This is a genomic window from Rhizobium sp. PP-CC-3G-465 (assembly GCF_004343445.1).
Taxonomy (GTDB): Bacteria; Pseudomonadota; Alphaproteobacteria; order Rhizobiales; family Rhizobiaceae; genus Ferranicluibacter; species Ferranicluibacter rubi.
On the sequence record NZ_SLYH01000018.1, the window covers coordinates 1 to 44,933 of the forward strand.

Annotated in this window: 37 protein-coding genes; 17 read left to right on the forward strand and 20 right to left on the reverse strand. The window is 58.4% G+C overall.

All coding sequences use genetic code 11. The features are described 5' to 3' along the window. Window positions 1-50 precede the first annotated feature (50 nt). Window positions 51-395, forward strand: a complete 345-nt coding sequence (locus C8J33_RS24565; RefSeq protein WP_422039069.1) for a transposase — start codon at window positions 51-53, stop codon at window positions 393-395. Window positions 396-546: 151 nt separating this feature from the next. Here the strand turns inward: C8J33_RS24565 and C8J33_RS24570 are convergent, their stop codons facing one another. After that, window positions 547-1,944, reverse strand: a complete 1,398-nt coding sequence (locus C8J33_RS24570; RefSeq protein WP_245419571.1) for a sensor histidine kinase — start codon at window positions 1,942-1,944, stop codon at window positions 547-549. Continuing rightward, window positions 1,941-2,660 (reverse strand): response regulator, encoded by a 720-nt coding sequence (locus C8J33_RS24575; RefSeq protein WP_132449657.1) that lies wholly within the window; start codon window positions 2,658-2,660, stop codon window positions 1,941-1,943. Before C8J33_RS24575 ends, C8J33_RS24570 begins: the two co-directional genes overlap by 4 nt. 669 nt (window positions 2,661-3,329) lie before the next feature. On the opposite strand from C8J33_RS24575, the gene C8J33_RS24580 reads away from it, so the two are divergent. The 5 genes from C8J33_RS24580 (at window position 3,330) to paoC (C8J33_RS24600) (ending at window position 10,174) form a co-directional block, all read left to right on the forward strand. Continuing rightward, window positions 3,330-3,575 (forward strand): hypothetical protein, encoded by a 246-nt coding sequence (locus C8J33_RS24580; protein WP_132443190.1) that lies wholly within the window; start codon window positions 3,330-3,332, stop codon window positions 3,573-3,575. A 130-nt stretch (window positions 3,576-3,705) separates the two neighbouring features. Then, window positions 3,706-4,350, forward strand: coding sequence for an aldehyde dehydrogenase iron-sulfur subunit PaoA (paoA, locus tag C8J33_RS24585; RefSeq protein ID WP_110731127.1), 645 nt, complete (start codon window positions 3,706-3,708; stop codon window positions 4,348-4,350). Next, window positions 4,347-5,297, forward strand: a complete 951-nt coding sequence (locus tag C8J33_RS24590) for an FAD binding domain-containing protein (protein WP_110731128.1) — start codon at window positions 4,347-4,349, stop codon at window positions 5,295-5,297. Before paoA ends, C8J33_RS24590 begins: the two co-directional genes overlap by 4 nt. A 4-nt stretch (window positions 5,298-5,301) precedes the next feature. After that, the gene (paoC, locus tag C8J33_RS24595) at window positions 5,302-7,503 is read left to right on the forward strand and encodes an aldehyde oxidoreductase molybdenum-binding subunit PaoC (RefSeq protein WP_132665685.1); all 2,202 of its coding nucleotides are present in this window, start codon (window positions 5,302-5,304) and stop codon (window positions 7,501-7,503) included. A gap of 472 nt (window positions 7,504-7,975) precedes the next feature. Then, complete coding sequence (gene paoC / locus C8J33_RS24600; protein ID WP_110802978.1) at window positions 7,976-10,174, forward strand: aldehyde oxidoreductase molybdenum-binding subunit PaoC; 2,199 nt, start codon at window positions 7,976-7,978, stop codon at window positions 10,172-10,174. A gap of 404 nt (window positions 10,175-10,578) precedes the next feature. On the opposite strand, the gene C8J33_RS24610 is transcribed toward paoC (C8J33_RS24600), so the two are convergent. Further along, window positions 10,579-11,472 (reverse strand): LysR family transcriptional regulator, encoded by an 894-nt coding sequence (locus C8J33_RS24610; protein ID WP_110731132.1) that lies wholly within the window; start codon window positions 11,470-11,472, stop codon window positions 10,579-10,581. A 136-nt stretch (window positions 11,473-11,608) separates the two neighbouring features. Between C8J33_RS24610 and C8J33_RS24615 the strand changes: the two genes are divergently transcribed. The 5 genes from C8J33_RS24615 (at window position 11,609) to C8J33_RS24635 (ending at window position 17,674) form a co-directional block, all read left to right on the forward strand. After that, window positions 11,609-12,598: an aldo/keto reductase gene (locus C8J33_RS24615; RefSeq protein WP_132665686.1), complete on the forward strand. Its 990-nt coding sequence runs from the start codon at window positions 11,609-11,611 to the stop codon at window positions 12,596-12,598. A gap of 73 nt (window positions 12,599-12,671) precedes the next feature. Continuing rightward, on the forward strand, window positions 12,672-13,643 hold the full coding sequence (locus tag C8J33_RS24620; protein WP_110802979.1) for an SMP-30/gluconolactonase/LRE family protein: 972 nt from the start codon (window positions 12,672-12,674) through the stop codon (window positions 13,641-13,643). 179 nt (window positions 13,644-13,822) lie between these two features. Beyond that, window positions 13,823-14,803, forward strand: a complete 981-nt coding sequence (locus tag C8J33_RS24625; protein ID WP_132665687.1) for an aldo/keto reductase — start codon at window positions 13,823-13,825, stop codon at window positions 14,801-14,803. Window positions 14,804-15,001: 198 nt separating this feature from the next. Then, on the forward strand, window positions 15,002-16,183 hold the full coding sequence (locus tag C8J33_RS24630) for an MFS transporter (protein WP_110802980.1): 1,182 nt from the start codon (window positions 15,002-15,004) through the stop codon (window positions 16,181-16,183). A gap of 549 nt (window positions 16,184-16,732) precedes the next feature. After that, the gene (locus C8J33_RS24635) at window positions 16,733-17,674 is read left to right on the forward strand and encodes an XdhC family protein (protein ID WP_110731137.1); all 942 of its coding nucleotides are present in this window, start codon (window positions 16,733-16,735) and stop codon (window positions 17,672-17,674) included. A gap of 181 nt (window positions 17,675-17,855) precedes the next feature. On the opposite strand, the gene C8J33_RS27980 is transcribed toward C8J33_RS24635, so the two are convergent. The 4 genes from C8J33_RS27980 to C8J33_RS24650 all read right to left on the reverse strand — a co-directional run bounded on the left by C8J33_RS27980 (window position 17,856) and on the right by C8J33_RS24650 (window position 22,283). Next, window positions 17,856-18,197 (reverse strand): hypothetical protein, encoded by a 342-nt coding sequence (locus tag C8J33_RS27980; RefSeq protein ID WP_422039059.1) that lies wholly within the window; start codon window positions 18,195-18,197, stop codon window positions 17,856-17,858. Next, entirely contained in the window at window positions 18,160-19,371 is a 1,212-nt protein-coding gene (locus C8J33_RS24640) for a cation:proton antiporter (RefSeq protein WP_422039061.1), read from the reverse strand. The genes C8J33_RS27980 and C8J33_RS24640 overlap by 38 nt, the downstream gene beginning before the upstream one ends. Before the next feature lie 311 nt (window positions 19,372-19,682). Continuing rightward, the gene (locus C8J33_RS24645; protein ID WP_245419573.1) at window positions 19,683-21,089 is read right to left on the reverse strand and encodes an MFS transporter; all 1,407 of its coding nucleotides are present in this window, start codon (window positions 21,087-21,089) and stop codon (window positions 19,683-19,685) included. A 177-nt stretch (window positions 21,090-21,266) separates the two neighbouring features. Further along, the gene (locus C8J33_RS24650) at window positions 21,267-22,283 is read right to left on the reverse strand and encodes a zinc-dependent alcohol dehydrogenase family protein (protein ID WP_110731138.1); all 1,017 of its coding nucleotides are present in this window, start codon (window positions 22,281-22,283) and stop codon (window positions 21,267-21,269) included. A gap of 974 nt (window positions 22,284-23,257) precedes the next feature. Here C8J33_RS24650 and C8J33_RS24655 point away from each other — a divergent pair. Then, window positions 23,258-24,151, forward strand: a complete 894-nt coding sequence (locus C8J33_RS24655; RefSeq protein ID WP_110802999.1) for a LysR family transcriptional regulator — start codon at window positions 23,258-23,260, stop codon at window positions 24,149-24,151. A 199-nt stretch (window positions 24,152-24,350) separates the two neighbouring features. On the opposite strand, the gene C8J33_RS24660 is transcribed toward C8J33_RS24655, so the two are convergent. Continuing rightward, complete coding sequence (locus C8J33_RS24660) at window positions 24,351-25,937, reverse strand: carboxylesterase/lipase family protein (protein WP_132665688.1); 1,587 nt, start codon at window positions 25,935-25,937, stop codon at window positions 24,351-24,353. A gap of 41 nt (window positions 25,938-25,978) precedes the next feature. After that, window positions 25,979-28,381: a membrane-bound PQQ-dependent dehydrogenase, glucose/quinate/shikimate family gene (locus C8J33_RS24665; protein ID WP_132665689.1), complete on the reverse strand. Its 2,403-nt coding sequence runs from the start codon at window positions 28,379-28,381 to the stop codon at window positions 25,979-25,981. 476 nt (window positions 28,382-28,857) lie between these two features. Between C8J33_RS24665 and C8J33_RS27985 the strand changes: the two genes are divergently transcribed. The 5 genes from C8J33_RS27985 (at window position 28,858) to C8J33_RS24695 (ending at window position 32,906) form a co-directional block, all read left to right on the forward strand. Next, window positions 28,858-29,007 (forward strand): aldo/keto reductase, encoded by a 150-nt coding sequence (locus tag C8J33_RS27985; RefSeq protein WP_422039072.1) that lies wholly within the window; start codon window positions 28,858-28,860, stop codon window positions 29,005-29,007. A gap of 277 nt (window positions 29,008-29,284) precedes the next feature. Beyond that, window positions 29,285-29,749 carry a (R)-mandelonitrile lyase gene (locus tag C8J33_RS24680; RefSeq protein ID WP_110802983.1) on the forward strand — a complete coding sequence of 155 codons (465 nt, stop codon included), beginning with the start codon at window positions 29,285-29,287 and terminating at the stop codon, window positions 29,747-29,749. Window positions 29,750-29,782: 33 nt separating this feature from the next. Beyond that, window positions 29,783-30,844: a PQQ-dependent sugar dehydrogenase gene (locus tag C8J33_RS24685; protein ID WP_110802984.1), complete on the forward strand. Its 1,062-nt coding sequence runs from the start codon at window positions 29,783-29,785 to the stop codon at window positions 30,842-30,844. A 36-nt stretch (window positions 30,845-30,880) separates the two neighbouring features. Next, window positions 30,881-31,642 carry a glucose 1-dehydrogenase gene (locus C8J33_RS24690; RefSeq protein WP_110808322.1) on the forward strand — a complete coding sequence of 254 codons (762 nt, stop codon included), beginning with the start codon at window positions 30,881-30,883 and terminating at the stop codon, window positions 31,640-31,642. Between the two features lie 22 nt (window positions 31,643-31,664). After that, complete coding sequence (locus tag C8J33_RS24695; RefSeq protein ID WP_132665690.1) at window positions 31,665-32,906, forward strand: multidrug effflux MFS transporter; 1,242 nt, start codon at window positions 31,665-31,667, stop codon at window positions 32,904-32,906. Between the two features lie 521 nt (window positions 32,907-33,427). On the opposite strand, the gene C8J33_RS24700 is transcribed toward C8J33_RS24695, so the two are convergent. From C8J33_RS24700 to C8J33_RS27390, 11 genes are all read right to left on the reverse strand, one after another. Then, complete coding sequence (locus C8J33_RS24700; RefSeq protein ID WP_110802987.1) at window positions 33,428-34,855, reverse strand: aldehyde dehydrogenase family protein; 1,428 nt, start codon at window positions 34,853-34,855, stop codon at window positions 33,428-33,430. A gap of 38 nt (window positions 34,856-34,893) precedes the next feature. Further along, window positions 34,894-36,048, reverse strand: coding sequence for an NAD(P)/FAD-dependent oxidoreductase (locus tag C8J33_RS24705; RefSeq protein WP_110802988.1), 1,155 nt, complete (start codon window positions 36,046-36,048; stop codon window positions 34,894-34,896). Beyond that, window positions 36,045-37,508, reverse strand: a complete 1,464-nt coding sequence (locus C8J33_RS24710; protein ID WP_110802989.1) for a 2Fe-2S iron-sulfur cluster-binding protein — start codon at window positions 37,506-37,508, stop codon at window positions 36,045-36,047. The genes C8J33_RS24705 and C8J33_RS24710 overlap by 4 nt, the downstream gene beginning before the upstream one ends. Window positions 37,509-37,529: 21 nt before the next feature. Further along, the gene (locus tag C8J33_RS24715) at window positions 37,530-38,633 is read right to left on the reverse strand and encodes an ABC transporter ATP-binding protein (protein WP_110802990.1); all 1,104 of its coding nucleotides are present in this window, start codon (window positions 38,631-38,633) and stop codon (window positions 37,530-37,532) included. Continuing rightward, window positions 38,630-39,358, reverse strand: a complete 729-nt coding sequence (locus tag C8J33_RS24720) for an ABC transporter permease (RefSeq protein WP_245420237.1) — start codon at window positions 39,356-39,358, stop codon at window positions 38,630-38,632. The genes C8J33_RS24715 and C8J33_RS24720 overlap by 4 nt, the downstream gene beginning before the upstream one ends. Before the next feature lie 52 nt (window positions 39,359-39,410). After that, window positions 39,411-40,298 carry an ABC transporter permease gene (locus C8J33_RS24725; RefSeq protein WP_165910804.1) on the reverse strand — a complete coding sequence of 296 codons (888 nt, stop codon included), beginning with the start codon at window positions 40,296-40,298 and terminating at the stop codon, window positions 39,411-39,413. Between the two features lie 68 nt (window positions 40,299-40,366). Next, window positions 40,367-41,377, reverse strand: coding sequence for an ABC transporter substrate-binding protein (locus C8J33_RS24730; protein WP_110802993.1), 1,011 nt, complete (start codon window positions 41,375-41,377; stop codon window positions 40,367-40,369). Between the two features lie 32 nt (window positions 41,378-41,409). Further along, a complete protein-coding gene (locus C8J33_RS24735; protein WP_110802994.1) occupies window positions 41,410-41,769 on the reverse strand; it encodes a RidA family protein in 360 nt (119 codons plus the stop codon). Between the two features lie 21 nt (window positions 41,770-41,790). Next, window positions 41,791-42,603 (reverse strand): IclR family transcriptional regulator, encoded by an 813-nt coding sequence (locus C8J33_RS24740; RefSeq protein WP_110802995.1) that lies wholly within the window; start codon window positions 42,601-42,603, stop codon window positions 41,791-41,793. A 142-nt stretch (window positions 42,604-42,745) separates the two neighbouring features. Next, entirely contained in the window at window positions 42,746-44,110 is a 1,365-nt protein-coding gene (locus C8J33_RS24745; protein WP_110802996.1) for an NAD(P)/FAD-dependent oxidoreductase, read from the reverse strand. 561 nt (window positions 44,111-44,671) lie between these two features. After that, window positions 44,672-44,933 (reverse strand): hypothetical protein (locus C8J33_RS27390; protein ID WP_207904061.1); only part of this gene is annotated, 262 nt, incomplete at its 5' end.

Below are 44,933 nucleotides of genomic sequence, written 5' to 3' on the forward strand. Positions count from 1 at the left end.
AATCCCGTCGACGGCCAAGATCGTCCGCGGAAGAGACCTCAATAGGGGAAATGATTGTAGCGCATGACATAAGGCATGGACTTAAAGCCAATCACCAAATCAGGGCAGACGGCCTTCGGCGGAGGCATACCACCAAGGGTGGAACGCCACGTATCGTTGCCACCGGCATGTCGGGACGGGACGAAGCCGAAACACAGGCGCGCCTTGAGGCTTTTAATCAACCGATCCAGCGCATTCGTGGCCGGATCGAGAAGATCTTTGGCACATGGAAACGAAGCTACGGTCTCCGCTGGATGCGATGGCGAGGGCTTGCCAAGGCCGGCGTTCAAATTCGCCTCACCGCGATCGCCTACAATATGAAACGCAGTTTGAAGATAATCGCTATGGCCGGATAGCGGGCAAAAACACCACTGACGCTCATACCAGAGCGTCAGAAGACACAGCCAGCGCCGCCGGCGCTGATATCTTTGCGCACTTTCCCGGAAAGCTGAAAAAATCAACGCAAAATGCTTCCCGCGCACAGGTCTCATTACAAGGTGCCGGCTCTCAAGCGAATGGCAGTAACAATGCAGCGCGAAGGCCGGGATTGTTCGACGAGAGAACAATGTCCCCACCATGTTGCCTAGCTATCGCCCTGGAAATAGACAGCCCCAGTCCGACGCCTCCAGTGTCCCTGCTCCGCGAATCTTCCAGTCTGTAGAAGGGTGCAAATACCTGTTCGCATTGCGTCTGCGGGATCCCCGGACCTTTGTCATCCACCCTGATTTCGATCGCATCGGCAGCAATCTGGACGCTCACTGCGGCGCTTCCGGCGTAGCGAAGAGCATTTTCAATAAGGTTGCGGACGGCGCGCTTCAGATTGTCGGGACGGCACCGATAGCTGATTCTGTCGCTGTCTCTGAAGTCAACATTGTAATCAAGTTCGGCAAGATCATCGCAGAGACTTCCAATCAAGGCTGCAAGGTCAACAGCACGCGTGGGCTCCGACGTCGCCTCACTCTTCGCGAAAGAGAGGGTAGCCTCCGTCATCGACTGCATCTCGTCAACTGTCGCCAAGATCTTCTGTTGAAGATCTGGGTCTTGGACAAACTCTGCCCTCAGTTTCAACGTTGTGAGCGGTGTTCGCAGGTCGTGCCCGATCGCTGCAAGCATTCGCGTTCGGTCGTCAACAAATCTCCGAAGCCTTAACTGCATCCGGTCAAACGCCTCATAAAGCTGACGGATGTCGTCGGGAGAGCCGGGCGGAGAGATCGACGTTTCCTCCCCTCGCCCAAGCGCTTCGGCGGAAACGGCAAGTTCGCGAAGCGGGCGCGCAATGCGGTTGGCGACCAAAGCGCCGATGATGCTCAGGATCACTGCGGTTATGCCGATAGAAAGCATCGACTGCGTGCTCCAAAGATTTGGGGGGGTCTCCTTGTAATATGCTGCGTTGAGCCACGATCCATCGTGTAGCCTCTGTGCAATTCCCATCCCCTCCTGGTCCGCGAAATGCACGAATTGCGCTCCGGGTATCGCGTCAACAGCTTTGAACGGTTGCCAAGAGGTAATCGATTCATCACCATCTGCGGGCTGCCCAGCAATGCTCGGCTCTGCCTGCAATTCGGTATTATTCGCGGTGATGAGATCCATGATGGAAAGGTCCAGATTGGCCTTAGCCGTTCGATACCAGCTTGATGGATCCGGCAAACCATCCGAGAGCCAAAAGCGCGCATATCCCGTTGAACTCGCAATCAGGACGTTCCGGCGCATATCGTTTGGGACGGTTTGCAACACGCCAGAAAGTGCCACCGTGCGACTAACGAAATCGCCTTCGATCGCTTGTCTGATCGCGACTTCGCGCTGCCGCGACGAAATGAGAAATGCGATCGTCTGGCCCATAAGCAGGGCTGCCAAAATGAAGACAATGAATTGGCCGGCAAGGCTCTTTTTCCACCATGTGGTCACTGAACTGTCACCTCGACCGAGAGGCTGTAGCCGCCGCCCCAATGCGTTCTGATAATCGTCGGATTTTTGGGATCGGGTTCAATTTTCTTGCGGAGGCGGCTCACCTGATTGTCGATACTGCGATCAAAGGCGTCGGCGGAACGGCCAGCGGTATGATCAAGCAGTTCGTCACGCGTGAGGACAATATGAGGGTGATCGAGGAACACCTTGAGCAGACGAAACTCCGCCGTGCTCAGAGCTACGCCCAGGCCCTCATGTGACTGAAGCTCGCGTCGTCGAACATGAAGGTGCCACCCGTGAAATCCGATGACTTCGTCTTTAGGCGGTTCGCGCACTGTCGTTGAACTGCAGGCTCGTCGTAACACCGCTCGAACGCGCGCGAGAAGTTCCCGAGGATTAAAAGGTTTCACCAGATAGTCGTCCGCGCCTAATTCTAGACCGATGATACGGTCAGTATCGTCAGCCATGGCCGTCAGGAAAATTATCGGCAAATCGCCACTTGCCCTGATTTGCCTGCACACAGAAAGTCCGTCCTCGCCGGGCATCATGATATCGAGGATCAAGAGGTCAGCGGAACTCTTCTCGAGGATCTTTCTCAACGCAGCACCGCTTTCTGCTGCGCTAACCTTATATCCGTGTTGCGTCAAATAGGCCGCTACGAGGTCGCGAATTTCTCGGTGGTCGTCAACGACGATAATGTGAGGTTCAGCATCCATAACGGCATCTCTTGGTTAGCTAATCATATTGAGTACACCTGCGACTGCAAAATCAACAGTCCAAAGTGTAGAAATGAACGATGGCGACACCTCCATGGACCGCGCAACCTCGGTCACCGTATCGCCGTTGAAACCGTTTGATGCCACGATCCGCCTGGCGATCGATAATCCCCGCACGCACAATGAATAGCCGCTTGTTGTTGTCTGGAACCCATAAGGTCAGCCTGCATCATCGGTGTGACGTTCCGCCTCCAATCATAGAGCACGTCAACGGATACGATACGCCTGCAGCGTCGCAGCGATTTGTCAGCGATCTATCAAGTTGTCGCGGTTTTCGCCGCACGGTTACATTTGTGACGCGGCGTGAGTTTCGGCCTCTGACCCCGCTGTCTTATGGAACGGCTAGAGAACGCAATTAACATCGAACTGCTGGCGTCAGCGTCGGCCCCGAACACATTACACTTTGCGACAAACTATGACCTCGCGGACAAAGCTCTGCGACAACCCGCGGGTAGGGTCTGTCTTGCCAATATGATTTAGCGCGTCAGTAGCTGGACGTTACTCACTGCGCAGCTTCGAAGCGAACCTCGTCGTTCGTCATATGGCGTACTGCCGGCCGAGGAGCTTTGCAGAAGCTTCCCAAACAGGGATTTGAAGCGGAAGAAAATAATGTCGAACAACGATGAACCCCATTATGTCACCCGCTGTGTCGACACCGTATCCATGGGTTTCGAACGCTGGGCGGTGGATTTTGCCCTCATAACAGTACTCTTTGGGGCGTTTCTTCTGTCGGGACCAGCGCCCGCCACCGATAACGCGCTCATTTCAGATCCTGAGAACTATGCCAGTGCGAGAGCGCCTGACGCTCCTTCAGAATGTGCGGCGGCCGACCACATTTATGAACCAACGACCTAAACCCTATCACGATCTGAGCCTAATCCATCTACCGCAGCGCCCTAGTATATAGGTGATGCCAGTCGCATTCGCTTAGCAGGGAAAGCCGCTTTGTAAGCGGTTTATTCCGACCAATTCCACGGAGTTCATTATGCAAAAACCTGGACATCTCGATATATCCCGGCGCGATCTAATGGTCGGAACGGCCGCAGCTTCGGTAGCGCTTGGCACGCTTCCAGCCACGGCAAAGGCCCAAACAGCCAAGAATTCTGAATCTCTTGTTGCCTCGACTAGCGTCCAGTTCACCGTGAATGGCGCGGCGCATCATTTGGAACTCGACAACCGCACGTCACTTCTCGACGCATTGCGCGAACATCTTCATCTGACCGGAACCAAAAAGGGGTGTGACCACGGCCAGTGCGGCGCATGCACAGTGATGGTCGATGGACGCAGGATAAATTCCTGTCTGACACTCGCGATTATGCATGAGGGCGACGAAATCACCACGATTGAGGGGCTCGGCACGCCGGAAGACCTACACCCTATGCAGGCGGCTTTCGTCAAGCACGACGGTTTCCAGTGTGGTTACTGCACGCCCGGGCAGATCTGTTCCTCCGTCGCGGTGCTTGCGGAAATTCGAGCGGGTATCCCGAGCCACGTCACTACGGATCTGACGGCACCGACGGAGGTAAGCGACGTCGAGATCCGTGAGCGGATGAGCGGCAATATTTGTCGCTGCGGTGCTTACCCAAACATTATCGAAGCCATCAATGAAGTCGCAGGGAGACCGGCATGAGATCCTTCACGTATGAGCGCGCCAATTCTCCGGCGGAAGCAGCCGCTGCCGTCGTCCGCACCAATGGTGCGAAATTCATTGCCGGCGGCACCAATCTCCTCGATCTGATGAAGCTCGAGATCGAGACGCCGACGCATCTGATCGACGTCAACGGACTGTCGCTCGACAAGATCGAAGCCACACCCGACGGGGGATTGCGCATCGGCGCCCTCGTTCGCAACACCGATCTGGCTGCGGACGAGCGCGTTCGAAGCGACTATGGTCTGCTTTCGCGCGCGCTTCTGGCGGGAGCCTCTGGTCAGTTGCGCAACAAGGCAACGACGGCTGGAAATCTGCTTCAGCGTACACGCTGTCCCTATTTCTACGACACCAATCAGCCCTGTAACAAGCGCCAGCCGGGAAGCGGCTGCTCCGCGATCGGTGGCTTTTCCCGGCAGCACGCGGTTATCGGTGTTAGTGACGCTTGCATCGCGACGCATCCAAGCGACATGGCCGTTGCCATGCGGGCACTGGATGCCACAGTGGAGACGGTTAAGCCGGACGGCACGACACGCGCCATTCCTATCGCCGACTTCCACCGGCTTCCCGATGAGACTCCGCATGTCGAAACCTCGCTTGAAGCGGGAGAACTGATTACAGCAGTGACGCTGCCCGCGCCCGTTGGCGGGCGGCATATTTATCGCAAGGTGCGTGATCGCGCCTCCTACGCGTTTGCGCTCATTTCGATTGCCGCGGTCGTACAGCGTGACGGCACCGGTCGCGTTGCGGTCGGCGGCGTTGCTCATAAGCCGTGGCGCAATGAGGCCGCAGAATCGCAACTGCCAACCGGCGCCCAGGCGACGGTTAGACAGCTGCTCGAAGGCGCGAGGCCCACCCATGAAAATGCGTTCAAGGTGAAGCTTGTCGAGAGGACGCTTGCCGCTGTCCTGACAGAAGCGAAGGGATGACCCGATGAGATTTGACACTCCCGCCACGACCAATCCGATCGACCAGGGGAAAGTCATCGGTAAACACATCACCCGCATTGACGGTCCCCGAAAGGTCACAGGCACGGCCACATATGCATACGAATGGCACGATTCATCCCTTGACGCGGCTTACGGCTACGTCGTTGGAGCAGCGATCGCCAAGGGTCGCATCTCGTCGATCGATCTTGGTCCGGCTCGCGCATCGCCTGGCGTAATTGCTATCGTTACGGCCGAAAGTGCCGGCGAACTTGGCAAGGGCCGGCTGAACATTGCAAAACTCTTCGGTGGCCCTGAGATCCAGCATTATCACCAGGCTATCGCCGTCGTCGTGGCGGAGACCCTTGAACAGGCACGCGCGGCAGCAAACCTCGTTCGCGTTGATTATATCGAAGAGCAAGGAGCATATGATCTCTCAGCGGTGCGAGATTCGGCAATCAAGCCCGAAGATGGAGAGGCCGATAGCGCCGCAGGGGATTTCGAATCTGGTTTTGCCGCGGCACCGGTCAAGCTCGACGAGACCTACACGACCCCCGACCAGGCCCACGCGATGATGGAGCCGTTCGCTTCGCTTGCCGTATGGGAGGGAGACGAACTGACTCTCTGGACATCAAACCAAATGATCGCATGGACAAGGGCAGACCTTGCGGCAACACTGAAGATGGATCAGAGCAAGGTTCATTTGATGTCGCCCTTCATCGGCGGAGGTTTCGGCGGCAAGCTCTTCTTGAGGTCCGATGCAGTATTGGCTGCGCTTGCCGCGAAAGCGGCAAAACGCGCGGTCAAACTCAGCCTGCCGCGCCCACTGATGTTCAACAATTCAACCCATCGCCCGGCAACGATCCAGCGCATTCGCATCGGCGCCACGCCGCAGGGCAAGATTACCGCCATCGCGCATGAGAGCTGGAACGGCAACCTTCCCGAGGGCAAGCTCGAAGTGGCAGTACAGCAGACGCGCTTGCTCTATGCCGGCGAACATCGCATGACCGCGATGCGGCTCGCGACGCTCGACCTGCCCGAAGGCAACGCCATGCGAGCACCGGGCGAGGCGCCCGGTTTGATGGCACTCGAGATTTCCATGGACGAAATGGCCGAGAAGCTAGGGCTTGATCCCGTCGAGTTTCGCATCCTCAACGACACCCAGGTCGATCCCGAAGACCCGAAGCGCCCGTATTCTCATCGTCAGTTAAACGAGTGCTTTCGGATAGGTGCCGACCGGTTCGGTTGGAACAGGCGAAACCCGAGACCTGCACAGGTCCGCGACGGGCAATGGCTGGTTGGGATGGGCGTAGCTGCCGCCTTCCGGAACAACATCACGCTCAAGTCGGGCGCACGCGTCCGCCTCGATGCCGATGGTGTCGTGACGGTTGAGACCGACATGACCGATATTGGAACGGGGAGCTACACCATCATTGCCCAGACTGCGGCCGAGATGATGGGGCTTGGAATGGACAAGGTCGCCGTCCAGCTTGGCGATTCCCGTTTTCCCGTCTCTGCCGGTTCAGGCGGTCAATTCGGTGCCAACAGCTCCACCTCCGGCGTTTATGCTGCCTGCGTGAAACTGCGCGAAGCTGTCGCCCAGCGACTAGGCTTCAACACTACCGAGGTGGAATTCGCGGACGGCATGGTGCGTCTAGGCAATCGTCAGGTACCGCTTGCTGAAGCAGCAAGGGGTAGCGATGTTGTCGCCGAGGATTCCATCGAGTTTGGCGACCTGGGAAAGCAGTTCCAGCAATCAACCTTCGGTGCTCATTTTGTTGAAGTCGGCGTCGATATCAATACGGCCGAAGTTCGGGTCAGACGTATGCTTGGCGTCTGTGCAGCGGGCCGCATCCTCAATCCCATTACAGCACGCAGCCAAGTCATCGGCGCCATGACGATGGGGGTTGGTGGCGCTTTGATGGAAGAGCTCGCGGTCGATACGAGGCGAGGATTTTTCGTCAATCACGACTTAGCAGGTTACGAGGTACCTGTTCATGCGGACATTCCTCACCAGGAGGTGATCTTCCTGGACGAAACCGATCCGTATTCGTCGCCGATGAAGGCCAAAGGGGTCGGCGAACTTGGCCTCTGTGGCGTCGCGGCCGCGATTGCCAATGCAACCTACAACGCCACGGGCATCCGCGTACGTGAATACCCGATCACGCTGGACAAGCTGCTGCACGCCATGCCCGAAATCGGGGCGTAAATCTCCCTTTGGGCTTGCACTATCTTCCAAGAAGAAAGTCACAAAATAGACGGTCCTGCAAATACTTCGAGACCGAATGCTGTGATAACGGCGGCATTCCTGCCATTTGCGGCGGCATCGAGCGTGTCGCCGGATACCGCAACCGCTCAGATCAAGCACTGAAAGCAATGCCCTAGTGTATTTGTCCGCTCTGGGGACGGCGCCGCCTTCGCCGGTTCGCGCATTTCTAAGCGCCCATGATGTCTCTGGAAAACCTTCATTCCGATCATCACTCATGGTGGCTTCGGCCTTCGCAGCAGTCTTGACGTTGTAGCTGGACACGCATCCGGCGCTCGGGTTCTGGAAGGATTTTCCCTCCAAGCCGATCGGGAGAGCAGGCTCTCGCTGCCGTCACCGGTTGGCTGAACGCCACGTAGTTAGCCTGGTCGTTGATCGGTATCAGCGTTTCAGGAAAAGCAGAAAGTACTCGAAAATGCGATTTGATACGCCAGCGACCGTTAATCCGATCGACCAACTCAAAGTCGTCGGCCAGCCGATCGAACGTATCGACGGCCCTAGAAAGGTCACCGGCACGGCGACTTATGCCTACGAGTGGCATGACTCAAAACTGAACACAGCCTATGGCTTTATCGTCGGCGCGGGCATTGCCAAGGGTCGCATCGTGGCCATGGATCTTGCCGCCGCGGAAGCAGCGCCGGGCGTCGTCGCGATCGTAACCGCCGAAAATGCGGGAAAGCTCGGCAAAGGCGACTTTCTCGCCGCAACGTTGCTGGGCGGACCTGCCATTCAGCACTATCATCAAGCGATCGCTCTAGTCGTCGCCGACAGCTTCGAGCAGGCCCGAGCGGCCGCGCAACTTGTCCGCGTTGAATATGCTGAAGAACAGGGAGCCTTCGATCTCGCGGTTGCCAAGAGGACGGCAGGCCCTGCCGGGAGCGGCAGTGCCGATTCATCTATAGGCGATTTTGACCGAGCGTATGGCGACGCCGATGTCAGCTTGGATGAGACGTACACAACACCTGACCAGGCTCACGCCATGATGGAGCCTCATGCAACGCTTGCGCTGTGGGAAGGAAATAACCTCACGCTCTGGACATCTCAGCAGATGATCAATTGGGGTATACGGGACCTGGCAAAAATTCTCGATATGCCGGAGGAAAACCTGCGGCTGGTTTCCCCCTTTATCGGCGGTGGCTTCGGCGGCAAGGCAACGGTGGCCGCAGACGCAGTTCTGGCCGCTCTAGGCGCGCGTGCGGCCCGACGCCCCGTCAAGGTCGCGCAGACCCGGACGCTGATGTTTAACAACACGACGCATCGGCCAGCAACGATCCAGCGCATCCGGCTGGGAGCAAGCCGCGATGGAAAGATTACGGCAATCGGGCATGAGAGCTGGTCGGGGAATATCGCGAAAGGCCTCCCGGAAAATGCCGTCATGCAAACCCGTCTTATCTACGCGGGAGCAAACCGCATGACTGCCCTTCGCCAAGGGGTCCTCGATTTGCCGGAAGGAAGTTCAATGCGGGCGCCTGGCGAGGCGTCCGGAATGATGGCACTTGAGATCGCGATGGATGAGATGGCTGAAAAGTTGGGGATCGATCCTATCGAATTCCGCGTCATCAACGATACGCAGGTTGATCCGGAAAATGCCGACCGTCCCTTCTCCAGGCGCCAGCTGAACGAATGTCTTCGCACCGGAGCCGAAAAATTCGGTTGGGCCAACAGAAAGCCCCGGCCCGGCCAGCACCGCGATGGGAGGTGGCTGATCGGGATGGGCGTCGCCTCGGCCATTCGCGGCGACGGCTCACGAGATTCTGCGGCACGCGTACGGCTGGATTCCGAGGGTGTGGTCACGGTGGAAACCGATATGACCGATATCGGGACAGGTAGTTACACGATTATTGGTCAAACAGCCGCGGAAATGATGGGGCTCCCAATGTCGATGGTGGCGGTTAGCCTCGGCGACTCGCGTTTTCCCCGGGGCGCCGGATCGGCCGGACAACGGGGTGCGAATTCATCGACATCGGGGGTCTATGCGGCTTGCATGAAGCTGCGTGAAGCCGTTGTAGAAAAACTTGGGCTGAATGTGCGAGACGCCCGGTTCGCGGATGGCCACGTGATTTCGGGTGACCGCCGCATCCCCCTTGCGGAAGCAGCGCGGGACGGAAGTCTCGTTGCCGAGGACATGATCGTCTTCGGCAAACTTGGCGAAACTTACGAGCAACAGACGTTCGGGGCGCAGTTCGCAGAGGTCGCTATCGATCCCTACACGGCCGAGATCCGCGTGCGGCGTATGCTGGCAGTCTGCGCTGCCGGGCGAATCATTAACCCCAGAACCGCCAGAAGCCAGGTGATTGGTGCAATGACGATGGGCGTTGGCGCCGCATTGATGGAGGATCTGGTTGTCGATAAACGGCGCGGCTTCTTCGTCAATCACGATCTTGCTGGCTATGAAGTTCCGGTTCATGCTGACATCCCAAATCAGGATGTCATTTTCCTAGACGAGACAGACGAAATGTCGTCGCCCATGAAAGCAAAAGGTGTGAGTGAACTCGGGCTTACCGGTGTCGGCGCGTCGATTGCCAATGCGGTCTACAACGCCACAGGGGTCAGGGTTCGCCAATATCCGGTGACAATCGACAAGCTTTTGCAGCAATTGCCAGAGGTCAATTGAGCCGATCTGGTCACAGCATCGGCGGAGGATTTTGCGCCGATCGTTTGCGGGCAAAAGCCATAACGTTGCAGGCTGAGCTTTAGAAGTTCTGCAGTGAAAACTCACCGGCTCGACTATCGCCAGACATCGTATCGATGCGCGAAGCGCGGGGAAAGGTTCTGCCGGTGAGACAATAACCGTTGCAAAATATACCGAGGCAAACTGCGTCGATCCGGATACCTTCGGCGCGTAGTCCAAGACCCACGCTCTTGGTCAGGCCTACGACACCGTGCATCGACGCATGATAGATCCCCCCGTTTCGCGATCCCGACACCCCCGAGCGACAACTTGGACGATCAATTTGATTTTGCGCGCTATAGTTCACTTCCGTAAGCGCGCAAGTCGGCCCTGCCACCACGTGTAAACTAGACCCGGTATCTCAGTTCATCGACAAGAAGGCGGAAGGCCAGCGATGCCTGCCGCCGCGTTGGATAGTAGAGATGATAGCCATCAAAGGGCTCGCACCAATCCTGGAGCAGCGGGACAAGTGCGCCGGTGCCCATGTGCTCCCTTACGACATCCTCAATCAGAAAGCCGATGCCGTGACCTGCAAGGGCAGCCTTGATTATTAGGGGGGTACAGTTGAGGACGAGTTGGCCATCGACCTTGACCGCTATCTCCCCGCCTGACTTCTCGAATTCCCACCCATAGATGCTGCCGCCGCTGACGAAGCGCATGTTGATGCAACGATGGTTTGCCAGTTCTTTCGGCGTGGTTGGTATGCCATTCCGGGCGATGTAGCTTGGCGAAGCGAATGCAGCCATCCGCAGCTTTGGCCCGATACGGACTGAAATCATGTCCTTTTCGACCCTCTCTCCCATCCTGACGCCTGCATCGAACTTCTGACTGACGATGTCAACGAAACCATTATCAACATTGAGTTCGATATTGATGTCTGGATACTTGGTAATTAGCCGGTCAATTGCGGGCCACAGCACGGACTCGGCTGCATGTTCAGACAACGAGATGCGAATGGTGCCTGCGGGTTTTTCCCGATACTCGTTCAAGTCGGACAGGCGCTCTTCAATGTCGGAAAGCGCTGGCTGGAGTATATCGAGAAGCCGTTCTCCAGCCTCCGTTACCGCCACGCTACGTGTCGTGCGCGTCAGAAGCCGCAATCCTAACCGGGTTTCGAGACGCCGAAGTGTATGGCTGAGACCAGATTGGCTGAGGCCCAGTTTTTTCGCCGCACCCGTGAAGCTGCCTTCCTCGGCGACAGCAAGAAATATCGTCAGGTCGGCAAGATCCTCGCGCCTCATGTATACGCTCCATATTGATGACCTTCAGTCATATACCTTAGTCCCCGTCGGTGTCTAATCCCCGGAGTGCAAACCGGGTAGAGTTGCCGCAGGTTCGTTGAGAGCAACTGGCGTTTAAGCTGAAAGGGCAACGGCAATGAAGCTGCGATATTTGGGAAACGACAATCTTGAGGTTTCCAACGTCGGCTTTGGGTGCATGGGTCTGAATTTCGGCTATGCGACGAAGGTGACCAAGGCCGAAGGCATCACCCTTATCCGCGAGGCAGCAGATCGAGGGGTCAATTTTTTTGACACAGCCGAAATTTATGGGCCTTTTACCAATGAAGAAATGGTCGGAGAGGCGCTAAGCCCCATTCGGGACCGCGTCGTGATCGCGACCAAGTTTGGTTTCGATATTGTCGATGGCAAGTCGCAAGGGTTGAACAGTCGCCCCGAGCACATCCGGGAGGTAGCCGATGCATCGCTCAAGCGGCTAGGTACTGATGTCATCGACCTGTTCTATCAGCACAGGGTCGATCCGAACGTGCCGATCGAAGATGTTGCAGGAGCCGTCAAGGACCTGATAGCTGCGGGCAAGGTACGACATTTCGGCCTTTCAGAACCGGGTGCCGAGACAGTTCGTCGTGCTCATAAGGTACAGCCGGTTGCCGCCCTCCAGAATGAATACTCGCTCTGGAGCCGAGGTGTTGAAACCAATGGCATCCTTGAGACTTGCGAAGAGTTGGGTATCGGTCTGGTGTGCTACAGCCCGCTTGGCAAAGGGTTTCTCACCGGCGTCATGAACAGGGACACCAAGCTTGGAGAGGGCGATTTTCGCTCCATTTTACCACGCTTCACACCGCAGGCGATGGAAACCAACCAGGCACTGGTAGACCTGCTGAAGCGCATCGCGGCTGAGAAAGGTGCCACTCCGGCGCAGGTTGCGCTTGCTTGGCTGCTGACGCAGAAGCCTTGGGTCGTCCCGATCCCGGGCACAACGAAATTGCACCGGCTGGAGGAAAACATCGCTTCGGTCAATCTTGATCTTGATGACGGCGATCTGTTCGAGATCTCTCATGCGCTTGCCGATATGGACATAGAGGGTGAGCGCTACCCGGCGCATCTATTGGCGACGACCGGACGCTAAATTGTCGCAACGCGGGCGGGGCGTCGCCGCTCTACGGGCAAGTTCCAAATTCACTATACAATCGAGGACCAAAATGCGCATCGCCAGATTTGCTGCAACTGTTAGCGTAATATTTTTTCTGACCGCAAATTTAAGCTTCGGGGCCGATACGAAGAATATCGAGTTCTCTGGAGACACGATCTACCCCGAAAGTGCGTCCTGGTCTTCTGAACAGGGCACGTTTTTCATCGGTTCGGCCCAGAACGGTTCGATCGGAACTGTTGACATGGACGGCAATTACAAGACCTTTATTCGCGACGAAGCTCTCCCATCGACCTTCGGCATCCATGTCGATGACGCGCGGGATCACCTCTGGGTAACTGTCGGTGACTTGGGTAGATCCGAAAAATCCTCTGTGGAGACACAGGGCAAGCTGGCTGCAATTGCGGTTTTTGACAGCAAGACGGGCAAGCGTCTCGCCTTTTACGACCTCGCGTCCGTGGGGCCCGGCGTTCGCAATGCCAACGACGTGGCGCTCGATCCCGCCGGAAACGCCTATGTTACGGATAGCTTCGCACAGGTGATCTATCGCATCGATACCACCGGTAAGTTGACCATTTTCGCCGATGCCCCCGTACTTAAGACCGGCGACATGTTCGGCCTCAACGGCATCGTCTATCATCCCGACGGCTATCTCCTGGTCGGCGCCTGGAACAGCGGTGAAATATTCCGGATCAGCATCTCCGATCCGGCGAAAATTAGTAAGGTGGCATTGCCTGAGACCTTCAAGGGAATGGATGGCATCAACCTTACTGACCCCAACCATCTTGTGGCTTCGGTCAATGTTGGTGAGCCGCGTGCCGTGGAAATCGCCTCCGATGATGGCTGGACCACCGCGAAGGTGAATGCAACGAAGCCCGCTGTAAGCACCTTCCCGTCTGCGGTCGCAGTCGTTGGAAATGAAGCTTGGGTCCTCAATTCGCGCATCGACAGCCTGCTTGATGCCAGCGCCGAGAAAGTCGATCAATTTATCTTACAGGATTTCAACAGCTCAGTAAGTAAGTAGGTCTCGACATCAAACGCCGGGTCGAACTCCTTTAGAAAGAACTCGGCTGCGTTCCGCGACCACGCGACAGTGAGTTTATCGCCGAGGCCTTGCCTTCTCGGTAATTTCGAAAATGCTACGAGTTCGCCGAATGAAATTGACAGGCGGATCATTCCCTGCACGACGCATCGGAGATTTAAATGCAGAAGAGAATTCTCGGAACAAGCGGCATGGAAGTGTCGGCACTCGGTTTTGGATGCATGGGGCTGACCTTCGGCTATGGCCCCGCCACAGATAGGGAAAATGCGATTACCCTGATCCGAGCAGCCTACGAACAGGGCGTGACATTCTTCGACAGCGCCGAAGCCTATGGCGCCGCCAACGAAGAAATTCTTGGCGAAGCGGTCGAGGCATTCCGCGACAAGGTGGTTCTAGCCACCAAGTTCGGCTGGAAGAACGGTACACCCAAGGAAGGTCTCGACAGCACTCCAGCGCGTATCCGCATTGTCGCCGAACAGTCCCTCAAGCGGATGAGAACAGATGTCATCGACCTCTTCTACCAGCACCGTGTCGATCCCGACGTTCCGATCGAGGATGTCGCGGGCACCGTCAAGGACCTGATTGCGGAAGGAAAGGTCAAGCAGTTCGGTCTGTCAGAAGCGGGGATCCAAACGATCCGGCGCGCACACGCGGTCCAGCCCCTGGCAGCTCTTCAGAGCGAATATTCATTATTCTATCGCGAACCGGACACCGAAATGCTGGCCGCCTTGGAAGAGCTCGGCGTTGGCTTCGTGCCATTCAGCCCTCTGGGCAAAGGGTTCCTGACCGGCAAAATTGACGAGAAGACGGAATTCGGCGACGGAGACAGCCGAAACAGCGGACCCCGTTTTTCGACCGCGGCCCGCATGGCCAACATGACGCTCGTCGACCTTCTGAAGCAGATCGCCGAAGACAAGCGGGCAACGCCGGCGCAGGTCGCACTTGCCTGGCTCCTGGCTCAAAAGCCATGGATCGTGCCGATCCCTGGCACTACGAAGCTGCATCGCCTCGACGAGAATATTGGCTCTGCGAAAGTCGATCTTACCGAGGCTGACCTGGAGCAGATCAGAACGGCAACGTCGAAGATCGTCGTTCAGGGCGACCGCTATCCCGAGCACCTGCAGAAGCTCGTCGGCCGATAGGCCAGAGAATAAGCGTCAACGAATAATATCGAAGACATTTTTGACTGTTCGCGCCAGTCGGTAGGGTCGTCACAGTTGCACTCTTTTGAGAGTCCTGACTGAGAGAACCTCAAATCAAGTGCCATAATCAACAGTTACGGCAGCATTCTCACGATTTTCACACGTTGTTGCCGTAAATAACAAGGCGGACGGATCGTCATGGCAGATACGACATTGGATACACTCTCTCCATCAACCAACTGGGCAGCGGTATGGGCAACCGGGCTCGGTGTCTCGAGCCTGACGGCAGCCGAAATGCTTCCTGTCAGCCTGCTAACGCCGATGGGGACCGACCTTGGCATCACCGAAGGCATGGCGGGCCAGGCTGTGACCGCTACGGCCGTCGTCGCGCTAGTGACCAGCATCTTCATTGCGGTCACCACACGTGGCCTTGATCGCCGCACTCTCCTGCTGTGGCTATCGGCGATCCAAATCCTCTCGAACCTGACTGTGGCGTTCGCACCCAACCTGTTTGTGCTTCTCATCGGGCGAATGTTTCTCGGCCTGTCGCTCGGCGGCTTCTGGGCTTTGTCGGCGGCTCTGGCCATGCGGTTGGTTCCTGAAGATGCCGTGCCAAAAGCATTCTCGATCATCTTCGGCGGCGTCTCGGTCGCGACGGTGGCCGCCGCGCCGATCGGAAGCTATCTCGGCAGCGTTATCGGCTGGCGTGGCGTGTTTACCGCCGCTGCTGTGCTGGCAATCATTGGATTCGTTTGGCAGTTCGTTTCGCTGCCATCCATGCCGTCCCGTGGAAAGGCGCGGCTAGCCACCCTTTTCCATGTCCTGAAGCGTCCCCGCATCGGCCTGGGTATGTCGGCGGTTGTTCTGGTCTTTGCCGGGCACTTTGCCTTCTTCACCTATCTGAGACCGTTTCTGGAAACGGTCACGAATGCCGGCGTCAACGGGGTGACGCTCATCCTCCTGGCATTTGGTATCGGCAGCTTCGTTGGAACCTCCGCCTCTGGCTGGCTGCTCAAGACGAACCTTTGGCTAACGCTGTGGCTGGTGCCGTTGTTGATGAGCGCGCTCGCGATTGCGGCTGTAATCCTCGGCGGGTCTGCAATCCTGATTTCGGTCATCGTCGCTCTGTGGGGCTTCTCGTTCGGCACCATCCCCGTCGGCTGGTCAACGTGGCTAACCCGCACCGTTCCAGACGAAGCCGAGAGTGGCGGAGGCCTGCTGGTGGCCGCCATTCAGATCGCGATGACCATTGGCGCTGCACTAGGCGGAGCGATCGTTGATGTCAGCGGGATTACCGTCGTATTCGTCTTCAGCGCAGCGATCCTTCTTGCCGCGACAGTCGCGGCGCTGATTGCCCTTCAAGACCTTCGGAAAACTTAGTACTGAACAGGGACACCATGTATCCTTATTTCAGGGAAGGTCGCACTCGTCGCCGGAACAGGCCTCGACCTCACGGCGGCTGAGACGCTGCCTGGTCGTCCGGGCCAAGTAATTTCGGGCGGCCCGCTCAGCAAGGCGACGGTGAAGACCATCCTTTCGATGAAGGCTGCAGCGGGGACCAAGTCTCCCTCGTTGCCTTGATTACAATTCACGATAATTTCGTAAGGTTTCGGCATAACTCTGCGACAGCCCCTCGCTAGAGTACACCTAAAAAATCATCGGATCACCGAATTGGAACTGTCCGCCCGTCCGTAGCAAGCGATCGAGGTGGTTCGACCTCAGGAGCCGACATGTCTAGTCATCAAGACCCACAATACGTTACGCGATGCGTTTTTAGCGTCTCTATGTCGGTCGGGCGCTGGGCCCGGCATTCGAGTGCGCAACTATCCCATCACATTGGACAAGTTGCTCGAAAAAATGCCGGCAGTGGCCTGATCTGCAGCGGTCACAGGAAGACGTGTCTGCCCGGCAATGATAAGGATAGAAGAAATGCGTGAACGATTGCAGACCTTCGCTGAGGTCGAAGCCGCTCCGAAAGTGGCCTTCGTCTCTGACGATCCGCAACAAATTCTACAGTTCGCACTAGACTCGTACGAGAGCGGCCTTGGGGCTGCTCTCGTCACACTGGTCGAAATCCGCGGTGGAGCGGCGCGTGCCCTGGGATCACAAATGGCGGTTCGCGGTGATGCTCTTCATTGTGGCTACGTGTCAGGCGGCTGCACAGAGGCCGCTGTCGCGGCTGAAGCGGTTGCGGCGATTGCCAGTGGATTTGATCGCTACCTTCGGCTCGGCGAAGGCTCAAAGTTTTTCGACATCGTACTTCCGTGCGGTGGCGGCATAACGGTAGCGATCCATGTTATTCGCCAGGCAAAAAGTCTGCGAACGGCGCTTACTCAGCTCGAGCGTCGTGACCGGGTTGGCCTCATCTACGATCCGGCATCGCAATCTCTTGCTGCCGTGCTCTCCGCAACCCGGTCCATGTGGGAAGGAGGCTGCTTTGTAACGTCGTATCGGCCAAAGACAAAGGTTGTTTTTTCAGGCGGCGCGATCGAAGTCGAGACAGCTGCCGGCTTGGCGCGCGCCTGTGGATATTCCGTTTGCACGGATTACGGCTTCAGCTTCACGTCGCAGCCGAAGCTTGCCGATGTCATCGACATGGACACCGCAGTCGTGATTCTTCATCACGATCTAGACCGCGAAATCCCTGCCCTGAAAGGCGCATTGGCCGCCAACCCATTTTATATCGGCGCGCTCGGAAGCCGCCGTACCCATGAACGACGAAGCGCGGCACTTCAAAGCCTTGGCTACAAACCTTCCGATATCGCCCGCATAAAGGCACCGATCGGGATCTTCGCGAAAGCTCGTGATGCAACATCTCTAGCACTTTCGGTGCTTGGCGACATTGCTGCGGCTCGAGCCACATCAATCTGAAAAGAGTGTGGATGGACAAGTCTAAATATCCCTCGCGACGCGCATCCATAATCGCGGCGGCTGAACGAGCCGCATTTTGTGGCGTCGCGCTCACCTTTGCAGTCGGCGACAGGCTGCGGTGCCTTGAACCAATTGGCACCCGCTGTTGAAGCGGCATAAGCTGACGGCGCCCGGTGATTGGTCAGCGTCTCGTACTGAGTTCGAGCCAGTCAAGCTCCTGCTCCACTTGGCGATAGGGACCGTCGCCGATCTGTCCGGTATTGCGCAAGGTGTCGATCGCCTGTCGGGCATGCGGCACGATCCTCTGCCGAAGCATCGCATCATCTGAGCCATGCGGATCTCGTCCGGCAGCCGCCTCATCGAGCTTTGCTCGATATTCCGTCCGTATCCGATCAGCGGCAGGGCTATCATCTCCTTCTAAAGCTAAAAGAACTGCCGTCAAAGCCGTGGTGCGTGCGATCGAGAGTTCGTCCTCCTCTGTCGTGTCAGGGTTCATCCCAAGCCAGTCGAGAAGTGGCTTCAAGGTCAAACCCTGAACTACCAGTGTCCCGAGCAACGAGAGCGGTGAGCAGTATGAATTCTCGGAATGGAAAGTCTTGCGGCAAGGCAAGAGCGGCCGCTAAGGTCACAATACCGCGCATACCTGACCAACCCACAACCAGCGCTGCCTTCATGGACTCGGTTCGCGTCATGGCACCGGGCATCGACTGATCGTCGCGGTAGAAGACGCCATACAGCAGAACCCATGCGAGACGAACGACAATCACGAGGCTGAGGATCGCGAATGCAAAGGCGAGCCAGTCGGGATGTTGGCCGGCTTTGAGCATCGGTAGGATCGGACTTAGTTGGAGCCCGACCAGTGTGAAGGCCAGTACGTTCAGAACGAACGTCACTGTTGTCCATGTCGCAAAAGAGCTGACACGCACATTCGCCGGCATAGAAAGTGTAGAACTGCGCGACGCTGTTATTCCGAAGGTAACGACCGTTACTACCTCTGACAGATGCAAGCGTTCAGCCAGCAGCCAGACGCCGAAGGTTGTGACAAACTGCAGGATCGTTGCGGTCGGAGCGTCCGCCACCCGTCGGATCAAGCCCGACGTTAATTTCGCCAGCAACCAGCCGACGATGACGCTGCCGATGGCAACCAGCAGGAAGGCGGGCGCCACCTCGCGAAAACTCAAGCCGCCGGTTGCGATTGTCCCGACGGCCAGACGGTAGATCAGAAGCGAAGAGGCGTCGTTGAACAGACTTTCCCCCTCAACCACCGTGCGGATACGATGCGGGGGATTGACTTGCCGCATCACCGCCAGGGCCGCGACAGCGTCAGGTGGAGCAAGCAACGCGCCGAGCGCAATCGCTGCCGCCCATGGCATATCGGGCAGAAAGAAGCGCGTAACGACTGCCACTGCCAACGTCGTCAATCCTACTGCCATAACGACGAGCGACATGACGGGTTTCCAGCTGCGCTTTAAATCGCGAAGCGACATATCGTGGGCGGCGTCGAGTAGAACCGGCGCCACGAACAACGCAAGAATCAGATCGGGCGGCAATCCGAGCTCGGGGAGGCCCGGTATGAAGGCAAGCGCGACGCCACCGAGCGCCAGAAGTGTCGGATACGGCACTGCCATCGAACTCGCAAACATCGACAGCAGAGCTGCGCCCAACATGAGTGCGAGGAGCAGTTCAAAAGTTTGCAATAGCTGCTCCTCGTTGTTGCCAAAAGTGTGCCTGATGTTTCAATACCAAGGCAACCGCCCCAATGAGGGCTCCTTATTTGGCGTCCGTACCATAGTAAAAGATTGTGGTAGCACCGCCATCGATCAGGAAATCGCTTCCCGTAATGTATCCGCCTTCGGACTCATGATCAGCGCCTCATGCTCGGTTCTAGCCGAGTTACGATCACCGGTTGATCGCCGAAATCAGCATGCGGTTATGCTCAAGACTTATAAATCGGGCGAAGGCTGCGGGTTTCGGTTGCTTGCACTATGCGCTGCTTAGCCGAAGTCTTTTATGCAGCTTCTGACCTCTTCCGTGAGAAGATGAAGACGCCCACAATCAGCAACGTTAGGATCATCATCGCCGACGACGCCTGCAGCGCAAGCCGGACGCGATCTGCAAGCAGCTCCGAGCCACCGAGATTCACGTTGGCCGTTGCGGCATATGCCGTAATGATGGCAATACCCAACGAGGTGCCGACCTGTTGCGAGACATTGAGGAACCCCGACGCCGCGCCAGCGTCGTGACGTTCGACGCCCGCGATACCCGAAGACGTCAAGGGAGCCAATGTGCCGCCCTGCCCGATCCCGACCAGCATCATCGGCAAGAAGAGCGCGGTCCAATAGCCGGAAGATGGTGTGACGAACGAAAGCAAGAGTATTCCGATGAGGCCACATCCGATGGTGAACATCATTGAGGTTGCACTGCCGAAACGTCTCATCAACCGCGGGGCCAACATCGCTGCCGCGAAGTTAACAACGGTCGATGGCAAGAAGGCCAGACCGGCCATCGCGGCGCTCATCCCCAGGACGCCTTGCATGTACTGGCTGATGAAGAAGTAGAAGCCGATATTCGCGCCGAGGAAGAGTGCTCGTGCCACATAGGCTGCGCTGCGCTCGCTGCTTGCGAACAGACGGAGCGGAATGAGGGGAACCGCCACCCGCATCTCAACCACCACGAACGCAACGAACAGGACTGCGCTAGCAACCAGTAATGGGATGGTCCACGGATCGGACCATCCGACCGTCGCTGCGCGCTCGATCCCAAGGAGCAGGGCTCCGATCGCTATCGTCGAGGTGGCCGCTCCGAGGCCGTCGATCCGGCCGGGTGAGACTTCGTCGGATTGGCCGTAGCGCCTCAACGCCCAAATCAGTAGCAGGCCGATCGGCACGTTAATAAAGAACCCGACGCGCCACGACAGCAGGCCTGCAAAGATGCCGCCGATGACAAGGCCTATGCTCGCCGAGACACCGCCCGCCGCGGCATAGTATGACAGGACGCGCGCCCGAAGCTCGCCGGCGGGGAACTCGGCCTGGAGAAGCGACAGGGTGGAGGGTGCCACGATTGCAGCGCCCATGCCTTGGATTGCCCGTGCAATCACAAGCACTGCCGGCGATGGCGCGAAAGCGATAGCGGCCGAAGATAATGAGAAAACTGCCAGTCCCGCTGTAAAGACGAAGTTTCGACCAAAGACATCGCCTGCCCGTGCGCCCAGAAGTAGAAAGCCCCCAAACGTCAGGGCGTAAAGGCTCGTTATCCAGGACAGACCCACATCTGTGAATCCGAGTTCGGACTGGATCTTGCTCAATCCCGTGAAGACAATTGAGTTGTCCACGACAAGCATCGAGAAGCTGATGAGGATGATCCAAAGAATCGGCCGACTGCCCACTGGCATTGGGATATGGTCGTTACTCGGCATTGCGGTGTTGTCCTCGCCTAAAAAAATGTTGAAACCCGGCGGCCGCTAGAGACCGGGAACGCAAAAGCTTTCGCGGCTGACCAGGTAGGCAGCAGGATGTGAAAACCATTGTCAGGCTCTGCAAAACCAGATCTGATAAGGCGGTGGCCGCTTGAGCGGCCGCCGCGACGTGTAAAGTTATACGCGTAACAGCGTCTTGATGGCGCGGCGCTCGTCCATGGCCTTGTAACCCTCAGCCGCATCAGCGAGCGGAATTTCAAGATCGAACACCTTGCCAGGATTGATCTTCCGGCTCAGGACGAGATCCATGAGGTGGGGCAGGAAGCGGCGCACCGGGGCAGGTCCGCCCATGAGGCCGACCTGCCCGAAGAACAGCGACTGGCCGTCGAACTGTACGCCGTGCGGGACGCCCACATAACCGACCATCGAGCCGGGGCGCGCCACCTGCAGCGCCTGGTTCATCGATTCCTGTGTGCCCACGCATTCCAGGACGGAATCCGCACCGATCTTTCTCGTCAGCGCCTTGATTTTGGCGATACCTTCATCGCCGCGTTCGGCGACGATATCTGTCGCGCCGTATTCGAGGGCGAGGTCCTGCCGGGACTTGTGCCGGCTCATCGCGACGATGCGCTCAGCACCCATCTGCTTGGCCGCGAGCACACCCATCAGGCCGACCGCGCCATCGCCGACGACGACGACCGTCGAGCCCGGCTGAACGCGGGCTGCATCGGCAGCATACCAGCCTGTGCCGAGCACATCGGAGACGGCGAGCAGGCTTGGAATGAGATCTTCGGACGGCATTTCGGGGGTTGCGAGCAGCGATCCGTCCGCCTGAGCGATGCGCGCATATTCCGCCTGCGCGCCCGTCATAATTTCGCGGTGTTCGCAGGAGGACTGAAAGCCGGCGAGGCAATGCGGGCAGGTGTTGTCGGACAGGCAGAAGGAGCCGACGACAAACTGGCCCGGCTTGATGGTCTTCACCGCACTGCCGACTTCAACCACGATGCCGCAATATTCATGGCCCATATGCATCGGCTGCGCGATGTCGTTGAAGCCGCGGTATGGCCAAAGGTCGGAGCCGCAGATACACGAGGCGGAAAGCTTGATGATTGCGTCCGTCGGATGGAGGATTTTCGGCTCGGCCACTTCCTCGCAACGAACGCTTCCGGGAGAGTAAAGAACGGTCCCTAACATTGGTTGGGCTCCTTTTAATGGGTAATTGATGCCGCCAGACGCATCCTGCCACGGGTGTCGGCGACGCGATGCTGCTTGGTGATTGTATGCGCAAACGGATGGCGCGATTAGCGCCATAGATCCGAATGGGTCTATGCTTGAGGAGCATATATCCGTTCGAACCGTCGTGTCGCAGCCGTCAAACCAGATTGCCTTCGTAGGTGGCCATCATCCTGATCAGTTACCTGATGATCATTCTGGACGTGTCGATCGGATCATTACAGAACCGACGACTAGGCAGTATTGCGAGCGCGAAATTTAGGTAACCGACTGAAATCAGAAGATACTCACTAGTAGTGCGGCTCCAGGCGCACTGCATCTGTCGCTGACGCGAGGTCGTGGTCGGCAATGCTGTGGCAACGACTAGCAGAGCTGCGCTTTCCGACAACGTTCCTGGTCGCCGATCGAACTCACCGGCGAAGCGACGTCTTCAGCGCAGCGATCCTTTTTGCCGCAACTGTCGCGGCGCTGATTGCCCTTCAAGACCTTCGGAAAACTTAGTACTGAACAGGGACACCATGTATCCTTCATTTCAGGGCACGCTCGCCCTTGTCGCCGGAGCAGCTCTCGGCCTCGGATTTGCCCCTGCAGTGGCATTCGCCGAACAGGCGCTGCCACCGTCTGGTCGGCTACGGAAGACAACGTCCAAAAGGCTGCCGAGGTCCTCTCTGCCGCGAGTCATACCGTTCTGCCGATCACCTGTGATGTCTCCAATCCAGAACACGACGCGGTGATCGGGCAAGCCGTCTGGCCTCGCTACGATGCCGAAAAGGACAATTATCTCGGCCTGTCGCTGCCAAAGGCGATGTCACAGCCATTTGGCGATACCGACAACTCGAAGTTCTGGGATAAGATGGGGCTATATCAAGCTCGGCGGTTTCTTGTTCGAATTCGCCGATGACCGCAATGTCAGGGCAGGAATGAATAGGACATCGATGCTGCGCGCCAGTGTAACCGACCTTTTGGCGTTCATAGCGGTTGCCCGCGAACGAAGCTTCACAAGGGCCGCCGCTCAACTCGGGATCAGTCAGTCGGCACTGAGCCACACGATCCGGGGCCTTGAAACCCGGCTTGGAGTGCGCTTGCTCACGAGATCAACTAGGAGCGTTGCGCCGACGGCCGCGGGAGAGCAACTCCTGGAAACGATCAGGCCACGCTTCGAGGAGATCGAAGAAGGCCTCAACCAAATCGCGGAATTTCGAGAGAAGCCGAAGGGATCGTTCCGTATCACTGCCACGACCTTTGCCGCGGATACCGTTCTTTGGCCGGTCCTTCGGGATTTTTTGCCGAAGCACCCCGATGTTCAGGTCGAAGTCGTTCTCGATTACGGACTGACCGATATCATCACCGAACGTTGTGACGCTGGAATCCGTCACGGGGGCGAGGTAGCCCCGAACATGATCGCGGTTCCGGTCAGTCCGGAACTTCGCATGGCTGTTGTCGCGACACCCGCTTATTTCGAGCTCCATCCCGTGCCGCTGTCGCCGCATGATCTCACCAATCACAACTGCATCAATCTGAGGCTGCCGACGAACGGCGCCTTCTATGCTTGGGGATTTGAGAAAGACGGCAAGGCACTGCGTGTCCGGGTGGAGGGCCAGCTTGCCTTTAACGGGTCGTATCAGATCTTTATCGCCGCACTTGACGGTTGTGGGCTGGCATACGTGCCCCAAGCCCTTGCGCAGCCGCACGTCGAGCAGGGTCGGCTGGTCAGCGTGCTGGAAGACTGGCTGCCACCAACACCCGGTTATCACCTGTACTACCCGACGCGAAGGCAGTCTTCTGCTGCCTTCTCGCTTCTGGTCGAGGCCTTGCGCTATAGGAGCTAACCCGGGTTGAGAAGCCCGCTTCCGTCCTAGTTCCGTGATCGTCACCAGTGTCGCGTGGCGTTTCTCAAACAGGACCCGCGATGCGTCTGAGAGTTGCGCCGCAGTGTCCTGCATCGATTGCCGAAGGTTCGACGGCAGTCATCGTTCGAGCCCCCGACAATCTTGATATCCCATGGTGACTGGTGGTCACGGTCACCGATCAATAAACTCCCTGCTGATCCCAGAAGTCACAATGATGATCGGCGACGAAGCGGCCAAGCGGAAGAATTTGTGGCGATGGCAACTTCAGACGCAGCACATTCTGCTGGCTTGGGTCGTATTTTGGCCAATGCTTCCACTGATTGGCGTTTGCGACAGTCGTCCAATATCTGACCATTTCGTCGGAAAGCTTTTCCTGGAGAGGGTTCAGCGTAACTGGCTGACCCATGGCACCACCATGATACCCTGGAAAGAGATATTGCAGCTCGGAGGTGTGGGCAGCCCCTAATGGAAAGGTCGTGGGCTTCAGATAGGATGGTGCCGTCCTGTCGGCAAACTCATACGCGTACACAGGGGATTTTGCAGATACCCATCGATTGAGAGCAAGAGCCGGGCAAGCAAACAGGTAATCGGTAATTGCTGCCGCATAAGCCTCGCTCGGCGAGTTGTAGTTCGCAGTTGAATATTCTGAGAGGACTGCGGGCGTGAGGGCGGCTTTAAAGAACGCCTCCACCGCCTTTGGAAAGCCTTCCTCGGTCATCGGTTGCCCCGTTTCGTTTTCAGGGAAACCGACGAAGAAACTGCCTTCATCGCGCGTCGTGCCGCTCACCAGGGTAATGTTGTTGAATTTGCCAGCTCTTAAGGCTTCGCCGGGCGCAGTCGGATAGAAATCCCCATCAATGATACCGTTGCTTCGAAATGGCCCCTCTGACGCAAGGATCTGTCCGACGGTGAGGCCGCGCAGACAAGCGGCGCTCTGATCGCTACAACCCGCCGCATTTGCAAAATTCGTTCCCTTGAGTTCAGCAGCATCAAGCGGCGTGACACCGGCAAAGTTGGGATATTTGATCATCTCGGAAGCGCCGCTCATGCTAATCGCATGCTGGAACTTACCCGCGGACCATGGCGATACGACATGAGCTATGACGCTGCTGCCGCCTGAAGATTCGCCCGCGATGGTGACATTGCTTTTGTCGCCCCCGAAAGTCGCGATGTTGCGCTGAATCCAATCCAGCGCAAACGACTGGTCCATTCGTCCGTAGTTGGCGAACGGATGGCCTTCCTTGTCGATAGCAGGGTGAGCGAAGAAGCCGAACATTCCTAGTCTGTAGTTCAGCGTGACGACGACAGCGCGGCCTTCGAGCGCAAGCTTGCGGGGATCATGGTCATCCGACTGCCCCACGGACAATGCGCCGCCATGGATCCAGACAAAGACAGGAAGGCTCGCGCGCCCTGCAGGGATCGTGCGTGGCGCATAGACATTCAGGAAGAGGCAGTCCTCTTTCCCGCCCGGCGTTGCAAACGCCCCCAGATTTGCATTTTGAGGGCAGGAACTCCCTGCTTTCGTAGCGTCGAATGTCTCCCGCCATGCTGCGGGTGCCCGCGGAGGTTTCCAGCGGAGATCGCCAACAGGCGGCGCGGCATAAGGAATGCCGAGATAAGACCGCAAAGTTCCGTCATCCACCCCCTGAAGTGGCCCGCTATCAATCTTGACGGCGGATGTGGGCTGGTCGGCGGCGACAGATCCAATGGAGCTGGCTAGGAAAAGTGCGGCCGCAATCGCGGAGCGCTTGAGAAGTGTGGTCATGCGTTAAGCCTTTTGAAATTTGAGATCAGACCTAGTCGTCGTCACTGGGGCAGCGCGTAGGCGATGATCTTCGTACCTGCCTTGGTATTGAGCGAGGGCTTTCCGCCTGCCGCGATCAGCACGAACTGCCGTCCGCTTTTCGGGGACTTGTAAGTCATGGGACTGGCCTGGCCACCTGCAGGAAGCCGAGCCTTCCAGACCTCTTGCCCGGTCGACGAGTCGTACGCCCGGATCGCCTGTTCGACAGACGCCGCGACAAAGACGAGTCCACCCCGTGTCGTCACCGTGCCGCCGGAAAAGGGCACGCCCATGGTGATGGGCAATTTCGACGGGATGCCAAATGGGCCGGAGTCGCGAGCGGTACCGAAAGGCTTTGTCCAGATCATTCGCCCGGACGACAGATCGACCGCACTCATGATGCCCCACGGCGGAGCGGTACACGGCGTTCCGAGCACCGAGAGGAATGGTGCAATCTGTACCGCGTAGGGTGTGTTGACCATCGGGCCACGCGGACCGCTGTTCGGCCCTTTGCCGCTGACGATCTTGAAGCCACGTTCGTCGGCCTGCCTGCGGGTGAGCAATTGCGTCAGGATTCGGAGGCGCATGGAATTTACCAACATGATGCCGCGGTCGACATCCACCGAGATGCTTCCCCAGTTCACCCCGCCGCCGTATCCCGGCTGGACAACCGTCTGCCGATCGAGCCCGATCGGCGTCAGCGTGCCCTCGTAACGAGCCTTCCTGAATGTGAGGCGACACAACATCTGATCGATCGGTGTGATGCCCCACATGTCCCTCTCTTGCAGATCCGCGCCGCGGAAGGCAGGCATACCGACAGAGAACGGCTGGGTCGGCGACAGCCGTTCTTCCGGCACAATGCCGCCCTGCGGGACGGGCCGCTCTTCAACCGGCTTGAGCGGTTCGCCAGTCTCGCGATCGAGAACGAACATCTCACCGCGCTTGGTGGGCTGGATCAGGGCTGGCCTTATGCCGTTTGCCGTCGGCATGTCCACCAGCGTCGGCTGTGATGGCACGTCGTAGTCCCAGAGATCGTGATGCGTGGTCTGAAAATGCCATCGGACCCCACCTGTAGCTACATCGACCGCAACGACGGAGCTGTTGAATTCGTCGTCGAACGGACGGCGGTTTCCACCGAAGAAGTCAGGCGACGAGTTGCCTGTCGGGAGATAGACAAGTCCCAACCTCTCGTCGGCACTCATTGGGGCCCAGCTATTGGGGGTCGAGAGCGTGTATGTTTCGCCCTCCGGCGGAGCAACGCGGCGATCCGGTCGGCCGACGTCAAACGCCCAGGCAAGCTCCCCCGTCACAGCGTCGTAGGCACGCACCACGCCCGAAGGAGCGCCCCAGAGCTGGTTGTCGAGGACGGCACCGCCAACGACGACCTTGCCTCGAATGACCTGCGGCGGGGAACTCAGATAGTAAAGGCCAAAAGAGAATTCGCCCAACCCGTCCATAAGGGACACGTGGCCGTTCTGACCGAAGCCTGGGCATGATTGCCCGGTATGCGCATCGACGGCAATCAGGTCTGGTGCCTGGCTCGGCGCGAAAATGCGTTCCGCGCATGGACCAGTCGCATTCGGCACCTGGTAGTAGGAGACACCGCGGCACGGCTTGCCAGACTCGGTGCTCCCCGTCATTGCATGACGCCAGCGCTCCTGTCCCGTGTCGGCATCGAAGGCGACGATGGAATTGTAGCCATTGCACACATAGACGGTGTCCCCCACGACGATCGGGGTCGCCTCGAGGCCGCCCGTCGGCCCTGGGATTGCCGGACCCGTTTCCGCTTCCCACGCGACCTGCAGTCCTGAGACGTTGTCGACGTTGATATCTTGCAATGGGCTGAAGCGCGTGCCTCCGGCATCATTGCCGAAATGGCGCCAGTCAGTGCCGTCAATGGTTGCCAACGGCTGTGCCAGAGGTTGAGGGACCGGGACACGTCCGCCTGTCTGCCACATAGGGTCAATTGGTCGGTCAGGACCAAGCGCGTTCAATTCTGCACCGACGGGGACCGCCAGTACCACTGCAACCACGAATGCGGGCCATCCACCAAACCGACGCAGAAGACCCGGAACGACTACCTCGGCGTCGCATGGCACGAATAATATTCCAAAGCCGAGGACAAAGGGTGCGACGAGGCGGGGCACCAGTTCCCAAGGCTCGAATCCTACTTCCCAGATTGACCAAGCAACTGTCGCGACAAGCATCGCGCAATAAAACCAAGCGCCCCTCCTGTCGCCTCTCCATAAAAACGCACCGCTAGCGACGACGGCTAATCCGGTAATGCAATAGTAGGGGGATCCTCCTTCGGAGATAAGCAGAACGCCTCCGCAGATCAACGCAATACCGATCACGAGCAGGACCGCCGAGTAGAGACGCCTGAACCAGATGGCGATTCTACTCGTCGACGGAGATTGAATTGTCATGCGGCTGCCTTCCGAAAATGATGCTGGTAAGATCGAAAGGCGGAGAGTAGCGCGCCGCGCCGCGCAGATAATCGGCTCCCAATCGATTACACTTATGAGCACGGTTCATGGACAGAGTGCCGAAGGCCACCCGCTCCTAGTGAATCATGTCGCGTAGCAGTTAGGTTGTTGCCCGAGAATCAATTGGCGATCTCCATTCATGGGCTCACTGCATAATTCCTATCGGATTTCAGCCTCTAATCGGGGAGCAAACAGGTCCCACATTTCTCTCTTGGACCTGATTTTTTCATCGCGGGTGAAAACCGCTGACTTGAGGAAGTCGAAAATGCGAGAATAAGGACGCTTTGACATGGAATACAGATATCTCGGCCGGGCAGGCCTAAAGTCGGCCCGCTCTGCCTCGGAACCATGAACTTCGGAGAATTCACCGACGAAGCAACGAGCTTCCAAATCATGGACAAGCGCGTGAGGTCGGCATCAACTTTTTTGATACAGCCGATGTCTATGGCGGACCGAACGCGCGGGACATGAAGAAGGGTTACGGCGTCTCCGAGGAGTACATCGGACGGTGGCTGGCTCCGGGCAGTCGCCGGGAAAAGATCGTTCTCGCTGCTAAGGGTGGCTAGCAGGATCTCGCGGCGATGCGATCTTCTATTTATGTACCGTGCGCATATGTCCATGCAGAATTGAACATCTAATCCTTCTGAATGAGCTGCGCTACCTGTCGTAGAATGCGCGGCCCGCAACATCATGCCGATGTCGAGGTGATCAAACCCGACCAGATCAACCGCGCCTACGAGCGGGTCATGGCGAAGGATGTTTGCTACCGTTTCGTCATCGACATGTCGTCCGGCCTCAAGGCCTGAGACTGCACCCATTTACCCGTACAAGAAAGGACGATCCATGAAACAGCTTACAGCAACGGCCATCGCTCTCGCCCTCTTCGCATCGACATCGGCCCATGCCGAAACATCACAGTTCTCGCAAGGCGGCTCGCGCCCTTCGATGAAAGGACCCGAAGCGACCTTCACGGGCTCGGTCACGGTCGACCCGCTTTATTCCGACAACGAGCACACGAGTCATACGGGCGGCCACGTGACGTTCGACCCGGGTGCCCGCTCGGCATGGCACACCCATCCCGCAGGCCAGATCCTGATCGTCACGTCGGGGACTGGCTGGGTGCAGGAGGAAGGCGCTGAAAAGCGCGTGATGCGGCCGGGAGACGTTATCTGGTGCCCGCCCGACGTGAAGCATTGGCACGGCGCGACCGCAACCACTGGCGTCGGCCACATCGCCATCACCAACATGAAGGACGGCAAGAACGTCGCCTGGATGGAGAAGGTATCGGACGAGCAATATCTCGACTGACCAGTGAACCGGGGTCCTTCGATGAGACATGCAATGACATTGACCGGCGCGCTCGCCTTGGCAACCGCTCTGACATCGTTCGAAGCTCGGGCGCAGGATCTTTTTCCAGTGTCCCCTGTTTCCGCCGTCTCCAGCTCGGACTGGACAGCCGAAGTGGCTGCCGAAGGATTGGATTATCCCTGGGAGATCCAGGAGGGTGAAGGTCAAATCTGGATCACCGAAGCCGCGGGCAACGTCGTCTCGATCAAAGACGGCCGTCTTGCCCGCTATTCCGTCAGGACTTCGGATCTCATCGCCCGCGAAGGCGGCGGCGGTCTGCTCGGCATGGCGCTGTCGAAAGACTTCGACACGAGCGGCATCGCCTACTTCTACCAGACCTACCGGGTCGATGGCGATCTCGCGAACAAGGTCATCGAGGCGCGCTTCGACGGAAACTCATGGCTCGAAACGCGGGTTCTGATCGACGGGATTCCGGGCCACCTTCTCTACAACGGCGGCCGGGTCGCGATCGGTCCGGACGGAAGTCTCTATGTAACGACCGGATGGACGGAGAACCGCCAGCGCCCCCAGGATGTCTCTAGCCTGGCGGGAAAGGTCCTGCGCATGACGGTCGACGGCAAGGTCCCGGCCGACAATCCCTATCCCGGCTCATATGTCTATTCCCTCGGCCATCGAAACCCGCAGGGACTTGCCTGGGATCCCGACGGTCGCCTGCTTGTCGCGGAACACGGGCAGTCCGCCCATGACGAGATCAATCTGATCGAGCCCGGACGGAACTACGGATGGCCGATCGTTTCGGGCGATGAAAGCCGTCAGGGGATGGAGCGACCGCTCCTTCACTCCGGCAACCAGACTTGGGCGCCGTCCGGTATCGCATTCGCGGGCAATGACCTGCTTGTCGCGACGCTCGTCGGCAAGGGCCTTTACGCTTTCGACGAACGGGCAAAGACCCTCAAGCCGATCTTCACGTCCCGCGACAGGATCCGAGACGTTCTGCCCGTCGGCCGCGACATCTACCTCATCACCACAAACCGATCCCCGCGGGCGGAAGGCCCGTCCGAGGATCGGCTGCTGAAACTAACCCGGACACCATAGTCCGGCCAACGCATCGATACGACAGGAAAACCAGGAATGACATTCGACTTTCAAAACAAGGTGGCGCTCGTCACAGGCGCCGCATCCGGCATGGGATTGGCCACTGCGAAGAAGTTCGCCGCCGCAGGCGCAGCCGTAGCGCTCGCCGATGTCGACGAAGATGCGGTCAAGGTTGCTGCGGCGGTACTCGTTGCAAACGGGCACCGCGCCATCGGGATCCGCTGCGATGTCGCCAACATGGCAGAGGTCGAGGCGATGGTCGCCGAGACGATCGCAACCTTCGGCGGTCTTGACGCAGCCTTTAACAACGCAGGTGTCCAGAGCCCCGTAGCGGAGACCGCGCTTGCCGAAGCTTCCGACTACGACTTCGTCATGGGCGTTAACCTGCGCGGCATCTGGAACTGCATGAAGTACGAACTGCTGCACATGCGAAAACAGCGCAGCGGCACCATCGTCAACAACTCGTCTCTCGGTGGCATCGTCGGCATCGCCGAGCGCGGCATCTACCATGCCTCCAAGCACGGCGTCGTCGGTCTGACGAAAAGTGCTGGCCTCGAATACGCACCGAGGGGCATCCGCATCAACGCCGTCTGCCCCGGCATTATCTCGACGCCGATGGTCACAATCATGCTCGAGACGCAACCGGAGGCCATGGATGTGATGATGAAGGACGTTCCGATCGGCCGCTTCGGTACGGCCGAGGAGATCGCTGACGCCGTTCTGTGGCTGTCGAGCCCTGCCTCGACCTTCGTAATCGGGCACGCACTCCCGGTCGACGGCGGCTATACGGTCCGCTGAACGCGAACGAGGATACGATCCGATGACACGTGATATCGACGCGATCTCAAGGCCAGAACCAGCTTCGAAAGCTTCGGAGATTTGGCTCATGACCGTACTGGGCGTGCTGCTGGCCTTCGCGTCGATTTCGACCGACCTCTACCTGCCCGCGATGCCGGGCATGAGCGCCTCCCTGAATACGACGCAGGGAAACCTGCAGTATACGGTCTCGGCATACCTAGTCGGCTTCGCCGCTGGCCAGTTGATCTGGGGCCCGATTTCCGATCGTTTCGGACGGCGCATCCCCGTCGCCATCGGGTTGGTCCTGTTCATGTGCGGATGCGCAGGTTGCGCGCTATCCACCGACGTCGTCCAACTAATTGCGTTCCGGATCCTTCAAGCCGTTGGTGCATGCGCAGGGGTGGTGCTGGGACGTGCCATGGTTCGCGACCACTTTGGTCGGGAACGCGCAGCTGGTGTGCTCTCGACGTTGATGACGATCATGGCCGTCGCGCCGCTGCTAGGACCGTCGGTGGGAAGCCTGATCCTCAAGGTGGCAGAATGGCAGGCCATTTTCTGGACCCTTGTGTTGGTTGGCTTCGTCACCTTCGTCGTATTGTTCACGATCCCCGAGACACTGCCGCGAGATCGACGCAACACCGCAACCCTTGGCGCAGCATTTGCAGCCTATGGCGGATTGATTACCGAGAAACGGATCATCGCTTATGCCGGAACGCTGGGCTTCTTCTACGCCGGTGTCTTCGCCAATATTTCGAGTTCATCCTTCGCCTATATCGACTACCACCACCTGTCGCCGCAGGTGTTCGGTCTTGTGTTTGCAGTCGGCACGGTGGGTCTGATGGCATCGAATTTTGCGAACGCGCGCCTGGTTGAGCACTACGGAAGCGACCGGATGCTGAGGCTTGGAGCCATCGGGGCAGCTGTGGCGGGTCTGCTTCTCGCGTTCTTCACTGCGACGGATATCGGCGGGATCTACAGTATGGCTTTGAGCGTATGGCTATTCACTGCCATGAACGGTTTCATCAGCGCCAACGCGATCTCAGGTGCGCTTGCCGATTATCCGACACGAGCGGGCGCTGTGTCGGCCGTGATGGGTTCTATCCAGTATGGCAGCGGTGTTGTCGGATCCGGAGTCGCTGGCCTATTTGCAACAGGGAGCCCGTGGCCGATGGGAGCAGTGATCGCCATCAGCGGGCTTGGCTGCCTGGTAAGTGCGTTATTTCTTGGAACGAATTCTCTGGGATCTGTAACCCGTAACCGCTAAGCCGCGCGCCTTGACAGGGGTTGATTGACGACGGTACCAGGCGTTAGCGTCTATCCAATATTCGCCAAGGGCGTACTGGTAACCCTGTGCTGATGGCGGAATGTTAACAGAGTTCCGCCGTCCAACTTGCTCGGAATCGCGGCCCGTTGGAACCTTAGCTGTTTATTACCGCAAAATTTTTGGCCACTCCTGCATTCCGGGAAGAGCCGCTTACACAGTTAAAAGATGTTATTCGTCAACACCATAAATGTAGCCACGATGTTCAGCGCGGAATGTGAAAAAGGTTCAAATCAAGTTGAAACTCATCAGTCAAGCCATGCCGATGCGATGGGTTGACACTCGCGCCCCGCTACAAGGCGGCCCTGGGAGAACGGACTCTCGGGCCGACCCATCAATATAGTGGTAGATGCGACGCTCTTATCCTACCAAAGCGACCCGCTTTTGCTTGCTGAAGCCCGACCGAAGTCGTCTTTTCGCCCCCAGCTAGGGGTAAAGAGGGTTGCCCGCGCATTCTCGTCACGTCAGTCGCCGTAGCCGACCACACTCTTGATTTCGAGAAAATCATGGATACCGAAATCGGCATATTCGCGGCCGTTGCCGGACTGCTTGTATCCACCGAAAGACGCCATCGTGTCCCATTCGGGATAGTTCAAATAGACAGAGCCGGCGCGCATGCGCGAAGCGACACGACGGGCTCGCGCGAGATCTGTCGACTGCACATAAGCGGCAAGGCCATAGACCGTGTCGTTGGCAATACGAATGGCATCCTCTTCATCCTCGTAGGGAATTATAGACAGGACCGGGCCAAAAATTTCTTCGCGCGCCACCGTCATGTCCGGATCGACGTTTCCGAACACCGTTGGCCGGATGTAATAGCCGCAGTTCAGGCCATCTGGTCGTCCACGACCACCCGTCACGAGCGTCGCGCCTTCACTTATGCCGGCTTCAATCAGACGCTGGATCTTGTCGAACTGAAGTTCGCTTACGACAGGACCGAGATCCGTCTCCTCGGAATTCGGATCGCCCGTGCGAAACGCTTCGGCCGCGATCTTCGCGATGCTAAGCGCCTCGTCGTGGCGGTCCTTCGGCACCAGCATGCGCGTCGGAGCATCGCAAGACTGGCCTGTATTGCTGAAGCAGCCGCGAACCCCCTTCGTCACCGCAGTCTCGAAATCGGCATCGGCGAGGATGATGTTCGCCGATTTGCCGCCGAGTTCCTGCGCGACGCGCTTAACCGTATCGGCCGCCGCCTTGGCGACGATGATGCCCGCACGGGTCGAGCCGGTGAAGGAGACCATCTCGACGTCGGGATGAGATGCCATAACCTGCCCGACATCGGGGCCTGTGCCGTTGACGAGGTTGAACACGCCTCTCGGCACGCCCGCCTTGTGCATGATTTCGGCAAATACGATGCCGGAGATCGGGGCAATTTCCGATGGCTTGAGCACGACGGTGCAGCCGGCAGCAATCGCAGGCGCAACCTTGCAGACGATCTGGTTGAGCGGCCAGTTCCACGGCGTGATCAGCGCGCAGACGCCGATCGGCTCCTTGACGACCGTCGTCGTCCCGCGCTTTTCGCTGAACGAATAGTTTTCAAATGCCTTGATCGTGGACTCGAGGTGGCCGCGGCCCGCCCAAGCCTGCGCGTCGCGGGCGAAGGCGAGCGGCGCGCCCATTTCGGCGGATACGGCCTGCGCTATATCCTCGAACCGTGCGAGATAAACCTCATAGACACGATTCAGCAGGGCGAGCCGCTCCGCCGGCGTCGTGCGGGAAAATGTTTCGAAGGCGGCCTTTGCCGCGGTGACGGCCTTGTCGACATCCGCGGCTGAGCCAATCGAAATCCGGGTGAACGCCTCTTCCGTGGCAGGATTGATAACGTCGAGCGTTTTCGGCGCGACGGGCGAAACCCACGCGCCATCGATGTAGAAATTCTCGTGATTGCTCATGGGAGCTGTCCTTTCTGTCTGTCGAAATGTTAGAGGCCTCAGGCAAGCACGATGCCGCCCTCGATAATGGGTCCTGTTTTGTCAAAGCGATCGAGGGCGAAAGGCTTCATCCGGTGATCGATCCGGCCCTTGACGATCGCATCCGCCAGAAGCTTGCCGGCGGCCGGGGCACCAGCGAAGCCGTAGGACCATCCAGCCGAGAACCAGAGATCCTTCAGATCGGGATGTTCGCCAAGCAGCGGTGCATAGTCGGTTGAGGCATGAAACTGCCCGGCCCAGTGGCGCAGGATGCGGACCTCGCCCAGCTGTGGGAACATGTCCAGGTAGACCTTTGCCATATTGGCCATGACTGGCACATCGACCTGTAGCGACATGCGCGGCATCTCCGGCACCTCGGTCCCCCCTACCACTTCGCCGCGTGAAGTCTGGTGAAAATAGGCAAGACCGTCGATCAGCGCGATGGCGGGCTTGATGAGCGGGCGCGTCGGCTCCAGCGCCATCGCCTCGATGCGCATGCCAAAGCCATTGAGCGGCACGGCCGCCATCGCGGCAATGTCCGGATTGTTCGGGCCGGCGCAGGAGACGACACAGTCCGCCTCGATCCGGTGCTCGCCCACCAGCACTGCACTCATGCGTGCGGGCGTGCGCTCCAATCCGGTGATCTTTGTCCGGTAGCGAATGTCGACGTCATTGCGCTGGCAGAATGCCAACAGTCCCTTCATCACGGCATGATGCGGTGCCACGCCTCCTTCTGGCTGGTGTTGCACAGCCCGCACGCGCGACTTGTTGATCGCGGGAAGAAGATCGTCAATCTCGCGGCGAGACAGCATCGAGCTTTTGACGCCAAGGCGCTTTTGAACCTTCAGGCCCGCAAGTAACATCGCCTCGCTTTTTTCCGTCTCTGCCACCACGGAGTAACCGCGCTGCGTGAACATGACGTTCTCGCCAAGGCGCTTCGACCAGCTCTCCCACTCCTTGACGGTCAGAACGAAGAGTTCCGTCCACGCCTCGGACGCAAACCCCGGTCGGATCAGAGTGCCATTGCGGCCCGAAGCGCCACCCTGCCAATAGCCAGCATCTAGGACAAGTATATCCCGCTGCCCCTGCTCAACTAGATTGAACGCAATGGCGAGCCCTTGGATGCCGCCGCCGATGATAACGACAGAGGCGTGTTTGGGAAGCGGCTTGCTCATCGGTCGGGCTCCACAAGTCCAGCAAGGCCGGCCGCCTGCGCTACCGTTATCGAGCGCCGGGGCGGCCGGTGTGTGGGACGGGCGAACATGTCGGGTTCGACACCGACCCGTGCGGCAAGCAAAGCCAGCATGTGCTCCCAGCACGGAAAGCCCTGGCAAGTCCCCATGCCGCAGGAGGTCAGTCTCTTCAGCACCTCCGGATCCATCTCACCCTCGTCGATATGGCAATAGAGTTCACCGGCCGTCACATCCATGCAGGGGCAGATCAGCGTGCCCGGGTGAAGATGCTTGCTGGCGGCGATGCGTTCGTCCCCGAGCCCAGCCGCACCGACGACGGATAGGGTGCTCGGCAGCGGATGCCCCTGCATCTGAAACATGCCTTCGCCCGAAGCCTGGAACCCCAGGCTCGGGTCGATCCGCCAGGGTCCGGCATGAATGACCGCATCGCATTGGACCTCGGCGCAGACACAAATTGCCGTCACGCGGGAGCGGCCTTTGATTTCGATGAGCTCTTCGATAGGGCCGCAATGAACGATATTCACGCCGAGCGAAGCAAGGCGTTCCGTGATCTCCGTCTCTGCTCCTGTTCCGAGGACGGCGACACGCCGTCCCGGCATGACACGGTGGACGGCGACAAGCTGAATGGCGGCATGCGCATCCAGCACGCCGGGCAGTTGATTGCCCCTGACCAGCGGCGGCATCGAACGTCGCCCTGTCGCCAGCACTGCTGTCCGAGGGTCAAACACCACGGCGCGGTGCCTGTTATCATGGGGTGCCGCAACCATGAGTGCGCCACCGCGGTAAATGCCGAAAAGCTCCATTCCCGAAAACAGCCGTACCTGCGGGTCAAGCGGCGCAACCACCGCCCCGACGTTGCCCGCGAAACGCGCAAGCCGATCGCCGCGTGTCACGAGCGAGACTGTTTCGCCGCGCGCAGCCCGCCGGTTTGCCTCGTTGATACCGGCAGGTCCCCCGCCCACCACCAGACAATCGACCTTCATGCGTTCGCCGGAGATCGACCGGCCTTGGCCGGTCGCATCGGCAGGACGCGCCACGCCAGCGAGATTTGCCATCGCCCGTTCGGCGATCCGATAGGCAAGTCCCGATTTCGGCATCCAGGCACCGTGTTCGAAACCACCGTAGACGGCCTTCTCCGGCACGATCTGGGCGAGCTTGAGAAGGTCGAAGCGAGGCGACGGCCAAGTGTTTTGCATCTCGGCGACAAGCCCCTCCTCGACACTGACCTGATCAAGGCGAACGTTCGGCCGCCCGTTGACGCGGGCAAGTACGCCGGTCGGATACGACCCGCTATATCCGAGCGGGCGGTGGATCTTGCGCGACCGTGCGAGCGTGGTAATTCCTTCGCGCCACAGAGCGGCCGCGACGCTATCGCCTTGGAGCGCCTTGATCCGGGAGCCGTTCCAGAGAAACGTGACCTCCACCTGCTTGTTACCGTTCATATTCCCCCCTTGCCCATGTGCTTAAGCACCGATGACGACGATGTCATCGACCGTCCATGTCATGCAGATCCGGTCCCCTGCACTCATGGCGGCGACCGAAGCGACATCGCGGCTGCGAAGATTGACCTTGCCGCCGTCGCTCATCCGCACGACGAGCCTGTACTCGACGCCGAGGTAAATCTTGTCCTCGATCACCCCTTCGGCAGAATTCGGCGACAGAGGCCCTGCCGGCGCCAGGCAGATCCGTTCGGGGCGCAGCACAACGCAGGCCTTCTGCACCTTCGAGAGCGTCGCGTATCGGGGATCGCTCTTGGGAAGGCTCGCCATCCAGCCATTGCCCTCCACGAAGACGCCTTCGCCCGTCGAGCGAACGTCACCGCGCAACAGGTTGGCTTCCCCAATAAAGTCGGCGACAAACTCGGATCTCGGTTGGAGATAGAGTTCGTGCGGTGTGCCGAGTTGCTCAAGACGCCCTTCCTTAAAGATGGCGATACGATCACTCATGACCAGTGCCTCTTCCTGATCGTGCGTAACCGAAACCACCGTCGCGCCGACCTGACGCGTGATGTGCATGATCTCGATCTGCATCTGGCCGCGCAGCTTTTTGTCGAGCGCCGCCATCGGCTCGTCCAGAAGGACGATATCCGGCTTGAACACGAGAGCGCGGGCGAGTGCGACCCGTTGCTGCTGACCGCCCGACATCTCTTTCGGATAGCGCTGGGCGCAATGCGCAAGGCCTACGATTTCCAGCATCTCCATGCTGCGCTTCTCCCGCTCCGTGCGCTTGATGCCGCGCGTTTCCAGCGGATATCCAACATTCGCGAGCACGGTCATATGCGGGAAGAGTGCGTAGTCCTGGAACATCATGCCGATGTTGCGCTTTTGCGGCGGCACAAAGGTCATGTCCCGACCGTCGATCGACAAGCGACCGGAGGTCGGTTGAATAAAGCCCGCAATGGCACGAAGAGAGGTTGTCTTGCCCGACCCAGAAGGGCCAAGCATGGTGAGAAACTCTCCCTTGCGAAGCTCAAAGGACACGTTGTCAAGAGCTACGACCGGCCCATAGAGCTTAGACACCCCTTCGAGCTTCATGGCCGTGACGGTGGCGTTTTGAACGGCGTTCATGATTTGCCTTCCCTGAATCGATACGAGAGGAGAACGCCCAGCGCCGACAGCACGATGAGAATGGCTGCTACGGCGGCCGTTGCGGGGTCGAGGTTGGTGCGCACCTGGTTCCAGATCATGATCGGCACCGTGCGCGTCTGAGCATCCGCCAGAAACAGTGCGATAACGACTTCGTCCCACGAGGTAATGAAGGCAAAGACCGCGCCCGACAGGACGCCGGGCATGATCAGCGGCAATGTGACCCGCCGGAAGGTAAACCAGCGACTGGCGCCGAGACCAAGGCTGGCTGGAACCAAGGAGGGGTTGACCATTTTTGAGCTTGCCAACACGGATACCACGACGAAGGGTATGGCAAGGACGGTATGGGCGAACACCAGCCCGATGCGCGTCGCGACCAATCCCCATCCCGAAAACACCATATACATCCCTACAGCAAGGACGATAACGGGGGTGACCATCGGGCTGAGAAGAAGACCCATAACAAGGCTTCTGCCGACGAAGCGATGCCCGTGCAGTGTTATGGCAGCGACGGTCCCGATAACGGTTGCCAGTGTCGCGGCGGCGAAGGCGACGACTAAGCTGTTGATGAGGGCAGCCTGCCAGTCCGGCGCACCGATGACGTTGCCGTACCATTCGAAGGTAAAGCCGATCGGCGGGAATTCGAGCGTCGACGTCGTGGTGAACGACATCGGAACGATGATCAACGTCGGCAGCAGCAGGAACACTGCGGTCAGACCAACGAACGACCAGAAAAGGGCCCGTCTTAGTTTATCCATGTCACGCCTCCCCTCGCAGACTGCGGTTCAGGAGGATCGCCCGCACGACACCGAACAGACCGAAAGCGATGCCGGTCAGCACCATGAGGACAACGGCCAGGGCAGCCCCAAGGCCAAAATTGAGCTGCTCGTTGAACTGCCCGGCAATCATCTGCGCGATCATCATATCGCGGGGGCTCCCGAGTAGGGCCGGCGTGATGTAGAAGCCTAGAGCCAGCGTAAAGGCAAGGATCGCCGAGGCCATGACACCCGGCAGGGACAGTGGGAGATAGATCCGCAGAAAGCCCTTGAGCCAACTCGCGCCGCAGATCGAGGACGCCTCCATGAGGCGCAGATCGATCTTCTTCATAACGGTGTAAAGCGGCAGGACTGCATAGGGCAGGAGGATGTGAACCATACCGATGATCACTCCGGTTGGCGTTCGGATGAGCCGAATTGGCCTGTCAATCAAACCCATTGCGCTCAAGAGATCGTTGATCAGGCCAGTGTTCTGTAGCAGCACGATCCACGAGAAGCTGCGCAAGAGCAGGCTCACCCAAAAAGGGATCAGTAACGCGACCGTGAGCACAAGCAGCACCGAGCGACCGCCATGCGCCATGGCATAGGCATAGGGATAAGCGACGGCAACCGTGACCACCGTGACGATGAGCGACACCCGGAACGTCTCGCCAATCACCCGCAAGAAGATCGGCGTCGAAAAGATCTGGTTATAATATTCCATGCTGCCGCCCGGCAGCGAGATCGCGACCAGCTTCAGCAGTGGAAAGACGAAGAAAAGTGCGAGGAACAGGATCGAGGGCACAATCAGCCAGAACGCCGGCGTTGGCCGGAAGTCCCGCCGGAACCCCGCTACTTTCGGCATGCTGCGATCATCAGTTGATATGGTCATCGTGTTTCCGAACCGCACGTTAGGGAAGGACCCGCTCGACAGGCAGGCGGGTCCCTTGCCAAGAAGCCTTACTGCAGAAGCCATTCCTGGAAGCGAAGGTCGATCTTCGCACCGTTTTCAGCCCACCAGTCGGCGTCCATCAAAACGCGGGTATCGAGATGGTCGGTCGGCAGGCTGCCCTTGAACTTGTCGTCGACGGAAGCCAGCGCATTCTTGTTCGACGGGCCATAGGGCATGTATTTGGTGAACTCGACCTGCTGGGCGGGCTCCGTGAAGAAGCTGATCGCCTTCATCGCGGCGTCCTTGTTCTTCGTGCCCTTCGGAACAACCCAGTAGCCGGTCTGTGATGTCCAGTTGGTCCAGTCAATCTTGATGCCCTTCTCTGCGACATTGACCGCGCGGCCCACCCAAACGAGTGCCATGCTCGCCTCGCCGCTTGAGAGCAACTGCTCGGACTGTGAGCCGCTTTCCCACCAGACGATATCTTCCTTGATGGTGTCGAGTTTCTTGAGCGCACGCTCGACATCGATCGGGTAAAGATCTTGAGGCTCCACGCCGTCAGCTATAAGGGCTGCTTCAAAAATTCCGGAGGCGGCGAATTTCCAGACGGCGCGCGATCCGGGAAATTTTTCGGCATTGAAGAAGTCCGCAAAGCCCTTCGGTGCTTGGTCGCCGAATTCCTTGGTATTATAGGCCAGAACCGTGCCTTCGATGTCGGAAGCCACGCGGTAAGTGCCTGCCGCACCGTCGATGAACTTCGACTTATCGACGACCGAATAATCGATTGGCTCCAGCCATTGCGCATCGACGTCGAGGCCAAAGCTGTCATCTGTCAAAAGCAGATCGAGCGTCACATTACCGGTCTCGACCATGGCCTTGAGCTTGGCATTGCTCGACGAGCTGTCTTCGACGATTTTGATGTGTGGATTTTGCGCGAGAAAAGGCTGGAAATACGATTTCGACTGAGCCTCTTGATAAACGCCTCCGTAGCTTGAGATCGTCAGTGTGGTGTCTGCCGCGCTGGCAGCCGTTCCTGCGAAAATCATCGCCAGCGCGGTCATTACAAACGTGTTACGCATGTTCGTTCTCTCTTATTGTTTGGTGAAAAGTCTTAGTCCCCGACGGCTGCCTGTACCGCGATTTCGACGAGGATGTTTTCAGCAGCAAGGTTTGCCTCAACCGTCGCCCGCGCGGGCAACGCATGTTCGGGCACCCAGTCCTCCCAGGCCGCGTTCATCGCCGCGAAATCCGCGACAACATGCTTCAGCCAGACCTGTGCAAAGAGGATCCTGGACTTGTCAGTCCGGGCCTTTGCCAGAAGCTCGTCGATCCGCGCCAGCACCTGGGCGGTCTGGCCGGCAGCATCTTGGCTGCGATCTGCGGGAACCTGCCCTGTGACATAGGCGATCCCGTTGTGAACAAGGACATGGCTCAGGCGTTTGCCGTTCGATTCAAAGCGTTGGATGGGCATTCTTACTCCTGGGTAATAGTTCTATGTCTGGTGGTTTTTTATTGCGCTGGATGGCTTGAGCCCCTTCGCAGCACTCGAAATCGCCCGGGCCGTGTTGACGACCTGCGGCGCGAGCTCCGAGAGGACCTGCTCGGGCCGCCAGCGGCTGAAGGGCACGGAAAGATTAATGGCAGCCAGTGGCTGCCCGTCGGCATTGACGATGTTGGCGCCGACGGCGATATCACCGACGTAGATTTCCTCGGTGATCAGGGAAAATCCGTCCGTTCGCGCACGTCGCAGTAGCTCGAGTATTTCAGCCGGGTCCGTCACAGTATGTGCGGTAAAGGCCACCCGGTTAGACCGCTCGATATACGAGGCCGCTACCTCGACCGGCAGGCCTGAGAGATAGGCGCGCCCGGCGGCGGTGCAGTACATCGGAAGGCGCTGGCCGACCGGAACATGGATCGGCATTTCCTTGTGGCTCGTGAAGCGGGCCACATAGATCATCTCCGTGCCCCAGGGCTCCAGCAGGTTGCAGCTCTCGCCCGTCTGGCGGTTCAGCTGCTGTATAAAGGGATTGGCCCTCTCGATCAGTTCCGCGGTTTGAAGATAACCGGTGCCGATTTCCAGCGACTGTACTGTTAGGCGATAACGCTTTGAACCACCATCACGCGCGAGGTAGCCCAACGCCTCGAGCGTGAATACGGAGCGTTGGATCGTGCTCTTGTTCAAGCCGGTGGCCTCAGCCAGCTCCAGCAGATTCATAGCCGGCCTAGAAGGGCCGAACGCGGTCAGAACGGAGAGACCTTTTGCAAGAGCGGTGACGTAGAGGGGAGAATCTTCAGCTTCTGTCATTGTACCTGATCGCAAGAGGTTGTGGGGACGTGCAGTCATAGCACTCCCCCGCTGTCACGCTGGCATAGAGGCTTAGCGGCATGTTGAAGGCCACCCGATGCGTAGATCCCAAGCAACTTGCTGGACGTGGCGGCTTTTTCCATTACCGGTCACCTCGCGCCTGATGCGCCTCGCGCGCATCTTTGACGTGGAGCCAGCGATATGCCATCCATTGTCCGAGCCGGATGAACGAGGCGAAGGGATAGCGCTCGGGCTCCCGCGCGAGGAACGAGGCGCCCGTCTCGAACGGACGTCCCGCCGCCATCAGCGCAAGTTTCGTGCCGAGATGGATGGAGAACGAGACGCCGCTGCCCGCATAACCGCCGGCGGTAAATACGTCGGTCATCCCCGGCACCTTGTAGCAGAATGGAAGGGAGTTCCGGGTGACCGCGACCCAGCCGCCCCACCAATGATCTACACTGATCCCGGCGAGCGCCGGAAACTTCCGAGTCATGGCCTCATAGAGGTATTGCCGGTGACGGGGTGCAGCGGCATCCTTGCCGGAGATTGCGCTTCGCCCGCCGAATAGCAGTCGATTGTCTGGTAACCGACGATAGTAGAACAGCAGTTCGCGGGTATCGAACATGCACTTTTCGGAAGGAAGGCTTGCCTCTACCTGAGCGTCGCTCATAGGCGATGTCACGATGATCTGCGAGTGGACGGGCAGCACGCGTGACGCCAGGCGAGCATGCAACCTCGAGGACGTGTAGCCATTGGTTGCTACGATGACGCGTCTGGCGCGAATGGTGCCCGTCGGCGTCACAAGACGGTGCCAATCCCCCTCGGTGATCCAGTCCGTGACAGGCGAATTGGTGTGGATGCGGGCACCATGGCTGCGCGCCCTACGGTGGAGGCCGCGCGCGAGTTCCAGCGGGTTTAAGGAAAAGCCGTCAGGGAGATGGAGCGCACCATGGCTTTCCGGCCCCTCGTGTACCCCGCGAAGGCCGCTCTTGTCGACATATCTGGCAGGATAGCGGAGAACGGTGTTGTAGAGCTCTTCCTCCCGCCGGAGCGCATCGGCGTGCGCGCCGAAAGTCGCCACCTTGTAAACCCCATCGGGCTGCCTGGCGCACTCAATCCCGCTGTCCGTGATTAGACTGCGGACCGTATCCAGACCCTGGCGGAGTTCCTGGAAGTAGGCGCGCGCTACGTCTGCGCCATAGATTTTTACCAGACTTGACCAAGGGACGCGGCCCCCGGAAATGCGGGCAAAACTCCCGTTTCGCCCGCTGCAACCCCATGCCGATGACCGGGCTTCCAGCACTGTGGCCTTGATCCCGTGATCGCGCCCCAGCGCCAACGCCGCAGACAGGCCGGTATATCCACCTCCGACGATAACAACGTCGACGTCGAAATCACCTGCGACAGTACCGTCATCCTCGGGATCTCTCCCGCTTACCTTCAGCCAGTACGAGTCGGGATCGGACTGTGTTTTTTTCGGAAAGGCGTGAACTAAAGGATCATACATCTGCTTCTCATTATCGCCTAGCGATACTTAAATATCGATATAATGAGTTGATATCAATATTTTCGCTTTGTCAATATCGCAATGCGTTAGGGGGCAGAAACAAGGGTTCTCGGGTCAGCACAGGTGCGCTGGTAGAAACCAGCCAGGCTTAGGACCTATAAAATACGTGCGAGGTAGCCGTCGTGCGCCGTAGAGGGCCTCGCGTCCAGCTTGTCTAAAGAGCGCGGCAGCTAAAGTTGGGGAAGAGAGGCGAGAGGCTAGGATTTGTTTAACGAACCACACCATCGCCGACATTTGGGGCCGACGCAGAAAACCCGCCCAAGACCTGAAATACCACCTCTTTACCATAACCGGTAAGCCTGCTTTTCCTTTATCCAGGATCAGTTCTCACTGACTGCGCTTGTCCCACGCTAAGAGGCCAGCTTTTGTGGGACTGTACTTAAAAAGCCGATTCGGCAATTTTGGGTTTCTGCTGTTATCGAGGAAACCGCCGAGCATGAGCCGGTCTAGTGCCGGTCTCTCTAGAGGTCGCACACGAGAAAGGAAAATTCATCCCTAAGATCACGGCGGAAGAGTCCCGCAAGATGCCGAGCGAGGACAACCAGATTTTGCTTTGTCAATGAGCGACGTTTGAACTGACTTGTCATCGCCGTCAGCAACGTAGATCTTTTCACGGATATGCCACGGTAATGGCGGAACGCTGCCGCCGTGTGCACCATTATCGATCGTGGTCGAGTAGCTATGCCATTCGGCTTCGCCCTCACAGATCCGGGCGGGCGGATTTCCCGCACCCGGCTCTTCCCGAGAGTAACCCGCGTCATCT

Excerpts from the sequence above, each read along its gene's own strand:
- paoC (WP_132665685.1), top strand. The coding sequence starts at position 5,302 with ATGAGATTTGACACTCCCGCCACGACCAATCCGATCGACCAGGGGAAA.
- C8J33_RS24710 (WP_110802989.1), bottom strand. The coding sequence starts at position 37,508 with ATGAACGGTAACAAGCAGGTGGAGGTCACGTTTCTCTGGAACGGCTCC.
- C8J33_RS24680 (WP_110802983.1), top strand. The coding sequence starts at position 29,285 with ATGAAACAGCTTACAGCAACGGCCATCGCTCTCGCCCTCTTCGCATCG.
- C8J33_RS24690 (WP_110808322.1), top strand. The coding sequence starts at position 30,881 with ATGACATTCGACTTTCAAAACAAGGTGGCGCTCGTCACAGGCGCCGCA.
- C8J33_RS24665 (WP_132665689.1), bottom strand. The coding sequence starts at position 28,381 with ATGACAATTCAATCTCCGTCGACGAGTAGAATCGCCATCTGGTTCAGG.
- C8J33_RS24730 (WP_110802993.1), bottom strand. The coding sequence starts at position 41,377 with ATGCGTAACACGTTTGTAATGACCGCGCTGGCGATGATTTTCGCAGGA.
- C8J33_RS24695 (WP_132665690.1), top strand. The coding sequence starts at position 31,665 with ATGACACGTGATATCGACGCGATCTCAAGGCCAGAACCAGCTTCGAAA.
- C8J33_RS24745 (WP_110802996.1), bottom strand. The coding sequence starts at position 44,110 with ATGTATGATCCTTTAGTTCACGCCTTTCCGAAAAAAACACAGTCCGAT.
- C8J33_RS24660 (WP_132665688.1), bottom strand. The coding sequence starts at position 25,937 with ATGACCACACTTCTCAAGCGCTCCGCGATTGCGGCCGCACTTTTCCTA.
- C8J33_RS24620 (WP_110802979.1), top strand. The coding sequence starts at position 12,672 with ATGCGCATCGCCAGATTTGCTGCAACTGTTAGCGTAATATTTTTTCTG.
- C8J33_RS24635 (WP_110731137.1), top strand. The coding sequence starts at position 16,733 with ATGCGTGAACGATTGCAGACCTTCGCTGAGGTCGAAGCCGCTCCGAAA.
- paoC (WP_110802978.1), top strand. The coding sequence starts at position 7,976 with ATGCGATTTGATACGCCAGCGACCGTTAATCCGATCGACCAACTCAAA.
- C8J33_RS24655 (WP_110802999.1), top strand. The coding sequence starts at position 23,258 with ATGCTGCGCGCCAGTGTAACCGACCTTTTGGCGTTCATAGCGGTTGCC.
- C8J33_RS24645 (WP_245419573.1), bottom strand. The coding sequence starts at position 21,089 with ATGCCGAGTAACGACCATATCCCAATGCCAGTGGGCAGTCGGCCGATT.
- C8J33_RS24630 (WP_110802980.1), top strand. The coding sequence starts at position 15,002 with ATGGCAGATACGACATTGGATACACTCTCTCCATCAACCAACTGGGCA.
- paoA (WP_110731127.1), top strand. The coding sequence starts at position 3,706 with ATGCAAAAACCTGGACATCTCGATATATCCCGGCGCGATCTAATGGTC.
- C8J33_RS24610 (WP_110731132.1), bottom strand. The coding sequence starts at position 11,472 with ATGAGGCGCGAGGATCTTGCCGACCTGACGATATTTCTTGCTGTCGCC.
- C8J33_RS24705 (WP_110802988.1), bottom strand. The coding sequence starts at position 36,048 with ATGAGCAAGCCGCTTCCCAAACACGCCTCTGTCGTTATCATCGGCGGC.
- C8J33_RS24580 (WP_132443190.1), top strand. The coding sequence starts at position 3,330 with ATGTCGAACAACGATGAACCCCATTATGTCACCCGCTGTGTCGACACC.
- C8J33_RS24650 (WP_110731138.1), bottom strand. The coding sequence starts at position 22,283 with ATGTTAGGGACCGTTCTTTACTCTCCCGGAAGCGTTCGTTGCGAGGAA.
- C8J33_RS24565 (WP_422039069.1), top strand. The coding sequence starts at position 51 with ATGATTGTAGCGCATGACATAAGGCATGGACTTAAAGCCAATCACCAA.
- C8J33_RS24615 (WP_132665686.1), top strand. The coding sequence starts at position 11,609 with ATGAAGCTGCGATATTTGGGAAACGACAATCTTGAGGTTTCCAACGTC.
- C8J33_RS24735 (WP_110802994.1), bottom strand. The coding sequence starts at position 41,769 with ATGCCCATCCAACGCTTTGAATCGAACGGCAAACGCCTGAGCCATGTC.
- C8J33_RS24685 (WP_110802984.1), top strand. The coding sequence starts at position 29,783 with ATGACATTGACCGGCGCGCTCGCCTTGGCAACCGCTCTGACATCGTTC.
- C8J33_RS24575 (WP_132449657.1), bottom strand. The coding sequence starts at position 2,660 with ATGGATGCTGAACCTCACATTATCGTCGTTGACGACCACCGAGAAATT.
- C8J33_RS24725 (WP_165910804.1), bottom strand. The coding sequence starts at position 40,298 with ATGACCATATCAACTGATGATCGCAGCATGCCGAAAGTAGCGGGGTTC.
- C8J33_RS24590 (WP_110731128.1), top strand. The coding sequence starts at position 4,347 with ATGAGATCCTTCACGTATGAGCGCGCCAATTCTCCGGCGGAAGCAGCC.
- C8J33_RS24740 (WP_110802995.1), bottom strand. The coding sequence starts at position 42,603 with ATGACAGAAGCTGAAGATTCTCCCCTCTACGTCACCGCTCTTGCAAAA.
- C8J33_RS24715 (WP_110802990.1), bottom strand. The coding sequence starts at position 38,633 with ATGAACGCCGTTCAAAACGCCACCGTCACGGCCATGAAGCTCGAAGGG.
- C8J33_RS24625 (WP_132665687.1), top strand. The coding sequence starts at position 13,823 with ATGCAGAAGAGAATTCTCGGAACAAGCGGCATGGAAGTGTCGGCACTC.
- C8J33_RS24700 (WP_110802987.1), bottom strand. The coding sequence starts at position 34,855 with ATGAGCAATCACGAGAATTTCTACATCGATGGCGCGTGGGTTTCGCCC.